We start from the raw sequence: 57,671 nt of genomic DNA, 5'->3' as shown, positions 1-57,671 counted from the left end.
AAATAAGCGAAAAGCGAGAGAAGCAAATTAAGTGGAAATACTTTCAATATCTCTCTCTGCTTTTTACAGAAGTATATTTAGATAAGTATTTCAACCAGCAAGAACAACTTCTTGAAGATTTAAATGACACATTAAACATGGTAAATAAAGATTTACCTAAAAAGGATCAAATATCCTTTTACAAAATAGAGGATTTAAAAAAGCTTGCATTTTGGAATGCGACAGGTTCAGGGAAAACCTTGATAATGCATGTTAATATAAAACAATATCTACATTATTTTCACAAAAACTATAGGCAAAGTGAGTTAGAGCATATTATTCTACTCACTCCTAGTGAAGACTTGTCAAAACAACATGTTCGAGAGTTTGAACTCTCAGGTCTTCAATCCTCATTATTTAACAAAAATCAAAATGGTTTATTTAGAGGGAAAGAGATTTCTGTTATTGACATTCATAAATTAAAGGATGATATGGGAGAAAAAACTGTTGCTATTAGCTCATTTGAAGGAAAGAATCTAGTATTAGTTGACGAAGGTCATCGTGGTTCTAGCGGTGATGAGTGGAAGAGAAAGCGACAAGAGTTAAGCGAAAATGGATTTGCTTTTGAGTATTCAGCTACTTTTGGTCAAGCCGTTGCAAAGAAGAAACAACTTATTGATGAATATTCTAAGTGTATTTTGTTTGATTATTCATATCGTTATTTTCATGCGGATGGTTATGGAAAGGAATATCAAATTTTAAACTTAGAAGACGAGAGCAATGAAAACGTTCGACAATTATATTTAACAGCTTGCTTAATGTCTTTTTATCAACAGCTAAAAATATACTATGACAATGAATTATCTTATAAGCCTTTCTTAATAGAAAAGCCGTTGTGGGTCTTTGTTGGAGGCAGTGTAAACGCAGTTCGTACACAAAAAGGCAAAAAAGTATCGGACGTTACAGATGTTCTTTTATTTATTGCACGTTTTATTAAAGAAGATAATGAAAGTACAAGGTATATTCAATTTTTACTTAGTGGTAAACCAGGTTTGCTTGATGGTAAAGGCCAGGAAATATTCAGAAATTCTTTTCCTTACTTATCTTCCCTAGAGATGTCTTCAAAAGAAATATACGAAGACGTATTGAAAGTGTTATTTAACTCCAAAGTTGCTAAAGCCACTTTAAAAGTAGAAAAATTAAAAGGACAAGATAGTGAATTAGCACTTAGACTTGGAGATAGTACGCCGTTTGGTGTAATTAATGTAGGTGATGCTTCTCAATTATGGAAGTTATGTGAGGATTATCCTGAGCTAATAGCTACTGAAAGGGATTTTGCTGAATCATATTTTCACACCATTAATAATAAATTATCAACAATAAATTTACTTATTGGTTCTAAGAAGTTTACTGAAGGATGGAGTAGCTGGCGAGTTAGTACAATGGGACTAATGAATATGGGGAGAAGTGAAGGTTCTCAAATTATTCAATTGTTTGGAAGAGGTGTTCGATTAAAGGGTTTTGATTTTACTCTGAAGAGAAGCACTGCTATAAAAGAACAGGCTCCGAATGTAACAAATATTAGTTACTTAAAATACATTGAAACTTTAAATATCTTCGGTATTCGAGCAGATTATATGCAGCAATTTAAAGAATATTTAGAAGAAGAAGGTATAAAAACTGATGTGGAATTTGAAGAGATAACATTACCGGTTATAAAGAACTATAAAAAAAGAAATTTGAAATTAAAGTCTATAAGACTTAAGGAAGGAATGAATTTTAAAAAACAAGGGCCAAAGCTTGATCTAATAAAACCAAATAAACCAACTCCTTCAAACAAAAAAATAATAGTGAATTGGTACCCAAAAATTCAATTGAAAGAAAGCGGTGAAGTATCAGGTAAGGTAAGAGAAACTCAATTAGCAACATTGAACAATGCAACCTTTAAACCGTTTCACTTAGCTTTTATTGATATGGACCACATTTACTTTGAGTTGCAAAAGTTTATTAAGGAACGTTCTTGGTACAACATGTTAATAACGAAAGAACAAATAATCGAACTGTTAACAGATGATACCTGGTACATTCTTCAAATCCCTGATAGAGAACTTGAGTTTTATAGTTTTACTGATGTTAGAAAATGGGAAGAGATAGCTGTAGTTCTATTGAAAAAATATTGTGAAAAGTACTATATAGAGGAAAAAAAATCTTGGGAAGCTCCTCATATGGAGTATTATGATCTAAAAGAAGATGACAAAAATTTCTTAAGTGAATACCAATTATTCCTTGATAAAGAAGAACAAAGCAGTCTGATAGAAGAACTGAAAAAATTTAAAGCTGCCTTAGAGAGAAAGAAAGTTAAAAACCTTTATTTTGGAGATTTAAAAGCTTTCTTATTAGATCAACATCTTTACGAGCCTCTTATCACATATGAAGGTAAAACATCAACACTTGAAATAAAACCAGTAGCTTTAAATAAAGACGAGTATGTTTTTCTTAAAGATTTGAAGAGTTACTACGAATACAACAAGAATTATTTTGATGATAAACAAATATATGTTTTACGAAATCAATCAAGAGGTCGTGGGATTGGTTTTTTTGAGGCAGGAGGATTTTACCCGGATTTTATTATCTGGATAATATACAAAGGTAAACAGTACATCACCTTTGCGGATCCAAAAGGGATTAGAAATCTTTCCATTACAGACCCGAAGCTTGAGTTTTACTTTGCAATTAAGGATTTGGAACATAAGCTCAATGATTCTTCTGTTGTACTAAATTCTTTTATAATCTCAAACACCAATTATCATGACTTAATCAACACAGGATACACATTTTCCAAAACGGAAATGGAGAATCGTCATATATTATTCCAATATGACGATAGAGACACGTATATTGATAAAATGATGCAAAGAATATTAGGGTAACAAATGATGACTGGATTTTGACTGGATTCTATATAATTAATCTGATTACTCATTTATCATAAAACTTTGAAGTCATAAGGTAAATTGCCTGAATTTAAGCTTTTCGACTTTCATATTCATCTATTTAGACTAAACAGAGAATGGGCGGCATGGTGTAATAATGATCAATAAACCTTGTCATGAAAGGTTTGTATGTAATATCTCAATGTGATGTCCGAATAAGTGAGCGATATTGCATTTAGAAGTCAGCACATGTTACGTTTGTGCTGACTTCTTTGAATCTCCTGATTTAACAATTAGTAAAAGTGTAAAAGATGTTAAGTTGATTTAAGTATGTCTTTTAGTTTATTTACATTACTTATAAAGGAATTATTTTCGTTAGAATATTTTTCAAATAAGCAATAATAATCTACTAGAGCTTCATTTAGATATTGCTCAAAACCACGTTTGTCATAAATTATTCTAGATATCTTAAGGTAAGAAGGGATATTAGTATCATCAAAATCTTTTAACAATAGTGATGCAATATTTATTTTACTTCCTTTGCTGTATCCAATTTCATATGGGACCCACCAAGAACTTCTAGTTTTTTCGGAAATAATTGATAGTAAATGAGTTGATTTTGAAATTCCATCTTCAAGGTGTTTTGTGATTAGTTCATGATTTTCATCCTTAGCAGCATTTTTTAGATCATGATCAAAAATATCTAGGTATATATCTATATCATTTTCCATAATAAAATCTCCTATTTTAACTGCTTCATTTACATCCTCCTTCTTATAAGATATAAATATACACTTGTCTTTTTCCTTGTATTTATTTCCGAAAGCAAAATGCGATTTGTTTGCGAAATTTATACCTGTCATCATAATTCTCCTTTGCCGTAAAAAAGCTATACTCTATTAATTTACCATATTTTATCTTTTTTGAAGGTATAATGTCATTATGTATCGAAACCAAAGAGAGTAAGAATGATTCTTAAACTTAAATTGGAGGTGATATACATGAAACCTTTATTATTTGTGGCGATGCCATTTGGTAAGAAAAGTGATGGAGGCCGCGCAGTTGAAATTGATTTTGATCAAATATATGAAGATGTAATTAAGCCGGCAGCAGATGCTGAAAACGTAGAGTTAATAAGAGCTGATGAAGAACGAATGGGGGGGATTATACATCTTCCTATGTTTGAAAGACTTTTACTTGCTGAGATTGTTATAGCGGATCTAACTATACCTAATCCAAATGTTTTCTATGAGTTAGGTGTAAGACATTGTGCTAAACCACGCTCAACCATACTTATATTTTCTAATGATACCCAACTGCCATTTGATCTAAAGCCAATAAGAGGGTTACCCTATCAGCTAAAAGAAGGAAAATTAGATGAAGAAACAAAAGAGGACTTTAAGACTAACTTAAAAAAGTTATTAGGCGAAGCTAAAGAAGACTTGGAAGCAAAGGACAGCCCTTTATTTCAATTAATTTCTGAATTTCCAGGAATTGATTTACCACATGATGTCACTGAGAGCTTTAGAGATAGAGTTCAAAATATAAGCGACCTACAAGAAGATATGAGAACGATTAGATCTTATACAGATAATGAGAAGGCCAAGAATGAACTTTTAGCTATTGAAAATTCGCTTGGAGATATTAAGAGCACCCCTTTGGAACTGGTGTTAGACTTGCTTCTTTCTTACCGTGATGTTAAATGTTATCAAGAAATGGTTATGTTATATGAAAAAATTCCTAGAGAAATAAAAGACTCTTCTTCTACTATAAGAGAACAATATGCCTTTGCTTTAAATAGAAGAAATAATCCAGGAGATCGGACAAAAGCTATAGGAATTATTGAAGAGGTAATCAATCAATATGGTGCCTCTCCTGAGTCTAGTGGTATATTAGGAAGAATTTATAAGGATAAGTATGAAGAAAATAAAGAATCAAATTCAACAAAAGCTAAAGCATATTTGAAAAAAGCGATTAAAGTTTATTATGAGGGATTTCAAGCAGACCCACGAGATTTTTATCCAGGCATTAATGCAGTTACTCTTGCTTATTTAAATGATGATATCCAGATAGTAGAGGAATTGATTTCTCCAGTCACATTTGCTGTTACTAGGAGAGGTGGGCTTAATTCAAGGAATTACTGGGAAGTAGCAACTGTGTTAGAGCTTGCATCTATAAATGAAGATTGGGCATTTGCTCAAAGGGCTTTGGAGAATATGTTGATTATGGAATCGCCTAGTTGGACTTATGAAACTACTTTAAAAAACTTAGAAAAAATTAAGTTCAAGAGACAAGAGTCTAACAAGTGTACTTCCGAGATTGATCAGATATTAGAGGAATTGAAACAACAAAAAAATATGCTTTAGTCCAGTTTTAGGTGAATGTAAGAAATGACCGAAGAAGAATATTTAATCCAACGGCTGGAAGATCAAATTAAATGGTACGACAGGAAAAGTAATAAATATCAAAAAAGGTATAAATTTCTTAAGTTATTAGAAATTTGCTTTGCCGCATCTATACCAGTCATTGCTGGAATTCCCAATACTTTAATTATATCAATTTTAGGTGGAGGAATAGCCTTTATAGAAGGCTGGCTTTCATTAGCTAAGTATCAAGAAAATTGGATAGAATATCGAAGCATTTGCGAATTTCTTAAACAGGAAAAATTTATGTATTTAACTAATTCCGGGGTTTACTCCTCTGAAAGTACTCTTTCCTTCTTAGTTGAAAGAGTGGAAAGTATTATTTCAAAAGAGAATATTAATTGGGCTAACTTGAATTCAGATAAAGGAGATTGATCCAATGAAAGTATTTATCAGTTATGATTATGATAATGATAAAACCTATAAAAACATGTTAAAGGCTTGGTCTACTAATGATGCCGAACATTTTAATACCATAAATTTTGAGGACGGATCCACGGATGTTTCAGTAAATTCCACTGATCGTGGAGCTATTAGAAGAGCTATATCTAGAAGAATGAATACTTGCGATAAAATTATTGTTTTAGTAGGAGAAGAAACTCATGAAAGTGAATGGTGTAATTGGGAAATTGATAAAGCAGAAGAGCTCGGTCTCGAATTTGCAGCGGTAAAAATATCAAATTCGAATAAGCCACCTGAAGGCTTATATAATAAAGGAGCTAAATGGGCTAGGAGTTTTACAAAAATTGCAATCGAAAATGTTTTAACTTAATAGTAGTATATGCTTTTATAAAACCCTTTCGAATTGAGAAGTAAAATAGAACTCTCTCAAAACTTTGTTATTTAATTAATGGATTATCTAATGTCATCAGAGAGGTCTTTACTAAGTTTGAGAACTTATTATTGGCCTCTTTTTTGATCTCTTTAATCACATAGGAATTTGGAAAAATGGATCTAGGACGATTTCAAACCAAAATAATAACGAAAAGAATCTTTTAATTCACCTACTCGAACATAGGCGGTTTATATATGAATTTGCAAGTGATTTTACTAAACAATATAAGGAAAACAATTTCATTAATTTACATTAGCACTCGATTTATCTTGGCATTGAAATATCAGCAATTCTTTAATGGAAGATGACATACTTTTTGGCATACTACTACTCATATGTTAATAAATTTATATATATATCCAAGTAGATAAAGCCTTTAAAAATTTGCCAAGTTCCAATTATTTAGTCATTATTCTTAGCTATTTATTTGGATGAATCCATGGGCGGCATGATGTGATAGCGACCAAGACCCTTTCAACATAGGGTTTGAAACAATGTGACTTGTTTAAAAATCGTATACTATATTTATTACACGCCTTTCAAGTGTATATATACTCTTGAGAGGCTTTTCTTTTAATGGTAGCAGTTATTCAACTTGTTAATCACTCCTAACAACTTTTTGGACGATCATATCGAAACTGAGTCTTCAAGTATAGGTTAGTTGAAGACTCGATTTCGAGATAATGATTGTAATTATAAGGGAAGCGATGAATTAATTTTTTTAATAAGGTGAAATAAAAATCAAAAATTATCAACCCTATTACATAAGTAATAAAAGTATAGGACATATTCCATCCATGATTGTACGTCACTTTATCAAAAAACAGAGCTGTCATTTCTGCCCCGTTTAAAAATAATATAAATCCCAGGTACACGATCCATCGTCTCCATTTCCGAAAGTAAATCATGTAAGTAAATATCAGACCAGATGCTGGATTAAAACCTAGATCGATATTGATAGAGTTGAGAATTAATAAATATGTCTGAGGATAAAGGGTCCAAAATCCCATTTCCATTCCGATTTGATTACAGGTTATTGATATAAAGGATATAAAAGGAGCAACCGTTAAAAATAACACCGGAACGCGACGACACATTAGAATAGCAATTGACCAAGGAATAATAAACCCCAAAATAAAATTGAAAAAAATTTTATTCACCCCATTTTTATAGTAGAGTTATTTATGTGCATTATATGTAATTTTATACCAATTTTTGGGGTTATCTTGATTTCAAGTCTTAACCTATTGGGGGCGTTTGTTCAATAAGAGCAATCGCTTTTTTACTATCAGACAGCATTCCGGTTATGAAAAAATATCGTATTTCACCAAAAAAATACCTCCTGGTATATGAATATGTCCTGTAGCTGGCCGGCACTAAGGACATATTCATATACCAGCAGGCCCCGAAATGAATTATAATTAAAATACGAAGCTTGCTTTAATAACTTCGCAAACTCTAATTGTAGACGTAGGTATTACGAAACACAATCACTTGAAATTTGTTTGTAAAAAAAAGCAGAGGGTGAACAAAGTGACGAATGAATATGCTATAGAAGCTAAAGGACTTGTCAAAGTATTCGGGGATCAACGTGCGGTGGACGGTGTCGATCTTTCGATTCCAAAAGGGATGGTCTACGGGTTTCTGGGGCCTAATGGAGCGGGTAAGACGACAACGATTCGTATGCTTGCCACATTGCTGCAGCCAGATGGAGGAGAAGCTCACATTTTCGATCATGATATTGTTTCAGAGGCAGGGAAGGTCCGGGAGCGCATTAGTTTAACAGGGCAGTATGCTTCCATAGATGAGGATTTAACCGGTGTGGAAAACCTCGTTATTCTTTCAAAGTTGGCCGGCTATTCCCGGAAGGAAGCAAAAGAGCGGGCCAAAGAACTGCTTGTTGCTTTTGGTCTCGGGGAAGCAGCTAAAAAACAAGTGAAAAATTATTCTGGAGGAATGCGACGCCGGATTGATATTGCGGCAAGCCTTATTTCTACCCCGGATCTTCTTTTTCTGGATGAACCTACAACAGGACTTGATCCCCGCAGTCGAAACCAGGTTTGGGAAATTGTCAGAACTCTTGTTAAGGCAGGAACAACCGTTTTATTAACAACGCAATACTTGGAAGAAGCTGACCAGCTGGCGGATAGAATTGCGGTAATCAACCACGGGAAAATTATTGCAGAGGGTACGAGCAGAGAACTGAAAGCTTCGGTCGGGGCTGGAACGCTGCACGTGCAGCTGGAGAATTCAGATCATCAAGAGAAAGCGATGGCCATTCTTCAGGAGAAGCTTCAGACCCCTATACATTCATTGCCTGAGGGAGGCTCCTTATCTGCTCAAGTAGGGAATGCTTCTCTTGTTGCTAAAGCTTTAGGGGACCTAACAAATGAAAATATACCAGTAAGTGATTTTTCCTTAGGAAAACCGAGCCTTGATGAAGTTTTCCTAACTTTAACAGGAGAGAAAACGGAAGAGAAGGAGGAGAAGAAATGAGCCAGCCAAATGTCATTAAGGAAGAGCAATTGCGCCAAGCTATTACCTCCCGGAAGCGACCTGAACGTCCGTCCGCACTGACTACTTCTTTAACCTTTTCATCAAGAGCGTTACTTAGGATAAAACATGTGCCAGAGCAGCTGTTTGATGTGACGGTGTTTCCTATCATTTTTCTGCTTATGTTTACCTACCTTTTTGGCGGAGCCATCGCTGGTTCTACGAGTGAATACTTACAATTTCTCCTGCCGGGTATTCTCGTGATGACGGTCTCCCAAATTACAATGTATACGGGAATAGATTTGAATAATGATATACGTAAAGGGATTTTCGACCGTTTTCGAACGCTTCCGATATGGCTTCCTTCTGCCCTTGTTGGGGCCTTATTAGTAGATATGATCCGTTACTCCGGAGCCTCAATTATTATGCTTACGCTCGGTTTTATCCTGGGTTTTCGTCCTGAAGGAGGCTTTCTTGGTGTCATCGGGGCCATCGGCATGATTTTGATTTTTTGTTTCTGCTTATCGTGGGTTTGGACGACGCTTGGGATCATTATGAGGTCTGAGAAGTCTTTGATGATGGTCAGCTTTATGGTGCTCTTTCCACTCACTTTTGTCAGTAATGTATTTGTCGATCCGCAGACGTTACCATCCTGGCTGGAGGGATTTGTCGATGTGAACCCTATTTCCCTGCTGGTTGATGCTGTAAGAGGCTTTATGCACGGAAATGTAACAGTTGAAGCCATCGGCTGGGTATTCCTCTCTTCGGCTGTATTTCTGATTATTTTTGCTCCGCTTACGATGTATCTATATAGAAATAAGAAGTAGTTTCCCAGTTTATTGCATTAGTCTAACCCATTTTAAAATGCTGAAAATTAAAGCAAAAGTAAAAGCAGCGTTTCCTCTAAAAGGAAACGCTGCTTTTTTTAAAGAACCATTTCTTAAATTCTGAATCTAGGGGATGTTTTTTGTGACTAAAGTAATAAAACTTATTTTGGTTAATAAATTTATTTGTTAACGGAAACCTTGTAATAATAGGTTCCGCGGATCTTATTATTGTCCTATTAATTAGCCGAGTGAATGGGCGGCATAATGGGATAAATCGAAACAGATCCTTTCTAACATTACACCACCCAAGCCCCTTAAAATGCCACGAAAAAGTAACAATTTAATTTAGTTTAAGGGCGTTTCCGTGTAATTTCCTAACTTTCTCGGAATCGTCCTCTTTAGTTTTGTTGGTGATATAGGTGTAGGTTTTCATTGTAAGATTTATTTATTTTCTGGTACAAGTTCATTGTCCTTGGCCCCGCACACAGGGCATTTAGTCCAAAGAACATACGTTACTTTTTCGTTAAAATTCTTTTCTATAACTTTAATAATTTTCATTTCTTTGTGGAAGCAATTTGTACATCTATTCAGTATATATTGCCCTACTTGGTAGTTACTCATGTTAGCCCTCCTATAAGTTTGGTCAAAATATATTCTATGAAACTTATGAAATACTCAAAGTTATTTTAGCCTAATTATAAACTGAAGTCTAAGGAAATAAGTGAAAAATGCTGGTTATCCATGGAGAAAAGCTAGGAAGATATTCTATTTTCTAAAAATAGAGTACTGATCATACAAGAAAGTATAGTCTTAATAGGAAATGAGCGTGAGAAGGGAGGCCTACTCGACGGCATGAGTAGGTGGCAATTAGTAGACATATGATGTTGTCTGAGTGGCCTATCTATCTTTTATGGGGCTCTATTTTAAACAATATGTCAGGATGGCAGGACGGGCAGGAAGAGTTACGTGGCAGTAAATTAACTAAAATGTTTCCGGACCCCTTCCGGGTGTCTTTCTATGAAAAAAGAAAAAAGTCTCCGAAATAGAAAACAAAGGAGGATTTAACATGGAGCTGAAGCTTGATAAACAGGTAAATGAAGCGCTACTGTCTAACATGTTCTAATGGAAGCTCACTTCAAGAAAAGCGCTTAAACTACTTTAGAAGTTCATTAAAAAGCTCGGAAAACCTGGTGAATTATAGTCGGTATGTAACGCCTTAACTCTTTTCATAGTAAGGTTAAAAAATAATATGGCAGGATTTCTTTCAAATTTGGTTAACCTTCCCCCCCACACAAAAGTTCCTTGATCTATTCGGGGGGGGGGTATCTATCTTTATTAATACATAACTTTTTTAAATTTTTATTTGAACAAAAGAGTTAAGTAACTTTTTTTTTTATAATTCATTTGTCGATAGGTGATTTCGATTTACTGCAAGAGGCGGTTGCTCCATCCAACCTTTTTCAATCAAAATATTTGCACCGGTTTTTACATACAAGGAAACATCCATTAAACATCGAGCATATATTGCCCCGATGTCTTTTCTGCCATTTAAAGAAGCTCCATTTGCATATTCTCTGATTTCCATTGAAAACATATCTACTTTATGAAACACCATTAGCTTGTCAGAAAATGGTGGGATGGTAGACGATGTTACCAAATGATCTAAAAGGGTAGGAGAAGGCAAATAATCTTCATTTAATTTTTGGGATAGCTTATCAATATGCCTTTCATTAATATTTCTTCCACGTTCTAAAAATTTTCTTACTCTACTATGTTTTGCACCTTGGCTAAATCCAATAATAAGGGCTTTACTTGTGATATCATTGTTAATATTATCGAATAAATGTGCGATTTCTAGTCCATGCAGCGGTCTTACATTACCTAAAAATCCATTCAAAAAACTTTGTTTATTAACAAAATCAATACCGTTTGGATTCGGCATTGCTGGTGAATTCATCAACATTCCTTTTGATTTTAATACATCATTTGTATGGTTCATCAATAAGACAACATCATTAAGCGCTTTAGCAAAGAATTCCCTGATGTCTTTTCTAGTAACTATGCTTATGGCTTTACTATATAAACTCATACCTGCTTTTCCTGTGTATTGTAAATAATAAAGGTAAAACTCATCCTTAAATAGTCTAGGTGCATCTAAGTTTACGTCATCATCTGTTAATCCTACTGGAATAGGAAAGTCTCCCCGTTTAAAAATCGTTTCTATGTCACTTATATATGTTTTAGTTAAACTTAAAGCATATTTTAAAACTTTTTTAATATCCTTATCTTCTACATTTTTCAGATAATAACTAAGTACACATTTGGCCATTGTATTTCCAGTATACGTAGCCCAAAGCTTTCCCATTTCTCCCGATGTTAGGCTTGATATATCAGTATTCATAGCAATTTCACCCCATTTAATACATTTATTTAACCATAGAGTGCCTCATTACGAATAAAAGTATGTACATTGGAAGCCCTGGTTAGAGAAAATGGTTTCATAAATTTTATAATGGCTACGCAAAAAGAATATTATAAGATAAACTTCGAATGGCATTAACTCAGTTCAATATTTACTTATGGGCACATGAATATATGATAACGCATAGATAGACTGAAAAGACGAAATCTCTCAGCTTTTACATCATGATATGTGCATAAATCCCATCCTTGTTTGGTATTTTTATTACCACCTCGTCATGAAGTAAAAACACAACGAAAAATAAATAATATAAATAATCATAAATAGTGACATATTTTAGACAGTAAATATACTGCCATTTCCTACATGGACTAAATGCCAGAAACAAGGGCGGAAACTTTAAGTTACCCATCACTACATCCTCCTGTAAATGGAACGCACAGTTGCGTATCAGGACAAAATCCCGGGTTCTGACTACATAAGACTTGGGTGAACTCAGAGTTCTGAAGGCTGAGGTTTTTAAAATAGCAGACAATCTCATGGTTGCGAATTGGTAGACTGTTTAACTGAAAAGAAATCGGATAGGGATTGCGCACATGCTGATAGAATAAACCTTGCTGGGTAAATGGGGGCGGATATACCTGATCCGGCTGTGTAGGAATAATATCGTGGATATTGAAAATGCGGATGCTATTCGCTATGGTCCGGTCAAATTGAAATGCAAATTCAGGATCTGCGACGCGGGGGCTACCATACGTATAAATGAATGGATTTTTAAACGAAGTCTTCGTTGCGATATCAAAAGCAGCCAGCACGGCTAAAGCTCCTCCTAGACTATGCCCTGTTACAAATAATCTTTTTCTCTTGGAAAGTTTGGTTAATGTTTTAATTAATTCGTTTCTTGTTGATTGATAAATACAGGTGAAACCGCGATGGGCTTTTCCTGTATTTTTGACAAAAGGATAGGGGACCTGATATAAATCTTGGTTCGATTCATTGTCATATATAAATTAATTTAATGTGGAATTGCACTTTATGTTATGTGTAGAAATTTAAGTTAACTTAAATTTTCCGAATATTACTTTTATTACCAATAATGTTTACATTTGGTGGGTTAAAAGATAAACTATTTCTTGTTAAAGAAAGGGGAGCTGTAACGTGAAAAAAGTTATTCTCAGTATTAGTTTGTTGTTTGTTTTAGTTTTAGTCGGTTGTACTGATTCCTCAAACGGCAAGAGTACCAATTCAGATGCACAAAGTAAGGAGTCCACTAGTGACAACAAAGAAGAAGTAAAAGGCGCACTTCTAGATATACAACTTGATTTGACCAACACCCTTCGTCCTTATCACTCCAAGATTACTACCTACCAAACATTAGCGAGCAATGAAGAAGAACCACCATCAGAAAAGGATTTACAGACAGCTGCAACAGAAGCGAAAAATGCTGCAAAGGAAGCAGCCCAAGCTGTGGAAAATTTTAAGATTAATAGTGAAATTCCAGATGATATTAAAAAAGACTATAGTACTGCACTGAAATCACTGCAACAATATTATGTGGAGGTTCAACGTGTATTAGAAGAGTCCCCTTTAAAGGCTGACCTTTCTACAGCACAAGAACATATGAATCAGTTCCAAGAAATATTTAACAAAATTTATGAAGAAGTTGGTTTGGCACCAACTGACCTAAGTGCTGAATTAGGTTAGACTTTCAGAAAAGAGGCTTATAAAGAGCCTCTTTTTTTTGATGAAAATATTACAATACGATTCCTCTGTGACTTATAAAATCCACAAAAATTTGCTCCTGATAATATCCTTCTCCATTAATGAGTTGAACGATTGAATAGGGAAATGTTGGTATAGCCATTAAAAGAGAGAGCCCCTGACGTTAACAATTACTTCTAGTTTCTGAACCAAATATTCTTAAAATGCATTAGCCCCTACGGTTAAAGATTTATTTCTTTTAGTCTTGTATATCTTTTGGTGACTGGATAATGACTGGAGACTATTTATAAAATAATAAAACTTATTGTGTTTAATCAACTTACTTGCAAACGGAAACCTTATGATAATAAGGTTTTATAGAACTTAATATTATCCTATTAACTAGGCGAGTGAATGGGTGGCATTATGTAATATATCCAAGCTCTCTGGTATGGGTAGGAACCAGAGAACCAAAGAAAGTGAAAGGTTAGTTAAGCTCTTTTTAACAAGATCAAAATGGGATTTAGTTTTTGGGAATTTCGCTTATAGTAAGTCATAAAACCTCTTTTCTCCTCGTTTACTTCTAGAATGCTTGTTTCGTTTAACATTGCACTAAAAAATTGCAGTCTGATAGAGCCATCAGAGCATAATTTTAGACTCAATGTGTATGATGAGACCCTAGAAAACAGAAATGCAGAGCCAGTTGAGAGACAATTTTGTTTAGAAGGACAATGTCTTAATGTAAAGTACTTCAGCACATGAAAGGCTGACTGCGTTAATGTATAGTGGCTCTCACGTCCTGTCCAAAGTCGTTCAATAAGAGACATTCAGTGATTCAAAAGTTCGCACTAGTGGTTCCTTCCAGTGAATTGCTCAAATCGTATGTAACAAGAAATGAGACAAGTGCATTTTTGGCAAATCAAAAGCTGTACAGTGTGTTAAAGATGAATCAGCAATTGCATAATTCTCTATCAAGTCTTTTCGTAATCTGGGCGATGAAGTTCCAGATTTTGACCAATATATGCACGGTACGAGTTTCTTTTTAGTAATTTCAGATGGCAAAGTAATTAAAAAATATAAAGGTACAAGCAATGAAGAGATGTACAAGATTGTCGAAGATCTCGAAATTGTACAATAGAAAGGATGCACAGCAATGAAGCAAAAGCTTTTATTAATGTTCGTTACCGTACTGTTGGTATTTGTGGGCGCTGCTTGCGGAAAAACGAATGAAGGAGAAAGTACAGGAGATAATTCAGAAAGCGAAGAAGTTTTACCATTAGAAGTGTCAATTTCCACTTCTCCTGAAACTGGTGAGCTTGAACCAGGAGAAGAGATGACGATTCAAGCAAAAGTTACTCAGGGGGTGAGATGGTGGATGATGCAGCAGAAGCATTGTTAATGCTGAATCCAGCATACCAGGAAGAAGTTGCCTATGAAACGTTTTTCGGGATACTTCAATACTTCGGTATAGCTGTTTGAGGCTATGTAGAAGAGGCACCAGAACGACAAACGGCCAGTTATGAGTTTGCCTACAAACCGGAGAGTAACTGGAAACAGTATCGTTGATTATCTAAATGCGAAAGGAAAAGAATCCAGTATTAGATATAATGAAGACAACCCAGACAACCTTATATTGAGCCAGAAGAAACCACACTTTTATCCAGTGTGGTTTCTTTATACTTTCGAAATTTGTTATAAATTATAATGGAGGTCTCCAATTTAAGTGGGGTTTTTTGTAAAAAAAACAAATATCTGCGAATCCTTACTTGTGTTCCCCTTCTTTATCCTTAACCTGGATAGTCACTTGTTTCGCTCCGAGAACCTTGGCCGCTTGAATCATTTTGGCGGCTGCTTTTTCTGACTCATCCAAGGAGACATTCTCCCTAGTTATATGAAACAAGGGATTCTCTTGCTCATTTACTCGAGCTGGTTCCTCACTAATATCCGGAAGGGTCGGTTTTTTGATTTCCAATTGCTGTTCTTCCGCCACAGATCGATTATAGCGCTTTCCACGAATTCGACGTCCATGGTAAACAACCGTGGAATATGGGCACTTCGTTTCTTTTTCAATTTTACGATAGCTTTTGTTTGTATCTCGAAGCAACTGCTTTACTCGATGTAGATCATATTTATACTGCCTTGCCATGGTGAAAACACCTCTCCTAAAAAAATTCTCCAATATATACATAACATACAAAAAAGACCATTCCTAAATACAAAAAAACCCACATGTAAATTTTCCTAATTCTACTATATTACAAATTACGCTTACCTTATATGTTAAAATAACCAATATTTACTAACAACTGCTTTACGGATGAACTTTGTTATCGAAAGGGAGTGTGGAGGATGGCTGTTGTGGTAAAGAAAAAGAACAACTAGGATAATTGTGATTCTGGGTGTTCCTGTAATATTGAGCCTGTACAAAAAACAGCAAAACTAAATAGTGATTGCTTTCTAGTTAACTCAGTAATAGGGTCTAAAACGGTGCAAAAAGTAGCAGAAATTACCCTTAAAATTACAGCATTCACATGGTTAACTGTACTTGATGATATACTATCGATAAGAGTAGAACCCAATTTGGATGCTATCACCTATAGTGCAAGGATTATTCAAGATAAAGTTGTAAATATAGGAGTTATCCCAGCTACCATAACTATAAGTATTTTAGGCGTTGATCTTCCTGCTATTTTATCGACCTCAATACCTTTCCAAGAGCATACAGATTTCCCAGGTGCCTGTCCACAGGATATCTTACAAGAGTCTCCCCTTGAGGTGGAAGGAATATTTACACAACCAGGTGTACCGATTGTAACTGGACCAGTAGTTGGGGATCTCGTGGAAGGTATATTATTCATTTTACGCACTACTATTACGGTTACAAGACCGGTTTTATCCGATGGTAACGGTAATTTATGTGATGTAAACACGAATCGTTGCCAAACATCAAATACCCCACCATCATTTACTCTTCCTACTCCAACGACTGGAAATGGTATACTACCTTTAAATACAAATACAACAACATAAAGTATATTTAAAAGGCCTTGGTACTATGGTACAGGGCCTATTATTGTGGATTCCATTTGTTAATTAGAATAACCGAAGTACATATTTAAAAAAGAATAGTCCTCCTGCTCTTTTTGCAGTAGGGTTATTTTTCTTCCTATCTTGGTGACTGGATAATGCAGGAGACTATTTATAAAAAAATAAAGCTTATTGTGTTTAATCTACTTCTTACAAACGGAAACCTTATGATAATAAGGTTTTATAGAACTTAATTTTATCCTATTAACTAGGCGAGTGAATGGGCTGCATTCCATCAAAAATTAGTGTTAGATCGAACAAAGATCCAAGCTTAATTTATTTCTAATAGGGAAATATACATCCTTTATTTTAAGATGACGAAAATTTGTGAGTGTAGGTTTAAAGGGTGAGAATCTTTTGTTGCCAAACTGTTGCCCACATTGATTAAAAAACCTACAAATCAATCCTATTTAAACCTATTTCAATTGGAAAAAGAATTGATAAAATAGGGTTTTATCTATTATCATCCCAACCATTCCTATTCAGTTGTCCACTTTGACAGGGGGGGAGGTTGGTTTGATCCCATAAAAAGCACCTACCAAAGTGACGCGGTTTCTCACTCATGCAGAAGCCGTGTATTTTTTAAAAAGATCTATATATTGGATAGCACTAGGTAGTACTAGAAGGAAAATGACATACTTTCTGACATACTTTTTCTCATTTGAGTTTATTTCACTATATTTTTGGATTGGACCTTGAACCATATAGAAGTTGCCATTATCTATAAAATTAGAACCTATTTTACCTTATTAAATGAAGCGAATACATGATACGCATACTGCCCATGAAGCATTTTTAATTACCCTCATGAGATACCCCGTAGATGAGGAGGGAAGCAAATGGAATTGTTAAAAGATAAGATTCTCAACGAAGGAAAAGCATTGAATGAAAAAGTACTTAAAGTGGACGCTTTTTTGAATCACCAGATTGATCCATCGTTGATGAAGGATATAGGTAAAGAGTTTGCTCGTATTTTCAAAGAAAAAGGTATTACAAAAATCTTGACAATCGAATCTTCAGGGATTGCTCCGGCGGTCATGACTGGACTAGAAATGAATGTCCCTGTTTTGTTCGCAAGGAAAAGAAAATCATTGACGCTGACTGACAGCCTGCATACTGCAGAAATCCATTCTTTTACAAAAGGAAAAGTGAATAATATCAGTATTTCAGGCGATTACCTGACGGCTGCAGATAAAGTATTAATCCTCGATGACTTTTTAGCGAATGGACAGGCGGCAGAGGGGCTGAATAAGCTGGCTCAATCTTCAGGTGCGGAGGTAATTGGTATGGGAATAGTTATCGAAAAGGCATTTCAGCCAGGGGGAGATCTACTTCGCGAAAAAGGGCTATGGGTTGAATCCTTGGTAAAAATCTCCCAGCTTGCGGAAGGAAAAATCGTATTTGAAGATAAGGAGGCGGTAAAATGAGAAAGGCAGGGAAATTAGGAGCAATTGGTTTCCAGCATGTGCTTGCCATGTATGCTGGAGCCGTGATCGTTCCTTTAATTGTTGGAGGTGCCCTTGGTCTTGATGGAAAACAACTTACCTATTTAGTTTCCATCGATTTATTAATGTGCGGTATTGCTACTTTGTTACAGGCTATGAGTAACCGATTTTTCGGAATAGGACTGCCAGTTGTACTCGGATGTACTTTCACAGCAGTAGCACCAATGATTTCTATCGGCTCCAGCATGGGCATATCAGCAGTGTACGGGGCAATTATCTTATCGGGATTATTTGTGTTTCTGTCTGCCCCATTGCTTGGAAAGCTTATTCGTTTTTTTCCGCCAGTTGTCACGGGGTCAGTAGTAACAATTATTGGAATTACCCTTATTCCTGTTGCGATGGATAATCTCGCAGGTGGAGCAGGTAGTGAAAATTATGGTGAACCCGTCAACCTGCTGCTTGGTTTCGGTGTGTTGGCTTCCATTATCTTAATGCAGCGGATATTTACTGGTTTCATTCGTGCGATTTCTATCCTGGTGGGTATTGTAGCGGGGACGTGTATTGCTGCTTTCCTTGGTATGGTGGATTTTTCACCATTACAGGAATCAGGCTGGTTTCATATCCCTCAGCCATTTTATTTTGGAATTCCCACATTCCATGTTTCTGCTGTACTGACAATGACTTTAGTAGCAATTGTGAGTATTATTGAATCGACCGGTGTTTATTTTGCTCTGGGAGATATATGTGATCGAAAGTTATCAAAAAATGAACTGGCAAAAGGTTATCGGGCAGAAGGGCTTGCCATTGTATTTGGTGGAATTATGAATGCATTTCCATATACGACCTATTCCCAAAACGTTGGGCTCGTACAACTTTCGGGAATTAAAAAACGGGGCGTCATTTTCATAGCAGGTGGTATGCTTATTGCAATCGGCCTTGTGCCTAAGATTGGCGCCATTACAACTTTGATTCCTTCTCCTGTACTTGGAGGAGCAATGGTGGCCATGTTTGGAATGGTAGTAGCATATGGAATAAAAATGTTAAGTAATGTCGACCTCAAAAGCCAGGAAAACCTGCTTGTTATAGCATGTTCTGTCGGAATGGGATTAGGAGTGACTGTCGCTCCTGACTTGTTTGCGCAGATGCCTGAACAAGTACAAATTTTAACGGACAATGGTATCGTTGCAGGAAGTTTCACAGCCATCGTACTGAATTACTTTTTGAACCTTCTTCCAAAAGAGATACAGAAAACAGAGAACCATAATAACAATGCTTCAGAAACAGTTGCATCCTGACTACGTACAAACAGTTCTTCTTGTAAAACTGGACCCACAATATTTTGAAGAAGGGAATAATAAACCAGGGCGTGTTCCTAAAGGAACTCAGCCCTGGTTTTATAGTTGGTAAAATTTCCGGATTTTATCGGATACATTCTCGAATTTTTTTTCGCCATCAATATTAGTAAGCATTCCTCTGATAACTGCACGACGCGGGTCAGTACTTTGTATTTCTTCAAGAAGAACAGTGATAGTTACCTGGATATCTTCGTCGGCATGGTGCTGGAGATTCTTCAATGTTTGGATAATATCATCCAGCTCGTAGTCGAGAAATTCTTCGGGGATAATCTGGCTGATGAATTCTTCGGTGATGACCGGTTGGTCACCGCTTCTTGTGAAACCCTCAACGATGAAGTCAGTTCTGCGTAACAACGCTTCACACAAAGCTTCTAAATTCAATCGTGCATCTTCAAGGATAATCAGATCAAGGAAAGCTTTGAACATCCCCTCCATGAGCAGGCTCACTTCCCACAAGATTCCATCGATTTCTTTACCATAGATCGCCAGAAAATGACGTTTATAAAACATATAGGAATTAAATCTCATCTGTTTTATGAAGCTTTCAATATTATCGTTAAAAGGGATTGCCTGTTCGCGAATCTGCATAATGATGAATTCGCGATGCTGAGCAATTTCTTCAAAAGTGACACGAAGCTGTTTCTTGAAATTGGTTCTTGGGTCCAGCCCCTCCGATTGTATTTCCTCTATTTTAGATTGAATGCGTGAATAATAGTAATTAAAGATTTCCAGAAGCAAGGCATCCTTTGACTTGAAATGTAAATAAAAAGCACCCTTGGAAATGCCGCATTCATTAGCAATTTCCTGCACGGACGTGGAACTGAATCCTTTTTTGGCAAATAATTTGATTGATTGCTCGATGATGTTTATGGATTTCTCATCCAATTCATTCCAACTCCTTCAAAGAATTGTGCTAGTATTTTCTCTTGACTTATGACCGATTGGTCATTAACATTGTAAATGATTATGACTGTATGGTCAACGGAGGGAGAACCTACATGAGTAAGATTATCAATTTTTCCATGAATAACAAATTTGCACTTTGGCTGATGACTATTATTATTACTGTAGCAGGTTTATATTCAGGACTTAACATGAAGTTGGAAACATTACCAGACATAGAGCCACCGATCATTACGGTGACTACCCCATATCCTGGGGCGACTCCAGAGGAAGTGGCAGAACAGGTTTCGAAACCGATTGAACAGCAGGTTACAAATCTTAATGGCGTACAATCGGTAAGTTCAACGTCATATCAAAATGCATCATCGATTCAATTACAATACAGTTTTGATAAAAGCCTGGACGAAGCAGAGGATGAGCTGAAAGACGCTGTGAGCAAGGTGGAATTGCCTGATGGTGCTCAAGAACCAGCAGTTTCACGTTTGAACTTCAATGCCTTTCCTGTGGTCAGTTTAAGTGTCATCAATGGGGATCAGTCCCTTGAGCAATTGACAACAAAAGTTGAAGAGACTATGGTTCCAGCCCTGGAAGGCTTGGAAGGTGTGGCTGAAGTACAAGTATCCGGGCAGCAAATCCAGGAAGTGCGTATTGACTATAAAGAAGATAAACTTTCCGAACTCGGAATGACCCAAGAAACAGTAACTCAGATGATAAAAGGGCAGGATGCCACATTCCCGCTTGGATTATTTACTTTTGATGACACTCAGAAGTCTGTAGTAGTCAATGGTAACCTGGGAAGTGTAGAAGAGCTAGAGGAGCTTGAAATACCTGCTATCCCTTCAGCTGCTCCAGGGCAAAGCCAGAGCCAGACACCTCCAGCTGACATGGGCCAGCAAGGCGCAACACAGCCGGAGCAGGAACAAACACAGTCAGCTGGCAAGGCAGTAAATGGTATTCCTACTGTACAGTTGAAAGAGATTGCTGACATTCAAATCGTTGGAGAAGCCGAGTCTATTTCCAGGACAAATGGAGAAGACTCAATCTCCTTACAGATCATCAAATCACAGCAAGCAAACACAGTGGACGTAGTTAATCGAGTTAAGGAAAAAACTGCCGAGTTAGAATCTGATTTTACAGGGATAGATTTCATCAATACCTTTGATCAGGGAGAGCCAATTGAAGAATCTGTCAGCACCATGCTGAATAAAGCGCTGTTCGGCGGGATTTTTGCTGTCCTTATCATTTTGCTGTTTTTGAGAAACTTCAAAACGACCGTGATTTCAATAATTTCTATCCCCTTATCCTTATTGATAGCCATCCTTCTTCTAAACCAGATGGGTATTACATTGAACATTATGACATTAGGTGCAATGACTGTTGCCATTGGCCGTGTAGTTGATGATTCTATTGTTGTCGTTGAAAATATATATCGACGAATGTCCCTAACAAGGGAAAAGCTTACCGGGAAAGAGTTGGTCCGGTCTGCTACGAAAGAAATGTTCATGCCAATTCTATCCTCCACAATTGTGACAATTGCTGTTTTCCTTCCACTTGGATTAGTTGAAGGCACTGTAGGACAAATCTTTTTACCTTTTGCGTTGACTATTGTCTTCGCTTTGCTGGCATCATTGCTCGTTGCAATTACAATTGTACCAATGATGTCCCATTCTTTGTTGAAAGAGGCAAAGATAAAAGGAAAAGGACACGAAGAAGGTGGAAAACTGGCCAGGATGTACCGTGGTTTTCTGAACAGTGCCTTGAACCATAAGGTCATCACTTCAATAGTATCAATAGCTATACTCATTGGAAGCATCGCGCTTATCCCATTTGTCGGAACGAGCTTTTTGCCAAGTCAGGAACAGAAAATGGTAATGGCCACCTATAACCCTGAGCCTGGCCAGACTTTAGAAGATGTAGAAAATATTGCAATTGAGGCAGCTGAATATTTTGAAAACCGGGATGGGGCTGAAACCATACAGTATTCTGTAGGTGGTGAGAACCCGATGAATCCTGGTGCTTCTAATCAGGCATTATTTTTCGTCGAGTATGATAGTGAAACAGAGAATTTTGAAAATGAAACACAAACGGTCATCGATTCCTTGAATGAACAGACAGAGAAAGGGACATGGTCCAGTCAGGATGTACATGGCGCAGGTTCGAGCAGCGGATTGGAAATATTGGTCTATGGGGAAGATACAAATGAAATCGAACCAGTAGTGGCCAATGTGGAGGAGCTGCTTTCTGATAAAAAGAACCTAAGAAACATTGATTCCAGTATCGCAGAATCTTATGAGGAATATACTTTGGTTGCTGACCATGAAAAACTTAGTGAATTAGGATTGACTGCCGGGCAGTTAGGCATGGTACTGAATCAGCACCAACAGCAGCCAGTCGTTACAACCATTGAAAAAGATGGAGAAGTGATGAATGTCTATCTTGAAGTAGAGGAAAAAAGCTATAGCGGTATCGAAGATCTTACTTCCCGGAAAGTCAAGACTCCGACCGGACAAAGTATCCCTATCAGTGAAGTGACTGAAGTAGAGGAAGGAACGACTGCGGATACGATCAGCAGGAAAGATGGCAGAGTTTACGCCAGTGTTAAAGCAGAAATAACTACCGATGATGTAGGTAGTGTGTCTGCAGACGTCAAGGAACAGCTGGATTCTATAGAAACGCCTGCTGGAGTAGATATAACCATGGGTGGTGTTACAGAAGATATTCAGGAATCATTTACACAGCTTGGTCTGGCAATGCTCGCTGCTATCGCCATTGTTTATTTGGTTCTAGTCATATTCTTTGGTGGCGGATTAGCACCACTCGCGATATTGTTTTCTCTTCCATTTACGATCATAGGAGCCGTACTTGGGTTGTTAATCAGTGGAGAAACGTTGAGTATTTCAGCGATGATTGGGGCGCTGATGCTGATCGGAATAGTCGTAACCAATGCAATTGTCCTGATCGACCGAGTCATCCATAGAGAGAAAGAAGGATTCACGACCAGAGAAGCATTGCTCGATGCAGGAATGACACGTCTTCGTCCAATCCTTATGACAGCACTTGCAACCATTGGAGCACTCCTGCCGCTGGCATTAGGATTAGAAGGCGGTTCTATCATCAGTAAAGGGTTAGGAGTCACTGTTATCGGCGGTTTAGCAAGCTCTACACTGCTGACATTATTAATAGTTCCACTAGTATATGAACTATTGAGTAAATTTCGCAGAAACAAAGTGACCGATTGACTTAAGGGACTGTCCCTTTCTGGGGCAGTTCTATATGTTAGGCTTCTCTTAAATTGTTCTGTATAAATACATTCGTTTTAATACAGGCAACCCAAACTGAATTTTTTATTCTGCAGTGCGATGCTAACGATTTGTTAGTATCTAGTGTAGTCAAATAAAAAACTCCTCTCTATGCTTTTTTCAGCTTAGAAAGGAGTTTTTTCGTTGTTAATAAAATTTGATGTGACCTCTACAGCAAGCTTTATCCTATCCACTCGAAGTCATATGCTTATCCGGCGAGGCTTGGCTTAAGCTTGTCGGGGGTGAGCAAGGCGCTTACGCTTTTGTCTCATCCAGCTCCAGCGCCTACCCCCTCGAGGTCTTAAGCCGATCCTCTCTGTGACAAAGAACGTCACGGTGAGGCTTGGCTTAAGCTTGTCGGGGGTGAACAAGGCGCTTACGCTTTTGTTCTTAAATAATTGCTTTTTTAAGGGATTGATAGGAATCATTCCAAAATTCTTGGTTGTCGCGGTAGGCCTTCGTAATAAATTGAAACATTTCTTTTTCTTTCTTTTCATAGTCATTTTTATCTTTTGATGGAAGTGCTTTTCTGGATCTGTCGATAAATTTCTGTACTTCTTTAGCTCTTGGTCCCCATCTGGCCACTTCTTTTCCTTCCGGGTTAATAAAAATGAAGATCGGAATGGCGCGTGATTTTCCCGTCAGATATTGATCCATTAATTCCGGGTTTTCATCTCTGTAAAGCATGTGCACGTTCATATGTCCGGCTTCTGCTATTTTAAGTAGAATGGGTATATTTAACATGGCATCGCTACACCAGTCTTCCGTTAATACGATGACACGCAGGTTCTGTTTTTGTAGCTGTTCATATAAATGTTCGTCCTCCGATGGAACTTTGAAATGTTCATATATATAAATAAGTTCCTCACTCAAGGTAGTCATCGATTCAACATATTCTTGGGCGGTAATTCCTTTGTTAAACCAATCTTCCAGTGTCATATAGCTCCTCCTCTTGATAATAACATCAAAGTCCATTTCCCTATTGAGGAGATATTCATGCATTAATTTTTAATTGTATAAAATTGGTAAAATCCTGCAGGGAGATGAAAAGGTCTCTGAAAGAGTCCCTTATAATTTAAAGATGCTATTAAAGTCTTGCTGTTGAGTCTCACAGCCCCCCTTACGGCGGATACGGCGGTCTCCATCCTTCTTGATCAAGAAAGTCACATGACTAAGTGGAGCTTCAGATCGCGCTGTCACACAGATTTCACCGCCTCCCACTCATCTTGGATCATTAATATTTTAGAAAAAGACAAACCGGTATGTATGGATATAAAACCCATACATACCGGTTATTTAAATTCATACCTTTCTAAAACTTTTTACTAAACCTTCAGTTTTCAGTGGTCTCCAAAACAGTCTATTGGGCTCGCTTATGCTGATATCTTTTCCACTGATATCGTATAAAGCAGCCAATGCAAAATCCACAAATGGCTACAATGGCAGCGACAAATACTACAGCAGAAAAAATATAGCCTATGATTGCCCATTCCCCTGTATAAGCAAGGTAAGCCATCGTCAAACAGAAGGTGGCAATAATTTGATTGAACTGCTGGTCTTCCAAATCTTCAGGTATATAGCTTCTCGGTGGTTTCCGTAAAAATCGTCGGCCAATAGCCATTATGGGGTGGAAACCGAATAAAAGTCCGGAAATACCTGATATTAAAGGAATCAAAAGAAAATAATGCCAGGCAGTCAGCCACGTCAAAAGAACAGTTATGATTATAGTCCATTGGTTTAGTCGGACAAGTGGACGTGGAATAGATGATGTAATTTCCACGATGATAAACCTACCTTTCTTATCGGTATTGAGTAAGTAATAGTATATCTAAATTCCTGACATCCGTGAAGTGGAAGGCTCTGACAAAGGGAAGTTTATTTTGGTATCATAGAAGAAAAGATAGGGAGGTTACATTAATGGAACCACAGCGCTTAGAATTATTGCTTGACTTATTAAAAACGCCATCACCATCCAGTATGGAAATGAATATCCAAAAAAAGTGGATGAAAGAAATGAAAAAGTACGCAGATAAAATGACGACGGATAATGCAGGGAATGTTATTGCCGTATTGAATCCGGAAGCCGAATTCAAAGTTCTCCTCGCCGGTCATTGTGATGAAATAGCCCTGGTCATTAACAGAATTGATGAACAAGGGTACCTGCACTTTGATAAAATGGGAGGTATTAATCCAAAAGCGGCTATCGGAATGAAGGTGACTGTACTTGGTCATAGGCAAGAGGTCACTGGTGTAATCGGAGTGAACGCACAGCATCATGGCGGTATTAAGGGGGATTTTGAACTTGAAGATCTGTTTATCGATTGTGGTGCGAAATCACAGGAAGAAATGGAACAGCTTGTTCAGATCGGTGACCTTGCCGTGTATAAACGAGAACCTGAAGTGATGATGGACAGGTACATAGCAGGACGCGGGCTTGATAATCGAACTGGTACATTCATTGTAGGGGAAGTATTGCGCCGTCTCTCGAAGAAAACACTTAATGTCGGTGTATATGCCGTTTCGACTGTTAATGAGGAAACGAATATGGGAGGAGCATACTTTGCTGCAGCTGGAATCGAACCGACAATGGCTATTGCTTGCGATGTTACTTTTGCCACCGATTACCCGGGAGTCAATCGTAATAAGTATGGGGATGTTCGGTTAGATTCCGGTCCTGTTCTGGCTAAGGGTGCACCTATCAATCGTAAAATCAATCAGATGCTTGAAAAGACTGCAGCTTCTCTCGATATAGCTGTACAATATGAGCTGACACCAAGATCGACAGGAACGGACGCTGATCGTATGCGCCTCACAGGAAAAGGTGTGCCAATCAGCTTAGTTTCCTTACCACTTAGGTATATGCATTCCCCGGTGGAAACTAGCAGTATGAAAGATGTTGATGAAGAAATCGATTTACTGGTTGAGATGATTGCCAATATGACAGGAAAAGAAAGTCTAAATCCTTTGGAAGATTGAATCAATGTATAAATACTTTTAAAATACCAGCACAAAACGACCTCTTATGGTAAATGAACCTAGATAGGACAAACATAGAATGCTCTCAAGGCTGTCGAGAAACTCTCGACAGCCTGATTTCTTTCACCTTTCACCGCGCTCATTATTCTATTGATAAGAATCCTTTTAGACGATTTATGTGACGGCGGCCTGTCAGATTATGAAAAAGGCTCTCCTTCCTCTAGCTATGGTGAGCTATATGAAGGAAAGCCTTTTTTGGTTATAAGCTAAAGTGAAGGAGACCAGACCGTGCCACTCCCTGCGGAAAAACGGGCGAACCGAGACCCGCAGGGTGGTTATTCACGAGGACTCTAGCAATAGTCCGCGGAAAGAGAATGATCAGGGCTCCTGGGACACGAATAAAGCTTATAGAAAAACTCTGGGTCTCACCGAAGAGTATAGAACGCTCTCCTTTCTTGTTTTAAGGTAAAACAAATAATTTTCAGGAAGAAAATTGTTTAAAAAATGAAGGAAAAAATAGATAGATAATAGAAAAAAATGGGGGAGACAATGAAAAAGGATGATGTACTATGCTAACGTATGAAATCATGAGATCTGATCTTCTGCGGATAAAACCGATGGATGAAGATTTAGTCACGGAGGAAATTGAAAAAGTGATATCGGAGTACAACCTAACTATTTCTCAAAAAACAACCTTGAGTACAAAAAAAGGATCTGTGCATTGGCATCTGAAAAAATCGTTGGAAAAGGGTGTACTGGAGGTTACATATTGGCCTAAAGAAGCCAGGCTATGGATAAATATTGCATCGAATAGAAGAGCTTCGTGGAATTTAGAAATGATAGAACCGCTGGCTAAATCTTTTACAAAGAAAATTGGCGGAGAGGTAGAGCAAGTAAGGTAAATGATAAAAAGGAGTAGTCTGAAGTGCCGAATTGTTGGATTAATGCTCCAGCCGATGTGAAGAACTTCGTACATAACTTATCAAAGATTTTCCAAGAAACCCTGCACGCCAGGCTAATTGGAATCTATCTACATGGCTCGTTAGCCATGGGAGGGTTTCATCCAGCAAGAAGTGATATTGATTTAATCATTATCGTGTCAAATAGCTTAAATATGGAAGTCAGGAAAGACCTTGCCTATATAATGTTGGAGGTGTCCAATAGCCCTTACCCTATAGAAGTCAGTATATTAAGTCACAATCAGCTGGAAGCTTGGGAGCATCCTAGCCTGTTTGAATTCCACTATAGTGAAGCTTGGAGAAACAGGTTTATGTTGAGTTTAAGAGAAAGGGAGGAAAACAAAATATATCAGGCAGGATTAAGGGATGCCGATTTAGCTGCACACCTTACCATCATAAAAAATAGAGGAATTACCCTTTTAGGAGAACCGATATCAAAAGTGTTTCCAAGTATTTCTCCAGCCCATTATCTGGATTCCATAATGAGAGATTATAATGAATGTGTAGATAATATAACTAAAGACCCGGTTTATTGCACATTAAACATCATAAGGGTTTATTGTTACTTAAAAGAGGGAGCGATTTTCTCCAAAACGGAAGGAGGAAAGTGGGGGCTGGCTAACTTGCCTGAAAAGTTTCACAGTGCTATCAGGAATGTGCTTAGGAAGTACCAATATAATGATACGAAAAGTAGATTAAATCTTTCCGGATTGCGTGAGCTGAGGGATTATATACAGTGTCAGGTAGAAAAGCTGACAGAGAACCAATAAAGTATATGGAAAAAATATTATTTGAAAGAAAAGCGTAACAATTTGGCACTCATTGTTCCGCTTTTTTAAAAATTAGTGTAATCTGCTTGCTCTTGATGACAGAAAATAACTAATGGAAGCATGGGCTGCTTCCATTAGCTGTCGACGAATCTATCTCACCGTTCGTTGATTTCTTTGCTTTCTTCGACGGTAAACCGGGCGGTTGGCTCTACTTCCAGACGTTCTAATGGGATAGGCTCCCCTGATTTTTCGCTAAAACCATATTTTCCTTCTTCTATCCTTTGCAGTGCATCCTCAATTTCCATCATACGTTCCCGGGCTTTTTCGTAAAAAGTATAATCTTTTTCACGCTCGAATTGTTCTGTTCCAAGATTTGCTGGATGGTCTGCAACATCCGATAATTCTTGTGTGTTTTCGTTAGAATAGTCTTCGTTGGCCGGGCCGCCCCGATACTCCTCTAAGTCTTTCTCTGTTTCCTTCTTCATTTCCAGTAATCTCTCTTTGAATTCGTTTATCTGTTTATTTGTAAACATAGCAATCTCCTTTCCCTGCCTTAAGTTTTAAGAGGTACAACCCCAATCGTACACCTGGCAATGGAAATCAATGCATCATCTTCATCTGTAATTTTTATTTCCCAGACCATCGTATTTCTTCCAATATGAAAAGGAACGGCTGTTGCAGTTACAGTTCCATCCCGCTTGCTTTTGATATGGTTGGCATTGATCTCCACCCCAAAAACAGTATGGGTTTCAGTATTTACATTATGGAAGGCACCGATGCTGGCAGCTGATTCAGCTAAAGCGACGCTTGCCCCTCCATGCAAAAACCCGAGTGGCTGGTGGGTGGAAGCAGTGACAGGCATGGTCATAATCACTTCATTTTTATCCAGCGACTTAACTTCCATTCCTAAGGCTTCCATCATTGTATTGGTAAAAGATAATTTCATAAGGGTCATTCCTTTGTAATTATTTCCCGTAACAGAGGTGATGAAACATGCCGGGAGAATTAAAAAAGCGGCAAAAGTGTTTGCCGCGTCTTCAGATAGGAAAATACAATTGTAGTAATAAAGATATTCCTAATAGCAATCCATAGATTGTGTTTGTTTGAGCTGTTGCTTTCATAGCTGGCATCATTTCCACTGGCTGGATTTTACCGATAAAACCTTTTACAGCCTTTATTGCCTTTTTGAAGCTTAAGAATGAAAGGAGGCTCCAAATAGGCAATAAGCCGGCGACAATGAAAATAGCTGTAAACAAATAAGCTGTGATGAATAAGCCGGCAAGGAAGCGAATGGCACCCTTTTTACCTAATAGGATGGCGATAGTTCTTCGCCCATTCTCCTTGTCGCCTTCCAGATCTCGGATGTTATTAGCCAAGAGGATTGCTCCAACAAAGATAGCAACTGGTATGGATACAATTAGCACACTGGGATTGATGGCCATTGTCTGAATAAAATAGCTGATCCCGATAATCACAGTACCCATAAAGAATCCTGCTGCAAGTTCACCGAATGGAGTATAGGCAATCGGCAAGGGTCCACCAGTATATAAATAGCCGAACAACATCGAGGTAGCACCGATGATTGCGATCCACCAGCTTGAAGCTGCAGAAATATAAACACCTAGGAGTATTGCGATCCCAAAAAAGGCAATAGCCAGCCCAAGTACAGTTTTGGGAGAAATACCATCCCTGACAATGGTCCCGCCGATGCCGACAGACTTCTCCGTATCGAGGCCGCGAACGTAATCGTAATATTCATTGAACATGTTCGTGGCCGCCTGGATCAGGATCGAGGCAAGCAGCATTGCGAGAAACAATAAGAAGTTGATAGAGCTGTCCAAAGCTGCCAGCATTGTTCCTATAAACACAGGAACGAAGGCTGCCGTTAAGGTGTGGGGACGCAATAGACGCCACCATATTTGAAAACCTCCCCGTTCGTTCAGGGAAGTTTTTATATCTTCATTTTGGACCGGATTCATGATCGTTCTCTCCTTATACTAATTAGCTATGATATAAGATAATCAATATTAAGTTTATGGAATACCCGGGATAGTGTCAATGATTGTAAGAAAGTATTGGATACAAGTAACGATTTCTTGAGTATGAATAGAAAAGGGAATAAAATAGAGAAGGAAGTCATTAACAGGATGTTAGTATCATGTGATACAGTGAATCAATATATATTTTCAATAGAATTGGATTCTTATGTATATAGAGCGATTATTCCTGTCATTCAGGGGGGAAAGGTATGATTCATACAGAAACAGCTACAGTGGATGAAATCATCGGACAAGCAATAAGCGTAGCAAAACAGACAGACGAGCCACAATTGGTGAGTGCCGTCGATCATATAGAACCTATCGACCCGTTTTTATTTTACGCAGGAGCGGAAGTATTGAAAGATACCCGTCTATTCTGGAAAAGTGCTGACGGGGATTTTGTGATGGCAGGAGTCGGGACTGCTGCAACGCTTACTCCATCCATAGATGAGAGGTTTAAGGATATACAGCATCAATGGAAGGAATTAATGGATAGGACTCATTGGTTTGACAGCTTTGAGCAAAAGGGTACAGGTCCGGTTGCCATGGGAGGATTCAGTTTTGATCCTGCCAAGGAAACGACTGGCCTATGGTCTTCTTTTGAAACAAGCCAGCTGGTAATTCCTAATTACTTGCTCACGAAGGTAAAAGGGGAATGTTATTTTACAATTAATTGCCTTGTATACCCGGATGATCATATGGAGCAATTGAAGTTCCAATGGGAAGACACAAAAAATAAGTTATTAAAGCAGCGCAATTACGGCTTCATTGCCCCGGAAATATTACAGCAGGAAGAGATTAAGACAGAGAAATGGAAACAGCTTGTCAAGCAGGCGACGGAGGATATTGAAGCAGGGCTTATGGAAAAAGTGGTACTGGCCAGGGAGATGCGGCTGAAATTCGACGAAAATGTGAATGTCAGCCAGGTTCTACAGCACCTTGATGATACGCAGACAAACAGCTATATTTTTTCATTTGAAAGTGGAGATGCCCATTTTGTCGGTGCGACTCCAGAAAGGCTGGTTAAGGTTGAGAACCAGCAGCTGCTCTCGACCTGTCTGGCAGGCACTATTCCTCGCGGCAAGACAAAGGAAGAAGACGTCAGATTGGGACAGGAGCTGCTTCAGGATGAAAAAAACCTTGAGGAACATGATTTTGTGGTGCAAATGATTCGGGGAGCTATCGAATCCTGCGGGGAAAATGTAGAGATACCCGAAGCACCTGTATTATACCCATTAAAGAATCTTCAGCATCTTTTCACACCAGTAACTGCCAGATTAAAGGATGGCCATACATTGCTTGACATCGTGGAACGGCTTCACCCTACCCCGGCGATAGGTGGACTTCCAAGACAAGTAGCTATGGAATATATCAAGAAGCACGAGCCTTTGGACCGCGGGTGGTACGCCGGTCCTGTCGGGTGGTTAGATTCTAACCAAAATGGGGAATTTGCTGTTGCCATTCGATCAGCGCTTATCAAGAATGATCAAGCATCCCTGTTTTCCGGTTGTGGTGTAGTGAAAGATTCTGATCCGGATATGGAATATCAGGAAACTGCCATTAAATTTACACCGATGCTGGGCGTTTTAGGAGGAGCATGATGGATCACACCGAAGAACTTACAAGGTATATAGCACGGTTTGTACAGGGGCTTCATTATTCAGGGGTGGAGGAGGTCGTGATTTCCCCAGGATCGCGTTCCACCCCTCTTGCTATGACCTGTGCTGAATTTGAAGGTATCAGGCACTGGGTCAACCTGGATGAACGATCTGCCGCTTTTTTTGCGTTGGGAATTGCAAAAGAGCAACGTAAACCAGTAGCTTTGGTCTGTACTTCCGGTACTGCTGCAGCCAATTACTTTCCAGCAATTGTAGAAGCTTACTATAGCCGTATTCCGCTAATTGTTTTAACTGCGGATCGGCCTCACGAACTGCGGGATATCGGTGCGCCCCAAGCCATTGAGCAAGTGAAGCTGTATGGAGATTATATCAAATGGTTTCATGATATGGCTCTCCCGGAAGCTACTCCACCAATGCTCAGATACTCGAGGAATACAGCACAACGGGCTGTCCAGGAAGCTAATCATGGTAACCCCGGGCCGGTTCACGTCAATATTCCATTAAGAGAACCACTTATTCCAGACTTTTCCCTAAAAGGACTCTGGGTTTCAGAGCCTAAGGATACTCAGACACTATTTGGGAAAAGGAATCCTGATGAAACGGATATGTCCATGCTGGCAAAAGAACTGAAAGAATTAGGTAAAGGTGTGCTTGTATGCGGGCCACAATCAGACCGAGATTTAAGGGATGCAGTTGGAGAACTTGCAAAGCGTTTGGGAGCACCTGTATTGGCTGACCCTCTTTCCCAGCTTCGGACAGGACAATCAGAAAAAGATCATATCATTGAATCCTATGATGCCATATTGAAAAGCGACAATATCAAAGCGAAGTTGCGTCCGGATTACATTATCCGGTTCGGGGCCATGCCTGTCTCGAAGGCTTACCTGCAATGGTTACAGCAAATGGACGATTTTTATCATATTGTGGTTGAACCGGAAGCCGGGTTTCGGGAACCATCAGGAGTTTTTACCCGCTTCCTTTATTCCGATTCAGCGGTTTTCGCGCAAAAGTTAGCGAATCAGTACGAAGATATGGAAACGGATGGAAGCTGGCTGGGAAAATGGCAGAAAATGAACCAGACTGCTAAGGATTTATTGCTGACTGAATCTCCGGAAGAGAGTGTGAATGAAGGACAGGCTGTGGTAAAGATTTCTGAGGCTATTCCGGACCATTCGATTCTCTTTGTTGGCAACAGCATGCCGATAAGGGATGTCGATACCTTTTTTATGTCGACACCAAAAGAAGTGGAAATCATGGCTAATAGGGGAGCAAATGGAATTGATGGGGTTGTTTCAGCTGCACTTGGAACAGGAGCGAATGGAAAAAGAGTGACCCTGTTGATTGGAGACCTTTCGTTATTTCATGATTTCAATGGTTTATGGATCGCTAAAGAAAAGCAGTTGAATATAACTATTGTTTTGATAAACAATGATGGCGGTGGCATATTCTCCTATTTGCCGCAGGCTTCTCATCCAGCTCATTACGAGGAATTGTTCGGAACGCCGCTTCGTCTTCCCTTCAAACCTATTATTGAAGCATATGGAGGAGATTATCATCTGGCGGAATCGTGGGAGGCGTTTTCAGAACAGCTGACACAAAGCTATACGAAGCCAGGGTTATCAGTCATTGAATTGAGAACCTGCCGTGAAGATAACGTTCCCTACCATAAAGCTAAATGGGATAGTATCAAAGAAGCGATAGAAAAACAGCTAGAGGAATGATGGGATGTTCCATAAAATAAATAACTCGGAATATTGGGTTGAAATCACTGGAGAAGAAGGCCCCCCTTTAGTATTGCTCCACGGCTTCACAGGATCGACGAGAACCTGGGACAGAGTTTTGAGAGAACTATCACCCATGCCATTTCAGGTGGTAACTGTCGATCTCCCCGGCCATGGCCGGACCCGATATGGGGAAAAGCTGCTTACAATGGAAAAATGCTGTGCTGATTTAAATATGCTTTTCGATATATTAGGATTGGAAAATGTGACGCTTGCGGGTTATTCCATGGGAGGAAGGACAGCACTTTCGCATGCTTGTTTATATCCAAAAGATGTGGATAAATTGCTTTTGGAAAGCTCCTCTCCGGGGTTAGGGACGGAACATGAACGGCAGCAACGTATGGAAAGTGATGAACGGCTGGCAAGGAAAATAGAGAAAGAAGGCATCCGTTCTTTTGTCAATTTTTGGGAAAATGTGCCGTTATTCGAATCACAACGAAATCTTCCTGGGGTCATCCAACAGGAAGTTCGTACCGAACGGATGAATCAGACGCCTCATGGTCTCGCTTTATCGTTAAGGGGGATGGGAACTGGCAGGCAGCCTTCCTGGCGGGACCATTTACAGAACCTAAACTGCCCGGTAAAGCTTGTAGCCGGTGAGAAAGATAACAAATTCATCTGTATTAATGAAGAGATGAAAAACAGTCTTTCTAACGCAAGCCTTACAGTCATTCCAAATACCGGACATGCCGTCCATGTCGAACGACCGAGGGTTTTAGCTGAAATTATCATGGACTTCATGCTAGAATAAAAACTGAAAGAGTTTTAGGAGGAGGATTTCATATGACAGTAGAATGGGTCAATCAACGAAAATATGAAGATATTCGATATGAAACCTATGATGGTATAGCAAAAATCACCATCAATCGCCCGGAAGTGCGTAATGCGTTTCGTCCTGAAACAGTGACAGAATTAATAGACGCATTTATGCGTGCCCGCGATGATTCCAGCATCGGGGTTATCGTACTTGCTGGCGAAGGTGATGCAGCATTCTGTTCCGGCGGTGATCAATCTGTCCGAGGACATGGTGGATATGTCGGAGGAGATGAAATTCCACGCTTAAACGTACTTGATCTTCAACGGCTGATCCGTGTCATCCCTAAACCAGTAGTGGCTATGGTTTCCGGTTATGCAATCGGTGGTGGGCATGTGCTACATATTATGTGCGATCTGACGATTGCGGCTGAGAATGCTGTATTCGGCCAAACCGGTCCTAAAGTAGGAAGCTTTGATGCAGGCTATGGAGCAGGTTTGCTTGCACGCATTGTCGGACATAAGAAAGCTCGTGAAATCTGGTATCTGTGCCGCCAATATAATGCCCAGGAAGCACTTGACATGGGCTTGGTCAATACAGTGGTACCAGTCGAGGAACTGGAAGCAGAAACAATCCAATGGTGTCAGGAAATGCTTGAAAAATCACCTACTGCCCTACGTTTCCTAAAGGCTTCCTTCAATGCCGATACAGATGGATTGGCAGGGTTACAGCAAATGGGCGGCGACGCGACACTTCTTTATTACACAACCGATGAAGCTAAGGAAGGCCGTGACGCTTTCAAGGAAAAAAGAAAGCCTGACTTCAAACAGTTCCCGCGTTTCCCTTAAACAAATTTTCGTAAGAAGTATGAAGCATCAGTCCGTGCCTTTGGCAAGGGCTGGTGCTTTATTTAGTACATTAAGAATGTATAAAATTTTAGCAAAGAAGCTATCCGGCGTAGTGAAAATTTTTAAGTACTAGTATAAGAAAAACGAACACATTCACAGAAACCCACTGTGAATGGGAGTTTTTCTAATACATTAAGAATGTATAAAATTTTAGCAAAGAAGCTATCCGGCGTAGTGAAAATTTTTAAGTACTAAGTATAAGAAAAACGAACACATTCACAGAAAGGCATGTGAATGGGAGTTTTTCTAATACATTAAGAATGTATAAAATTTTAGCAAAGAAGCTATCCGGCGTAGTGGAAATTTTTAAGTACTAAGTATAAGAAAAACTAACACATTCACAGAAAGGCATGTGAATGGGAGTTTTTCTAATAAAAGGAGTGTATTCCCATGGAGGAAACGATACCACATTGGCTGGACAAGCAGGCGGAAATAAACCCGCATCAAACAGCCGTGGAAACCGATACCGGCGCTAGCCTTACATTCTTGGAAATTCAGCAAATGAGTGAAGCATATGCCAAAGCTCTAAGGGCTGAGGGCATCGGGGAGGGGGATCATGTTGCAGTACTGGCATCGAACCGTTTGGAGATGATTCTGGCCATTCACGGACTAAGCTATCTTGGGGCAGTTCTCGTCTTATTGAATACAAGATTAACACCAGAAGAACTGGCCTTTCAGGTCAAGGATGCTGAAGTCAGTCATTTCATTGTTGAGGAACGTTTTCGAAAAACGGCTGAAACAACTATACAAAAAGCTCGACTGACACAATGCGGTTTATTTTCACTTGAAAAAGTAAACTTAGATATGAAAAGCAGACAGCCATTGAAAAGAGAGATTAATCTGAAGGACTTGTTTACGATTATTTATACATCGGGCACAACCGGAAATCCTAAGGGAGTCGAGCTCACCTACGGCAATCATTGGTCAAGCGCAGTGGGATCCATGCTTAATCTCGGCCTCAATGAAAATGATAAGTGGCTGCTCTGTCTTCCGATGTTCCACGTTGGAGGTTTTTCTGCATTAATGAAGAATGTTATTTATGGAATGCCGATACATCTGGTCAGTCAATTTAATGCTTCCTACATAAATCAGGCGATTATGAATAACGGGGTTACTATAATTTCAGTCGTCACAGTAATGGTAAGGCGTTTACTGGATGATTTAGGAAATGATAGCTATCCGGACAGCTTCCGTTGCATGCTGCTTGGAGGAGGACCTGCACCTGAAAGTTTATTACAGTCTGCCAAGGAAAAAGCAGTTCCCATTTTTCAGACCTATGGAATGACAGAAACCTCTTCACAAATAGCCACACTGTCTCCTAAGGATGCGTTTAGGAAACTTGGCTCTGCTGGGAAGGCGCTAAGCACTGCCCAGTTGAAAGTGGATGCTGAAATAGGGGAAATTGGAGAAATTAAAGTAAAAGGACCAATGGTGACAAATGGGTATTTTAATCGTGCAGGTGCAAATAAAGAAGCTTTTTCTGATGGCTGGCTTGCTACAGGGGATATGGGCTACAAGGATGAAGAAGGGTTTCTTTATGTTATTGACCGACGAAAAGATCTGATCATCTCGGGAGGTGAGAACATTTATCCTGCTGAAATTGAAGAGGTGCTGGCCGGTGTATCTGAAGTATTAGAAGCGGGAGTCATCGGGAAAAAGGATGATAAATGGGGGCAAGTGCCTGTTGCGTTTATTGTAAGTCGGACTGGCAGTGAGGTGACGAAAGAGGAATTACTCGATCATTGCCGCAGTAAGCTGGCTAGCTATAAAGTACCAAGAGAAGTTATTTTTATTGATGAACTGCCAAGGAATGCCTCTAATAAGATTTTAAGAAGGAAGTTAGCTGGGATTGCAGAGAGAGGGGGAAGAGAATGAATATTTCTTCAATCCATCTTAAAAGGATTAAAATGCCTTTGAAGAAACCATTCACGACCCATGCAGGTTCTGTTTCTAAAAGAGAACTGATTATTGTTACAGTACACGATAACGATGGAAGGAAAGGTTTTGGCGAAGTCACTGCATTTTCGACTCCTTTTTATACACATGAAACGATTGATTCTGCCTGGGAGCTTTTACATAAATTATTTATACCTATTGTTAGATGGTCTACTATCAGTCATCCATCGGAACTTGCGGATCAGCTCGCTGTTTTTCAGGGAAATCAGATGGCAAAAGCCGGTCTCGAAAGTGCGCTTTGGGATTTATTTGCCAAACAAAAAAAGCAAAGCCTGAGTAAACTTATAGGAGGTACTCGCGAAGAACTGGATGTCGGAGTTGTCCTAAGTTTATCCGATTCCCTCAAAGATGAAATAGAGTATTGTCAGCGTATCGGATACAAACGGTATAAGCTCAAGGTGGAAAAGTATAAGGAAAAATCCGCAATCGAACAGGTGAAATCCTATGCCCCTGAACTTCCATTGATGATTGATGGAAATGGCACCTATGACGCGGAGGATATACTCCATCTTCAAAACCTGGATGAACTTGGGTTGATGATGATTGAGCAGCCATTCCGTCCAGGTGATTTTTATCTGCATCAGCAGCTTCAACAAAAAGTGAGCACACCTGTTTGCTTGGATGAAAGTATTTCATGTCAGGAAGACATTATTCAGGCGCATAAGCTTGGCAGCTGTCAGGTAGCCAATATAAAAATCAGCAGGGTAGGCGGATGGACAGAAGCTTTGAAGCTGCATGATTATTGCCTGCACCAAAACGTACCATCCTGGTGCGGAGGCATGGTCGAATCAGGGATATCACGGGCTCATAATATTGCTTTGGCTTCGCTTGATGGATTTACCATAGCTGGTGACATATCCGCCTCGAGCCGTTTTTGGGAAAGAGATTTGATTGCCCCGGAGATAACTGTCACTGAAGGAAAAGTGGTTGTTCCAGAAAAGCCAGGAATCGGATTCGATGTTGACGAAGACTATATTGATTTTCTTACCATTACCCGTAACTCTTATTCCGTGTAGTCGCCTTAAGTGAAAATGATTATCATAATCATTGACACAACCGAATTTGGTCCATAAACTTAATAATGCAAGGAATGCAGACATACTATGAACGGAGCAGATCATTTATTGAGGTGGCAAATATGAATTATTTGACAGATTTAGAAGAGGCTTTTTTAGATGATAATTTCAGATATTTATCTCGTGCCTATTCCGAGCGAGTTCCCCTGGAAGTAATACAAGGGGAAGAACTGCAATCAGAAGATGAGTTGCTGGATGTCCTCGAGAATATGCACACACATATCGAATCTGACTTTTTTCTGACGACAGCATCCATATTTTCAAAGCGGTATGGATATTATGTGGTAACAGGCTTTCTAGTCCTGATTTCTGCTTTTAATAAATGCCCTGATGTAAATCTAAGCAATATCCGACTTGTCCGTATGGATGAAGATAAGAAATGGTTCCCTAAACTTGAATTCCTGTCAAAAGAAGTAATACAACCAGAGCCGGGAGAAAGGGAAAAATGGCTTCGTGAAAGCTTACGCAAGCTCTTCCGGGAGAATTTGCGCCCTATTTTGCTAAATGTCCATGAATTGACTAGACTATCGATGAATGTACTTTGGGAAAATTTCACGATCTATCTCTACTGGTTCTATGAAACGTTTGCAGAAAAACATTTCAACGGAGAACAGCTTGCACAGATATATGATGACTTCCATATTATTGTGAACGAACTGGAAGGAGAGGCATTTGGTGAGACAGACAATCCACTCGGATATTTCCAATACCAGCCGAAACTCCCAAGCGGTGCAAGGGAAAGAAAATACTGCTGTTTAAGTTACCGGTGGAATGAAGAAAGCGGGTATTGCAAAACATGCCCTCATCGTTGCTGACTTATTTTGACACCCCGGGACATCCATAAAATGGATGTCCCGGGGTGTGTGGTTTATTCTTTCCATTATTGCAAATGCTAATGGCAGAATAGGAGGGTAAATATGGACCGAAATAAATACTATGTAAATTTAGGAACACAGGAAATATCGATCAATCATGACGCAAATAATGATGATTTCATCATTAATGCAACCGAGGAAGAACTGATTGAGCTGCGAGAGTTTTTTGATGAAGTATATAATGCTGATGAACGTGCTTTTTTCCGTGCCCATGTACCTTTTACCCCATACCATAAAGACCGCTCTAACGATGAGTACGATGAGGGAATGAAAACAGTACTGCGGAGGATTTATGAACTAGGTGATGAGATGACTAAAAAACATATTTCCAGTATGGGACTACTAGAAGACCTGGATAATCCTTCTGAATCTGAGGAACCGTGAAACATAACAAGTTTCCGGTTCTTTTTTTTTTGCAACGGGCGCGAATTCATGGAATTTCCTGGTTCTCCCGGGGTGCCAACTCAAACTCCCCGCGAGAAACAGATATTTCCATCGGTATTTATCATCTCCCCGGGAGAAACAGTTATTTCCACACGTATATAGTTTCATAATATGAATATTAATTATCTATATAATTAAATATATGGAGATCATAAGCTAACGGGAACATAGAAAGCTTGCGACTGGGTGTAAAGTCGCATTTGATTCATGGACTGTTTTTTGATGTTTATGCAGTTTTTAGAATAGGAATAATAACAGTAGATTATTTTGACTGAGGAGGACTGACATGAAATTAAATACATTGACCGTCCGTTATGTCAAAACATTGTTTATTTGTATGCCATTGTTGTTATTCGCCCAGCCCGTTCAAGATGTTTCAGCTGCCGAAAATAAAGCACATAACCATTCCAAATCAGAGATAGCGCATGTCAGCACTAAAGAAAAACCGAAATCTGAAATAAAGGACTTGGATAAAGCGACTATACAAAAAAGAACAGACGAGTTCATGGAGCAGCTCGTACAGAAAACGGATGAAAACTTTCGAGTTCTGAAATATGATTCCAAAGAAGCTTTAGTTGAATCCTTTACACCATTTGCAACAAAACAGGTGGCAAAAAAATATATAGATTTTTACTATAAGGAAAAAGAGTCCGGCCTGTATATACTTCCGACTGAAACCCCTCCATGGTTTGTAAATGATGTTCCATATGATACCATCAGTATAGACGATAAACATAAACGTATTGTACAGACGAACGATTCAGAGCTGTACGGAAAATACACCGTTACGATTGATCTCGAATATGATGGTAAATGGCGGATAACGGAAGTGAAACATTCTTAATGACGTAGTCAAAGGCAGTTGAAGTGGTAATGGAGATTTTTTACGATTTTTATAATAATGAAGTGAAGCTTTCATTTGAAGATCATCCTTTTTCGAAGCATCCGAAGCATGTGTGGGTTATCTGCAAGTATAAAAATCAATGGCTTTTGACCGAACACAAGGAAAGAGGGCTGGAATTTCCTGGCGGGAAAGTGGAAGAGGATGAAACTGCTGAACAAGCGGCTATAAGAGAGGTTCAAGAAGAGACCGGTGGAACTGTGAATAAACTGACTTATATCGGCCAGTATTTTGTGGCAGGAAAAGGCGGCACAATCATTAAAAATGTTTATTTTGCTGTAATAGACCGCCTGCAGCAACAGGAGACGTATTACGAAACATATGGGCCGGTATTATTCGATGAACTGCCAACAAATGTGGCAAGAGACAAAAGATTCAGCTTTATGATGAAGGATGGCGTGCTTCCAAACAGTATGGAACAAATCGATAAAATGAAGCTTTAAAGGAAACACCTCTTGCCAGCGTAGAGAAAGCAGCAAGAGGTGTTTGCTATTTAGGAGTACGAATCAGCCTTTTTTCAAGCTGCTCGACTAATTGGTACATGATCGCAGCAAATATCGCAATAACCAGTAAGCTGAACAAAACAAGTGTAAAGTCGAACACCTGGAACCCGTATATGATCAGATAACCGAGTCCTTGTTTGGATACAAGAAATTCCCCGACAATGATCCCTACCCACGATAGGCCAACATTAACTTTCAATGAGGATATCATAGTGGGAAATGAAGCGGGGAAAATCGCTTCCTTAAAACAAACAGCTTTAGATGCACCAAGGCTTTTCAATACCTTGATATAGTTCTGGTCGATTTCCTGGAATGCAGAGTAGACAACAAGTGTCGTAATAATGACTGAAATGATCGCTCCCATGGCGATGATCGCCACATAGCCGGGACCTAATGCAACAATGATGATGGGCCCTAAAGCTACCTTAGGCATGGCGTTTAATATGACAAGATAGGGATCGATGACTTTTGAAAAACTGGTGGACCACCAAAGCAAAGCAGCCAGGAGAATACCTGCTAATGTCCCAATCAAAAATCCTGCTATTGTTTCCAGCACGGTAACATTAATATGAACCCATAAAGACCCGTCGCTCGCTTTGTCGATAAACAGGTTCCACACTTTGGAAGGGGAACTGAATAACAATGGATCAATCCATTTCAGCTTGCTGGCCAGCTCCCATAAAGAAAAGAAAGCAATAAATATAACAAGCTGCCAGATTCTGATCCAGCGTTTTTCTATTTTCAACTTTTTTACATAGGCTTCGTGAAGTTTTTGGTCAGTTTGGTTCTTCTTGTTCAAGTGCGCTCATCTCCTTCCAGATGGCATCGAAAATGGACGGAAAAGAAGGATGCTGGCGTGTCTGAAAAGGAGGAAGATGACGCAGTTCTTCGTTAACGGTGAAAACCTGCTTGATTTTACCAGGTCGTGCTTTTAAAAGAATTATCCGGTCACTCATAGCAATCGCTTCGCTGATATCGTGAGTTACCAGAAGTGCTGCTTTCTCATATTGCTTCAGCATTTGCGAAACGAAATCTTCCAGACGAAGTTTGGTTTGAAAATCCAATGCAGAAAAAGGTTCATCCAAAAGCAAGAGCTTCGGGTCATTGATCAATGTTCTTGCCAATGCTGCCCGCTGTCGCATACCACCTGATAATTCATCTGGATAAGCATCAGCAATATTATCTAACCCAACTTCTTTCAAGATTTCCAATGCCCTTTTTGTACTTTCCTCGTTCAACCTTTTACTTATCTTCGGTCCAAGGAGAACGTTATCCTTAATGCTCTTCCAGGGGAAAAGATAATCCTGTTGAAGCATGTAGCCCATTTGTGGAATTTTATAAGAAGGATCTTCTTCTACTAATGAAATTGTTCCTTTGGTAGGTTTTATCAAGCCCGCAACAATGGATAACAGTGTCGTCTTGCCACAGCCGCTCGGGCCAAGGATGGAGACGAATTCCCCATGCTCTAATGTGAAGTTTATATTATCAAGCGCAATCGTATAGTCTGCTTTTGAGTGATAATGGTGGGATAAGTGGTTTACAGTCAGCAGTGACACTGCCATCCCTCCTAATCGTTAATGATTGTTTCTGCGATTTCGGTATTTACCAGCGTGTCATAGCCGACATCTTCTGGAAGTTCTCCTGCTTCATCCATAATTGCTTTGAGATTTTTCCATTCCTCTTTATCGAGAATCGGATTCTCTGCGAATGACCCTTGGCTTTTATACCGATCGACCACAGTAGTGATTAAATCCAGCTCAGTATCTTCAAAATACGGCTGTATGACTTTTGCTGTTTCAGAGGCAGGCTGATCTTGAACCCATTGCTGTGCTTTATAGACGGCTCTTGTAAACTTCTTGATCGCTTCTTCATTCTCTTCAAGAAAACTTTCCTTCGTCATAAATACCGTATAAGGAACATGGCCGGATTCTTCACCGAATGAAGCAATGATGTGGCCGATTCCTTCTTTCTCAAATATGCTTGCTGTCGGCTCAAAAAGCTGTACATAGTCACCTGTTCCAGAAGCAAAAGCATTTGGGATGTTTGCAAAATCCACATTTTGAATCAATTCCAGGTCGTTGTGGGGGTCGATTCCGTGCTGTTTCAAGACAAACTCTCCTACCATCTGTGGCATTCCGCCTTTACGCTGTCCTAAAAAGGTACTGCCCTTCAGGTGTTCCCACTCGAAATTCTCCACATTCTCCCGTGCAACAAGAAATGTACCATCGGTCTGGGTCAGCTGGGCAAAATTTATTGCAGGATCCGTTGCACCTCGGGCGTGGACGTAAATGGAAGTTTCCGATCCTACCAGTGCTATGTCAGCTCCATCCGATAACAGGGTAGTCATAGTTTTGTCTCCGCCCCATGTTGTCGTCAATTCTATATCGAGTCCTTCTTCCTCAAAGAAGCCTTTTTCCAAAGCGACATATTGTGGGGCATAGAATATCGACCTCGTTACTTCCGCCACCTTTAACGTGGTTTTAGTCGTTTGTTGATTGCAAGCCGCGGAAACACCAGCAAGAAGTAAAGCCAGAATGATGATTGCCGCAAATCTAATTCTTTTCATAAGTAATCTTCCTCCTGATTACACAATGGTTGAATAACTACCTTAGCTTATGAAATCAGAAAAAATGTGTGAATGCCCATTTTCCATATAAAAAGACTGCCGGGTTATACCCGACAGTCTGGGAAGCTGAGACCTTTTGAGGTACCAGCTTCATTTATATGAGGAGATGAGGAAACAATAATCAATGTCAGCCCTTATATAATGGACCTGCTTTTGCAATATCATCACTGGCATGGTTGAATTTCCTGAAGTTTTCATGAAACTTCGTGGCCAGTTCCTTTGCTTTTTCTTCGTAAGCTTTTTTATCTTTCCAGGTTTTCTTAGGAATCAATACATCATCAGGAACACCTGGCACGTGCATCGGGATATCCAGGCCGAATATTCCATCCATTTGAGTCTCTGCGGAATTTAACTCTCCTTCCAGAGCTGCGTGGATCATTGCTCTCGTGAAGGAAAGTTTCATTCGGCTTCCTTCACCATATGCCCCGCCGGTCCATCCTGTATTGACGAGGAAAACATTGGTATCATATCGTTCGATTTTTTCACCGAGCATTTTGGCGTAAGTGGCAGGGGCCAATGGTAAGAATGGTGATCCGAAGCAGGCGGAGAATGTAGCTTCCGGAGAAGTCACCCCTCTTTCGGTACCTGCCAGCTTACTCGTATAACCACTAAGGAAGTGGTACATTGCCTGTTCTTTTGTAAGCTTGCTGATTGGCGGCAAGACGCCAAAGGCATCAGCTGTCAGGAAAATGATTGTATTGGGATGTCCTGCAACACTCGGCAGGACAATATTATCAATATTATCAATTGGGTAAGCTGCCCGGGTGTTTTCAGTCAAAGAAGTATCTTCATAATCTGGGTTACGGGTGTTTTCATCCATCATGACGTTTTCCAAGACAGAACCAAATCGAATGGCATTATAAATCTGTGGCTCTTTCTCTTTAGAGAGACTGATACATTTTGCGTAGCAGCCGCCTTCGATATTGAAAACGCCATTTGCAGACCATCCATGTTCGTCGTCCCCGATCAAACGACGGTAGGGGTCAGCTGACAGAGTCGTTTTTCCTGTACCGGATAAGCCGAAGAAAAGCGCTACATCTCCTTCTTTTCCAACATTGGCGGAACAGTGCATGGATAGTACGTTTCTTTGTGGCAGCATGTAATTCATGACAGAAAAAATTGACTTTTTAATTTCTCCTGCATATTCAGTACCGCCTATAAGCACAATCCGATGTTTAAATGAAACCAGGATGAATGCTTCGGAATTGGTTCCATCAACAGCAGGATCCGCTTTGAAGTTAGGAGCAGAAATTACCGTGAATTCGGAATCATGCTGATCCAGTTCCCTTTCTTCAGGACGGATGAACATTTGTTGTGCAAATAGATTGTGCCAGGCGAATTCATTGATTACCTGGATAGGGAGCCGATAGTTTTCATCCGCTCCAGCGAAGCCATTAAAAACAAATAATTCATCTCGGGCACTTAGGTATTTGAGGACTTTATGGTAAAGATTCGTAAACACATCTTCCTCAATAGATTGATTGACCGGACCCCAATCCACTGTTTCCTCAGAAACTTCATCCCTGACAATGAATTTATCCTTAGGCGAGCGTCCAGTATAGGTCCCTGTGGTGGCACGGACTGCACCGGTTGCTGTGAGAGCGCCTTCACTTCGGAATAAAATTTTCTCGACCAATTGGGGAACAGAAAGGTTTTTCAGTGCGTTCTCCTGTGAGAGCAACTCATTGAGTTGAGACATTTGATTGATTGTACTCATTGGGATAACCCGCCTTTACATATGAAATTCACCCTGATAGAGGGTATGTATAAAATATGCTATTAGTATAACACATTAATTTTATTAATCCATACTATTATTCAGAATGACATATTTTTTTCATAAATGTAATCTTTGTTATACTATTGAAGAGAGGGTGTGAGTGTGTGAAACCGCTTGTTTTATATGATGGTCAGTGCTACTTGTGCCGACAGACAAAGTCCATATTTCAATGGTTGGACTGGCTGGGTTCGTTTGAATGGAAATCGTTACAGCAATATGAAAAAGAAACCCTTGTTACACAAGAGGAAAGGGCTGCAATCAAAAGCGAACTACATATTATTGAGCCGGATCAGACAAGTCGTGCAGGATACCATGCTGTAACCTACATGCTCGTCAGGTGCCCATTGACCTTCCCTTTAGGATTAATTGCTTCTATACCCGGTATGGGATTAATTGGCAAGCCAATCTACAGATGGATCGCCCGTAACCGTTACCGCATATTTAAAGATAAATGTTCAGATGGCGCCTGCAGTATCCACGACCGCCGGCATTGATTGACAAGTTTCGCTAATTTGGGTACTATATAGTGCGAACGGAAACTCTCTTATCCAGAGTAGGTGGAGGGAGCAGGCCCAATGAACCCCAGCAACCATCACTAAGTGAAAAGGTGCTAACCTGCAGCAAGGAAAATTCCTTGAACGATAAGAGCGAAAGGATAATGCCCCTTTCCTCTGAAGTAGGAAAGGCTTTTTCTTTTTATAGGGTAAATAAACGTGTATTTTCCCTCTGTAAAAGGAAAAGGGAAATTGTACCGGTGTTTCCTATAGTATTCAACGAATCTGTAATTTAATGAAAAATACTTTCCGGTGCTAATAAGCACGTTTTGAAAATCTATGGCATAAAGTAAAATCTCAATCCTTATTAAATTGATAAGGATAGTTAGAATGTTAAGGCACTGGAATATTACAACAAAGACGATCTTGGATGATGAGTTCCGTCCATTATAATACAGTTTTTAAGGAGGAGTTTGTAAGAATGCCTGATAACCGCCGCTTGTTTACGTCAGAATCTGTGACAGAAGGACACCCTGATAAGATCTGTGACCAGATTTCTGATGCCATATTAGATGAAATCCTGCAACATGATCCCAATGCGAGGGTAGCATGTGAAACTACGGTGACTACCGGTTTAGTATTAGTTTCCGGGGAAATCAGCACAAATACTTACGTAGACATTCCAAGCATTGTAAGGCAGACGATCAAGGACATTGGGTATACGAGGGCTAAGTTTGGATTTGACGCGGATACCTGTGCTGTATTGACTGCAATAGATGAACAATCCCCAGATATCGCTGGAGGTGTCAACGTTGCCCTGGAAGCCCGCGAAGGCCAAATGAGCGATGATGAAATCGAATCTATCGGTGCCGGAGACCAAGGTTTGATGTTCGGGTATGCCAATAACGAAACTCCTGAATTGATGCCACTTCCTATTTCTCTTGCTCATAAAATTTCCAAACGCCTGGCTGATGTGCGAAAAGATGAAACGCTTGGTTATCTTCGACCAGATGGCAAGACACAAGTCACGGTTGAATACGATGAAAATGACCAGCCAATAAGAGTAGATACGATTGTTATTTCCACGCAGCATGCTGAGGAAATTACATTGGAACAAATCAAGGAAGACATGAAACATCATGTTATTGAAAAAGTAGTTCCGGAGCATCTGATTGATGATAAAACAAAATATTTCATCAACCCGACTGGCCGCTTTGTAATCGGAGGTCCTCAAGGGGATGCAGGGTTAACGGGACGTAAAATCATCGTAGATACCTATGGTGGTTACGCAAGACACGGTGGAGGAGCGTTCAGTGGTAAAGATGCTACTAAAGTAGACCGATCTGCAGCTTATGCCGCCCGTTATGTAGCCAAGAATATCGTAGCAGCAGGGCTTGCAGAGTCATGCGAAGTCCAGCTGGCGTATGCAATCGGTGTCGCCCAGCCGGTTTCGATTTCCATCAACACTTTCGGGACAGGGAAAGTGAGCGAAGAGAAGCTTGTGGCTCGAATCAGGGAGCTGTTCGACCTCAGGCCGGCGGGGATTATTAAGATGCTTGATCTGCGCCGCCCGATTTACCGTGATACAGCTGCATATGGTCATTTCGGGAGAACGGACAAATTATTTCCATGGGAAAAAACCGATAAAGCAGATGATCTGAAAAAATTAATTAATTAAACAAAAGGACGGCCTGATTAAAAAAGCTACTGAAAAACTGAAGGCTTAGAAAAGGCATGATTTTAAAAGTAACGGTCGGTATAGAGTTTAGTATCTATACCGACCGTTTTTTCCTTTGTATAGGATCTTTATAAAAAAGAATGGTTGTAGATAAACCTCTAAAGCGGTCTTCATCCAGTCAAGCGCCTAACCCCTCGAGGTCTCATAAAGCATCGACGGAGATGCTTGGTTAAACTTCACTCTTTTTAATACGCCAATGTTGAAGGTTATAATATGGTTGTTTCTACGATGAGCGAGAGGCGGTGATGCCTGCGGGAACAGCACGAGCCGAAGATCCACTTGGTCAAGTGATCTTCTTGACCAAGAAGGCTTGAGGCCGTGCCCGCGGCAAGCATCCGCCGGCAAGCGATTCGCTAGAATCAATAACAAACTTTACCCGCTCCATTAGCATTATAAAAGATTTTTTTCAGTTGCCTCGATTATAGTGGACATTCTTTTCCTGCTATGTGCAAAAGGTAAAACCGTCTGTCAGGAGGGGAAAATATGTGAGAAGAAATGATTTTTTATTCCTCTCGAAGCTTTTTATAATACTGTCCTTTCTCAACATATTCTCTTCTGATCCTGTCCATTTCAGAGAAGTCCTCTTCCGTAAGATCACGTACTACTTTTGCCGGGCGGCCAAGTGCAAGCGTTCGGGGTGGGATCTTCTTTCCCGGCGGAACCAGGCTTCCGGCACCAACAAATGCTTCCTCGCCTACTTCTGCACCATCCAGGATAATGGAACCCATACCGATTAATGCGTTTTTTCTGACAATAGAGGAATGTAGAGTCACCTGATGTCCAACTGTTACCCCGTCCTCGACTATTAATTTTTTATCAGGACTTTGATGCAGCATGCTTAGATCCTGGATGTTTACCCTGTCGCCAATCTCAGTTGGTGACACGTCTCCACGGATCACTGTTTTGAACCATACACTTGAATCTTCCCCAATTTTCACGTCACCTGTAACGACAGCATCTTCTGCTATAAACGCAGATTTTGCAATTTTCGGGTGTTTTCCTTTATATTCGCAAATCATTGATATCCCCCTTATAATAATGATATTGATAGTATAGCAAAAATGAGAGCAGGCGAAGGGGAGATACCGATGAAAAGATTGTTGGCTGATTCACCAAGAGGAATCCTTGTGATTGTTCATGGTGCATTTGAACATTCTGGAAGGTATGATGAAACAGCTGCTTTTTATCAGCAGCAGGGCTTTCATGTCATTTATGGAGATCTTCCGGGACAGGGGAAGTCCTCGAGGCGACGAGGCCACATTCAACGGTTTGATGAATATATCGATGCGATATGCGAGTGGGTGGAAAAAGCACAGAGTTTTGAACTTCCGGTTTTTCTGCTGGGTCACAGTATGGGAGGATTGGCAGTTATCCGGACAATGGAATTAAGGAAGCTGAATGTACAGGCAGTGTTATTATCTTCGCCAGCATTGGGTATTTATGAAAAACCGACTAAGCCTGTGGAAATAGTTTCCCGCGTTCTAGATATGGTCTATCCTAAAATGAAAGTGGAAACACCGGCTTTTTCAGAGAAAATCACTCGTAACATTGATGTAATGGAAAGAGACAGGGATGATACTTTAATTTTAGATAAAATATCTGTAAGGTGGTATTGGGAATTCGTCCGTGGCATGAAGCGAGCATTCAAACAAATCGATGACTACCCTGATGTGCCGACTTTGATAATGCAGGCAGGAGAAGACCTGATGGTTAATATTGATAAGACGAAAGACTGGTTTCACAAATTAGACATAAGTGAGAAAAGTTATAAAGAATGGCCATCGATGTACCATGAAATATTAAATGAACCGGAACGATTAACGGTTTATCAGTATATGAATTCGTATCTGCAGTTTCAATTGGATAAGGCTATGTTTGTTAGGAGGTAAGCACATTGTCCGTTCAGACCCCATCCAACGCGTGGACGTTGATGGTAAACGTATATAGAAAGATATTTCCCCAAGTTCATAAAGAATTGGCTTATTGGATTAATAAGGCAGAAGCTATTCCTGATCCCGAACTAAGAAAGCAAGCTATGGCAAGCATCGATGCAAAAACTTTTCATTGTGAAGGTGGTTCCATCTATGCTTTGCTGGCTGGGGCGGAATGGAAAGAGGCTATCCGTTTTATAGTCGCTTACCAGACAATCAGTGACTATTTGGATAATCTTTGTGACCGTAGTACATCTATGGATCCTGAAGATTTCCGGATGCTCCATCACTCAATGACCGATGCATTGACACCAGGGAACCCGTTGCGGGAGTATTACCGTTTACGGAAAGAACAAGACGACGGTGGATATCTGCATGCTTTAGTATCAACATGCCAGCAGGTATTAATGAATGCCCAAGGTTATGAAAAAGCCAGCTCAGATGTGCAAAAGCTTGGTCTTTTATATAATGACCTTCAGGTACATAAACATGTCGTCGAAGAAGAAAGAGTGCCCAGACTCCAGACATGGTTCAATGAGCATCGGGAAGAATTGCCCGAATTGAAGTGGTATGAATTTTCCGCTTGTACGGGGTCTACTCTCGGAATATTCTGCCTTGTGTCTTATACGCTGGGCGGAAGGATGACAAAAGGGTTGGCCAACCAGGTTTCAGAAAGTTATTTTCCGTTTATGCAGGGGCTCCACATCCTTCTGGACTATTATATTGACCAGGAGGAGGATAAAGAAGAAGGAGACTTGAACTTCTGTTCCTACTATACGCATTATAATGAAATGAAACGGCGGTTTGTATATTTTGTTGAAGAGACCAACAGGAGAATCAAGAAGTTGCCGGACGCGCATTTTCACGAAATGATTCATGAAGGTTTAGTGGGTATGTACCTTGCCGATCGTAAAGTGGACAACATTCACCAGGCAAAAAGCTTTGTCCGCGATTTGTTGAAGGTAAGTGGTAAGAAAGCAAAATTCTTCTATTATAATACGAAGGTTTACCACATGGTTAAACCCGGTCGTTCTACATGAGGGCCGGGTTTTTCTAGTTCTGGGCTATTAATAATTTCTGTTGATTACTGCACAGCGAACTACATCCAGCACCAGCGCCTACCCCCTCGAGGTCTTAAGCTGGTCGGGGGTGAACGAGGCGCGTTTAGTTTTTGTTCCACTTTAAGAAAGTTTAACTTTTTTAAAGGATTAAAGTATAAGTAAAACTAAGGCTTGTCGCCATAAGAGCTTGGCTACAAGCTCAAGTTTTTCTAACTTTTTTCAATGGCGATTACAAAAGGCGGATCGTTTTTTTGGTTTATAAAATTATATTGCAGTACATGCCAGCCCTGCTGGTCCAAACCTGTGACGTACTCAATAAGTGCGTCTTTTTCCGTTTTACCGCCATGGTGGCCATGATATACAACAAGGACAACGATGCCTCCAGGTTGGATAAACGTAAGCAGCTGGTCTAAAGCCTCGATAGTTGTATTCGGTTTTGTGATAATGTTTTTGTCACTGCCTGGAAGATAGCCGAGGTTGAAGATTGCTCCCTTTAGTCCGGAAAAATGTTCTTTGGGAAGATAATTTGAGATTTGATCATGGCTGTCATGGATGAGAGTGGTGTTAGTGACACCTGAATCATCCAGTCTTTTTCTGGTTGTATCAATCGCTTTTTCTTGTATATCAAAGCTGTAAATGTGCCCATCACCGCCGACTAATTTACTCAAAAGCAGTGTATCGTGCCCATTTCCGCAGGTGGCATCGATCGCTACGTCTCCTTGTTTTAAAGTTGTCTTCAGCAGGTTGTGGGCAAAATCCAATACTCGTTCCAAGGTCATCCAAAGTCATCCTTTCTGCTTGGTCGTAATCTTTATTTTAGCATTGCTAATGGTTGGGTCCAAAGTAAGCAAGGTGTATGAAAAAAAAGATATGTACCAAGCTAAGGTAGAGGTGATTGATATGGCGACAAGAGCGTCTATTGATGCAATGATCCAGGAAGCGCATGATCGATTGGAGCAGGCAAAATTTGAATTGTCCCTGGCCAATCAAAATGGTTATCCGATGACAGCAAGCTACGTAGAAGCTCAGCAAGGTCTTGAGCAGGCAGAATTGGAAATCGATAAACTTATGAACAGTGCCAACCATCAGCAGAAAGACCAGCTGCACAGACTTCACTTGCAGGTATCCCAATGTTTAAATGACATGATACTTGATGAAAACGACCTCGAGAACAGCTGAAAAGAAAAGCTCACCCCGGGACATCCAGAAAATGGATGTCCCGGGGTGTAAACTTGACAAAGCCTGCACGTTTCATTAAGATACGGATATAATCATATGAAGACGTTAGAAAAGGAATAGTATTCAGTGAGCAAGTACAAAGAGAGGCAGCGGCTGGTGGAAGCTGTCCTTGCAGCTGAGGAACTCACCTTGGATGTCGCAAAAGTGAATGCCAGTAGCTTTTGCCGGTCCATCACCGATATCGATGCTGAAGAGAACGCTGTAAATGCGTTAATTTGGGTGGTACCGCGGGAACAAAGTTTCTCGTCCCATACGTTGGGATGAGAGGCTTTTTTTATTTTTTATAAATAGCTGCTCGTCTGTATCGATTATTATAGATTACCTGCTTAATGAAATGGAGGAAAATGTAATGGCTTTTGCTCACAGGAAAATTGAAAAGAAATGGCAAGATTATTGGTATAAAAACAAAGTATTTGCAACGGACAGCGAATCAGAAAAAAAGAAGTTCTATGCACTGGATATGTTTCCATACCCATCAGGTGCTGGTCTGCACGTCGGTCACCCTGAAGGATATACAGCCACAGACATAATGTCCCGAATGAAGCGCATGCAAGGCTATGAAGTCCTTCATCCGATCGGATGGGATGCTTTTGGCCTGCCGGCAGAACAATATGCCCTTGACACTGGGAATGACCCGGCTGAATTCACAAAGCAGAATATTGATAACTTCCGCCGTCAGATTAAAGCACTTGGCTTTTCTTATGACTGGGAAAGGGAAGTGAACACAACTGATCCTGAATACTACAAATGGACACAATGGATTTTTCTTAAGCTTTATGAAAAAGGTCTTGCTTACGTAGATGAAGTCCCTGTGAATTGGTGTCCGGCACTTGGTACGGTGCTTGCTAACGAAGAAGTAATTGATGGAAAGAGTGAACGCGGCGGTCATCCTGTTGAAAGACGTCCGATGAAGCAATGGATTTTGAAGATAACCGAGTATGCTGACCGTCTGCTGGAGGATCTCGAGGATCTTGACTGGCCGGAAAGCATTAAGGATATGCAGCGTAACTGGATTGGAAAATCAGACGGTGCAGAAGTGATTTTTGGTATTGAAGGACATGAGGACAGTTTTGATGTTTTCACTACACGTCCAGATACACTTTACGGAGCGACTTATGCAGTACTGGCTCCAGAACATCCGCTTGTTGAAAAAATCGTTACGAAAGAACAAAGCGAAGCAGTAAACTCCTATATCGATAATGCTAAAGCGAAAAGCGATCTGGAACGTACAGACCTGGCGAAAGATAAAACTGGTGTATTCACTGGCGCTTATGCCATCAATCCAATCAATGGTAACAGGGTTCCGATTTGGGTTGCCGACTATGTGCTGATGAGCTATGGAAGCGGAGCAATTATGGCCGTTCCTGCGCACGATGAGCGGGACTATGAATTTGCTAAGAAGTACGACCTTCCCATTATTGCTGTCGTAGAAGGTGGAAATATTGAAGAGGAAGCTTACACCGGCGATGGCAAGCATATTAATTCAGGTATCCTGAATGGCCTCGAAAAAGAGGAAGCTATTCAAAAATCAATTGAATGGCTGGTTGAAAACGGTAAAGGGGAAAAGAAAACAACTTACCGTCTTCGTGACTGGCTGTTCAGCAGGCAGAGATATTGGGGAGAACCAATCCCGATGATTCATTGGGAAGATGGATCAATGTCACCGGTAAAGGAAGAGGACCTTCCACTAGTATTGCCGAAAACAACGGAAATAAAGCCTTCCGGTACGGGAGAATCTCCTTTGGCTAACATTTCTGACTGGGTAGAAGTGACCGATCCGGAAACAGGTATGAAAGGGCGCCGGGAAACGAACACCATGCCACAATGGGCTGGAAGCTGCTGGTATTACCTCCGTTATATCGATCCGCACAATGATGAAAAACTTGCTGATAGCGACAAATTAAAAAAGTGGCTGCCAGTCGATATTTATATCGGAGGGGCAGAACACGCCGTCCTTCATCTTCTTTACGCAAGGTTTTGGCACAAGGTTCTTTATGACATTGGTGTTGTCCCAACGAAAGAACCATTCCAGAAGCTATTCAACCAAGGAATGATTCTAGGAGAAAATAACGAGAAAATGAGTAAGTCCAAAGGTAATGTAGTTAACCCTGATGATATTGTAGAAACTCACGGTGCTGACACATTAAGGCTATACGAAATGTTTATGGGGCCACTTGATGCCTCTGTCGCGTGGTCTACCAATGGACTGGATGGCGCACGCCGATTCCTTGACCGTGTTCACCGACTGATCATTGATGAGAAAGGCAGACTTTCTGATAAAATCATCGATGATAAAGGGGAAGGCCAACTGGAAAAGGTATACCACGAAACGGTTAAGAAAGTGACGGAAAACTTTGAAGAACTCCGTTTTAATACAGGTATTTCCCAAATGATGGTGTTTATCAACGAAGGTTACAAGGCAGACAGCCTGCCACAAGAATATTTAGAGGGCTTTGTTAAGTTGCTTTCTCCTGTTGCACCACATCTTGCAGAAGAGCTTTGGGAACGACTTGGCAATGAAGAAACAATCACCTATCAGGCTTGGCCGTCGTATGATGAATCCAAATTGATAGAAGACGAAGTGGAGATTGTTATACAGGTGATGGGTAAAGTCCGCGCGAAAATGACGGTTGCCAAAGACGCTTCTAAGGAAGATCTGGAGAAACAGGCAATCGAACATGAAAAAGTGCAGGAGTGGCTGGAAGGGAAAACTGTACGAAAAGTGATAGCCATTCCAGGAAAGCTCGTCAACATCGTCGCTAATTGATCAAAAAAGCTGACCACCTATATAGGTGATCAGCTTTTTTTTAGCAGGCCCCATTCCTTGACAATTCACGCGTAATTTTTAAAAATAGGGAGTGCAATGTACTAAAGGAGGAGTATAAAATGAGTATCCGTGAATATAAACCAGAAGAAGTACAGCAAATGCTGAATGAAAATAAAGATATTAAATTAATTGATGTTCGGGAAGACGAAGAAGTTGCCCAGGGTATGATTCCATCCGCAACTCATATCCCCCTGGGCAATATTCCTGAATCAGCCGATAATTTGGACAAAGATCTGGAGTATATTATGGTCTGCCGCTCAGGACAGCGAAGTATGAATGCAGCAAGATACTTGAATGAAAATGGTTTCACCGTTCATAACCTGGAGGGCGGTATGCTCAACTGGGACGGAGAAACAAAGCCGAAAGCATAAAAGGAGCCAAAAAAAGTGGACTGGCTTACTGTTTTAGTTATCTGTTTGGTGCTGATCGGAGTAATTAGGTTTTTTCTTCCCATTATGCACTTAAGAAAAGTCGACCAAGAAGGATTACAGGATAAACATTACTGCGTCATTGACATTCGTGATTATATTTCTGCTCACCGGCATCCCTTCCCTGGCGCTGAAAATATACCGCTAAGTTATTTGTCACGAGCACTTCGAGGGCAGTTTGACTGCCAGAAGGATGTTTTGGTAGTCAGTGATGATGTACGTAGTGCAAGAATTGCTGCGAACATTTTCCGAAAGAAGCACAAGAAGAAAATCTATTATGTAACATCAACTTAAGATAGAAAGCTGTCCTTTTAACAGGACGGCTTTTTTTTACGTTGAGTGAATAAAACGATTAACGGTGTGGGGGAACAAGTAGCTGTATAATCGTCTTGCTCGGTTTTGGAATATTTAATGGAAGTTCAACTTCAGTGAATTGAAAGCAACAAATGAGTAGTAAAGGGAATTTTAATTCTAGACGTGGATAGATATGATACACTTTGGTTGTCTGAATTTAAGGCATAAACCAACATATCAGGTGTGTTGAACAAGCCTATTAATTGGATGAGCAAAAGTAAAATTAGTTTTACACAATTCCATAAATAAAAGTCCAAATTAACCGGGGGGAAACATGATGTTATCTGATGGGATACTTAAAGCATTTAATTTAAATGGTGATATCATTCCATTGGGTAGCTAAGACTCAATTGATGAGGAATACTAACAAATGGAGAGGTTAAGGGGAATGCACATGAACCTAGAATTGATGGATATTTTTCGCATGGAATATGACTTCAGTTGGGATACTGAGACCTGGTTTTTACCTTTAGAACCTGCTCTTGAGGGTTTAAATTCCACAGATGCGAGTTGGCAACCCCCTGGAGGAGGGAATACAATTTGGCAAACTGTGAACCATCTAAACTACTACAACGCCTTACTTGTTAGACAAATCAATGACCCGACCACTAAGAAAAAGTCATCTAATAACAAAGCTTCGTTTGGAGATATCGGGAAACCAGCGGATTCTAAATGGAAAGCAGTTTTAGCAGAAGATACCTTTGGAGATAAAGGGAACCCTGAAGATGTTGAAAAATGGAAGGCTACCATGGCAGAGACACGTCTAATTTGTAAGAACCTACGTAAATCACTGGCGCATCTTAATGACAGTCAACAGGAAGAGGAACGTGTTGGGGTTCTAGCTCGGCAAATTATGCACAACGTATACCACATTGGGCAAATTGTATTAATTCGCAAACAACAAGGCTCTTGGCCGAAGGAGCGAGATTGATATGTATAGAGCGTAATTCTAAATTATTGGATTGTGCTTGTTATGCCAAAAGAGAACTGGAGTGATTAACCAGTGAAAGGAAAATCCGCTATCTTCTTATTGTTTACTTTCACTTTCAGCTTATTAGTTGGGTGTATGCCTAATGAAGTAGATAAAAAAACATATTCCGTTTTGGTAGTACAAAATGGAGATGATAAGACAGACGAGAAGATTACAGAAGAAATAGACGTATCATCAGAAAAATTCCACGAAATAAAATTCATATCGAGTTTAAAAGATGTAAAAGGACAACATCCACAAATTGAAATAGAACAAGTTCCAGCAGTGTTAATATTTGAAACCGGTGGAGGAGAGTTCAAAAAGTTAAAGTTTAAAACCTATGACATGGAAGAAGCAGTAGTAAAATTAAAAGAACTTTCAAATTAAAAAACTTAACTAATAGGTACTTTATTCCGTAGTCAGTAAAACTCCTTAATAGGTTTTCTATTTCTTTAAAAAGCCGTAGTAACTCTACAGCGTTTAATAGAATGAAGTTGATAAATATATATACCTCTCATCCTGTTTATTGATACTATTCATATGACATCTCTGTGGTGAGGTTTGAAATGAATTACATACAAAACATTAAACAAGAGTGTTCTCTTCAGACTTATAAATTATATAGAAAAGAATTGAAAAGTAGTTGTTGACACTTTCCTCAAATCTGTGTATTATAGTCAATGTCGCTTCTTTGAGCGATTCCAAATTATCTAGCGAATTTCCAAATATTTTGTCTATCATCCTATTGACATAAACTGTGAAATAATGCTAGAATGTTATTACTGTCGATAAGGGCAGTTATCACAAATTTGATCTTTGAAAACTGAACGAACCAACCAGTACGTCAATTCGATTTCTTCATTTAATATGAGGAAATCAAACAACGCACGAATGAGTGCACAATGAGCAAGTCAAACTTTACTTTTATGGAGAGTTTGATCCTGGCTCAGGACGAACGCT

General features: G+C 39.7%; 53 protein-coding genes, 1 riboswitch and 1 other annotated feature (1 of these 55 running past the window's edge). Of the genes, 35 read left to right on the top strand and 18 right to left on the bottom strand.

Annotated features, from left to right (window positions below):
- Positions 1–2,909, top strand: the 3' portion of a protein-coding gene (locus JOC33_RS18285; protein WP_338054557.1) for a DEAD/DEAH box helicase family protein. Its footprint begins 262 nt before the window's first position; the window shows 2,909 of its 3,171 coding nt (coding positions 263–3,171); the start codon falls outside the window, past its left edge; its stop codon occupies positions 2,907–2,909.
- Positions 2,910–3,226: 317 nt separating this feature from the next.
- Here the strand turns inward: JOC33_RS18285 and JOC33_RS18280 are convergent, their stop codons facing one another.
- Positions 3,227–3,778 (bottom strand): toll/interleukin-1 receptor domain-containing protein, encoded by a 552-nt coding sequence (locus JOC33_RS18280; RefSeq protein ID WP_205093996.1) that lies wholly within the window; start codon positions 3,776–3,778, stop codon positions 3,227–3,229.
- Positions 3,779–3,913: 135 nt separating this feature from the next.
- On the opposite strand from JOC33_RS18280, the gene JOC33_RS18275 reads away from it, so the two are divergent.
- Genes JOC33_RS18275 through JOC33_RS18265 form a run of 3 tightly spaced genes read left to right on the top strand, consistent with a single transcriptional unit; the run spans position 3,914 to position 6,107 of the window.
- The gene (locus JOC33_RS18275; RefSeq protein ID WP_205093995.1) at positions 3,914–5,278 is read left to right on the top strand and encodes a TRAFs-binding domain-containing protein; all 1,365 of its coding nucleotides are present in this window, start codon (positions 3,914–3,916) and stop codon (positions 5,276–5,278) included.
- Between the two features lie 24 nt (positions 5,279–5,302).
- Positions 5,303–5,710 (top strand): DUF4231 domain-containing protein, encoded by a 408-nt coding sequence (locus JOC33_RS18270; RefSeq protein ID WP_205093994.1) that lies wholly within the window; start codon positions 5,303–5,305, stop codon positions 5,708–5,710.
- Positions 5,711–5,714: 4 nt separating this feature from the next.
- Positions 5,715–6,107 (top strand): TIR domain-containing protein, encoded by a 393-nt coding sequence (locus tag JOC33_RS18265; protein ID WP_205093993.1) that lies wholly within the window; start codon positions 5,715–5,717, stop codon positions 6,105–6,107.
- A gap of 671 nt (positions 6,108–6,778) precedes the next feature.
- Here the strand turns inward: JOC33_RS18265 and JOC33_RS20745 are convergent.
- Positions 6,779–7,267: a CBO0543 family protein gene (locus JOC33_RS20745; protein WP_420825726.1), complete on the bottom strand. Its 489-nt coding sequence runs from the start codon at positions 7,265–7,267 to the stop codon at positions 6,779–6,781.
- A gap of 427 nt (positions 7,268–7,694) precedes the next feature.
- On the opposite strand from JOC33_RS20745, the gene JOC33_RS18260 reads away from it, so the two are divergent.
- Entirely contained in the window at positions 7,695–8,666 is a 972-nt protein-coding gene (locus JOC33_RS18260; protein ID WP_338054556.1) for an ATP-binding cassette domain-containing protein, read from the top strand.
- Entirely contained in the window at positions 8,663–9,490 is an 828-nt protein-coding gene (locus tag JOC33_RS18255) for an ABC transporter permease (RefSeq protein ID WP_205093991.1), read from the top strand. The genes JOC33_RS18260 and JOC33_RS18255 overlap by 4 nt, the downstream gene beginning before the upstream one ends.
- Before the next feature lie 441 nt (positions 9,491–9,931).
- On the opposite strand, the gene JOC33_RS18250 is transcribed toward JOC33_RS18255, so the two are convergent.
- From JOC33_RS18250 to JOC33_RS18240, 3 genes are all read right to left on the bottom strand, one after another.
- Positions 9,932–10,111, bottom strand: a complete 180-nt coding sequence (locus JOC33_RS18250) for a hypothetical protein (RefSeq protein ID WP_205093990.1) — start codon at positions 10,109–10,111, stop codon at positions 9,932–9,934.
- Positions 10,112–10,883: 772 nt separating this feature from the next.
- A complete protein-coding gene (locus tag JOC33_RS18245) occupies positions 10,884–11,891 on the bottom strand; it encodes a DUF3231 family protein (protein ID WP_205093989.1) in 1,008 nt (335 codons plus the stop codon).
- A 425-nt stretch (positions 11,892–12,316) separates the two neighbouring features.
- Entirely contained in the window at positions 12,317–12,919 is a 603-nt protein-coding gene (locus JOC33_RS18240; protein ID WP_205094112.1) for a lipase family protein, read from the bottom strand.
- Positions 12,920–13,070: 151 nt separating this feature from the next.
- Between JOC33_RS18240 and JOC33_RS18235 the strand changes: the two genes are divergently transcribed.
- Together JOC33_RS18235 and JOC33_RS18230 are read left to right on the top strand one after the other, a co-directional pair.
- The gene (locus tag JOC33_RS18235; RefSeq protein ID WP_205093988.1) at positions 13,071–13,616 is read left to right on the top strand and encodes a hypothetical protein; all 546 of its coding nucleotides are present in this window, start codon (positions 13,071–13,073) and stop codon (positions 13,614–13,616) included.
- Positions 13,617–14,766: 1,150 nt separating this feature from the next.
- Complete coding sequence (locus JOC33_RS18230) at positions 14,767–15,012, top strand: hypothetical protein (RefSeq protein ID WP_205093987.1); 246 nt, start codon at positions 14,767–14,769, stop codon at positions 15,010–15,012.
- A gap of 363 nt (positions 15,013–15,375) precedes the next feature.
- Here JOC33_RS18230 and JOC33_RS18225 read toward each other — a convergent pair whose 3' ends face one another.
- Positions 15,376–15,759, bottom strand: coding sequence for a hypothetical protein (locus JOC33_RS18225; protein WP_205093986.1), 384 nt, complete (start codon positions 15,757–15,759; stop codon positions 15,376–15,378).
- Positions 15,760–16,100: 341 nt separating this feature from the next.
- Between JOC33_RS18225 and JOC33_RS18220 the strand changes: the two genes are divergently transcribed.
- From JOC33_RS18220 to JOC33_RS18210, 3 genes are all read left to right on the top strand, one after another.
- Positions 16,101–16,643, top strand: a complete 543-nt coding sequence (locus tag JOC33_RS18220) for a hypothetical protein (protein ID WP_205093985.1) — start codon at positions 16,101–16,103, stop codon at positions 16,641–16,643.
- An 896-nt stretch (positions 16,644–17,539) separates the two neighbouring features.
- Positions 17,540–18,127: a xanthine phosphoribosyltransferase gene (locus JOC33_RS18215; protein ID WP_205093984.1), complete on the top strand. Its 588-nt coding sequence runs from the start codon at positions 17,540–17,542 to the stop codon at positions 18,125–18,127.
- Positions 18,124–19,440: a nucleobase:cation symporter-2 family protein gene (locus JOC33_RS18210; protein WP_205093983.1), complete on the top strand. Its 1,317-nt coding sequence runs from the start codon at positions 18,124–18,126 to the stop codon at positions 19,438–19,440. Before JOC33_RS18215 ends, JOC33_RS18210 begins: the two co-directional genes overlap by 4 nt.
- 99 nt (positions 19,441–19,539) lie before the next feature.
- On the opposite strand, the gene JOC33_RS18205 is transcribed toward JOC33_RS18210, so the two are convergent.
- Positions 19,540–20,385: a TetR/AcrR family transcriptional regulator gene (locus JOC33_RS18205; RefSeq protein ID WP_205093982.1), complete on the bottom strand. Its 846-nt coding sequence runs from the start codon at positions 20,383–20,385 to the stop codon at positions 19,540–19,542.
- A 113-nt stretch (positions 20,386–20,498) separates the two neighbouring features.
- Between JOC33_RS18205 and JOC33_RS18200 the strand changes: the two genes are divergently transcribed.
- Entirely contained in the window at positions 20,499–23,642 is a 3,144-nt protein-coding gene (locus JOC33_RS18200) for an efflux RND transporter permease subunit (protein ID WP_205093981.1), read from the top strand.
- A 450-nt stretch (positions 23,643–24,092) separates the two neighbouring features.
- On the opposite strand, the gene JOC33_RS18195 is transcribed toward JOC33_RS18200, so the two are convergent.
- Both JOC33_RS18195 and JOC33_RS18190 read right to left on the bottom strand, forming a co-directional pair.
- Positions 24,093–24,641: a thioredoxin family protein gene (locus tag JOC33_RS18195; protein ID WP_205093980.1), complete on the bottom strand. Its 549-nt coding sequence runs from the start codon at positions 24,639–24,641 to the stop codon at positions 24,093–24,095.
- A gap of 421 nt (positions 24,642–25,062) precedes the next feature.
- Positions 25,063–25,482, bottom strand: a complete 420-nt coding sequence (locus tag JOC33_RS18190; protein WP_338054555.1) for a DUF4395 domain-containing protein — start codon at positions 25,480–25,482, stop codon at positions 25,063–25,065.
- A gap of 137 nt (positions 25,483–25,619) precedes the next feature.
- Here JOC33_RS18190 and JOC33_RS18185 point away from each other — a divergent pair, with 137 nt between their 5' ends.
- The 3 genes from JOC33_RS18185 (at position 25,620) to JOC33_RS20705 (ending at position 28,407) form a co-directional block, all read left to right on the top strand.
- The gene (locus tag JOC33_RS18185) at positions 25,620–26,678 is read left to right on the top strand and encodes a zinc-binding metallopeptidase family protein (protein WP_205093979.1); all 1,059 of its coding nucleotides are present in this window, start codon (positions 25,620–25,622) and stop codon (positions 26,676–26,678) included.
- 569 nt (positions 26,679–27,247) lie between these two features.
- The gene (locus JOC33_RS18180; protein WP_205093978.1) at positions 27,248–27,580 is read left to right on the top strand and encodes a hypothetical protein; all 333 of its coding nucleotides are present in this window, start codon (positions 27,248–27,250) and stop codon (positions 27,578–27,580) included.
- Between the two features lie 23 nt (positions 27,581–27,603).
- A complete protein-coding gene (locus JOC33_RS20705; protein WP_205093977.1) occupies positions 27,604–28,407 on the top strand; it encodes an aminoglycoside adenylyltransferase domain-containing protein in 804 nt (267 codons plus the stop codon).
- A gap of 155 nt (positions 28,408–28,562) precedes the next feature.
- Here the strand turns inward: JOC33_RS20705 and JOC33_RS18170 are convergent, their stop codons facing one another.
- The 3 genes from JOC33_RS18170 to JOC33_RS18160 all read right to left on the bottom strand — a co-directional run bounded on the left by JOC33_RS18170 (position 28,563) and on the right by JOC33_RS18160 (position 30,386).
- The gene (locus tag JOC33_RS18170; RefSeq protein ID WP_205093976.1) at positions 28,563–28,940 is read right to left on the bottom strand and encodes a TraR/DksA C4-type zinc finger protein; all 378 of its coding nucleotides are present in this window, start codon (positions 28,938–28,940) and stop codon (positions 28,563–28,565) included.
- A gap of 20 nt (positions 28,941–28,960) precedes the next feature.
- Complete coding sequence (locus tag JOC33_RS18165) at positions 28,961–29,353, bottom strand: hotdog fold thioesterase (RefSeq protein ID WP_205093975.1); 393 nt, start codon at positions 29,351–29,353, stop codon at positions 28,961–28,963.
- Positions 29,354–29,444: 91 nt separating this feature from the next.
- A complete protein-coding gene (locus tag JOC33_RS18160) occupies positions 29,445–30,386 on the bottom strand; it encodes a 1,4-dihydroxy-2-naphthoate polyprenyltransferase (protein WP_205093974.1) in 942 nt (313 codons plus the stop codon).
- Positions 30,387–30,655: 269 nt separating this feature from the next.
- Between JOC33_RS18160 and JOC33_RS18155 the strand changes: the two genes are divergently transcribed.
- The 10 genes from JOC33_RS18155 to ytkD all read left to right on the top strand — a co-directional run bounded on the left by JOC33_RS18155 (position 30,656) and on the right by ytkD (position 41,203).
- Positions 30,656–32,047 (top strand): isochorismate synthase, encoded by a 1,392-nt coding sequence (locus JOC33_RS18155; protein ID WP_205093973.1) that lies wholly within the window; start codon positions 30,656–30,658, stop codon positions 32,045–32,047.
- Positions 32,044–33,786 (top strand): 2-succinyl-5-enolpyruvyl-6-hydroxy-3-cyclohexene-1-carboxylic-acid synthase, encoded by a 1,743-nt coding sequence (menD, locus tag JOC33_RS18150; protein WP_338054554.1) that lies wholly within the window; start codon positions 32,044–32,046, stop codon positions 33,784–33,786. The genes JOC33_RS18155 and menD overlap by 4 nt, the downstream gene beginning before the upstream one ends.
- Positions 33,787–33,790: 4 nt before the next feature.
- On the top strand, positions 33,791–34,597 hold the full coding sequence (menH, locus tag JOC33_RS18145; protein WP_205093972.1) for a 2-succinyl-6-hydroxy-2,4-cyclohexadiene-1-carboxylate synthase: 807 nt from the start codon (positions 33,791–33,793) through the stop codon (positions 34,595–34,597).
- 32 nt (positions 34,598–34,629) lie between these two features.
- On the top strand, positions 34,630–35,448 hold the full coding sequence (gene menB, locus JOC33_RS18140) for a 1,4-dihydroxy-2-naphthoyl-CoA synthase (RefSeq protein ID WP_205093971.1): 819 nt from the start codon (positions 34,630–34,632) through the stop codon (positions 35,446–35,448).
- A 450-nt stretch (positions 35,449–35,898) separates the two neighbouring features.
- A complete protein-coding gene (locus tag JOC33_RS18135; protein ID WP_205093970.1) occupies positions 35,899–37,383 on the top strand; it encodes an o-succinylbenzoate--CoA ligase in 1,485 nt (494 codons plus the stop codon).
- Positions 37,380–38,480 (top strand): o-succinylbenzoate synthase, encoded by a 1,101-nt coding sequence (gene menC, locus JOC33_RS18130; RefSeq protein WP_205093969.1) that lies wholly within the window; start codon positions 37,380–37,382, stop codon positions 38,478–38,480. The genes JOC33_RS18135 and menC overlap by 4 nt, the downstream gene beginning before the upstream one ends.
- A gap of 122 nt (positions 38,481–38,602) precedes the next feature.
- Positions 38,603–39,355, top strand: coding sequence for a (2Fe-2S)-binding protein (locus JOC33_RS18125; protein WP_205093968.1), 753 nt, complete (start codon positions 38,603–38,605; stop codon positions 39,353–39,355).
- Between the two features lie 102 nt (positions 39,356–39,457).
- Positions 39,458–39,799 (top strand): hydrolase, encoded by a 342-nt coding sequence (locus JOC33_RS18120; RefSeq protein WP_205093967.1) that lies wholly within the window; start codon positions 39,458–39,460, stop codon positions 39,797–39,799.
- A gap of 346 nt (positions 39,800–40,145) precedes the next feature.
- Positions 40,146–40,703: a hypothetical protein gene (locus tag JOC33_RS18115; RefSeq protein WP_205093966.1), complete on the top strand. Its 558-nt coding sequence runs from the start codon at positions 40,146–40,148 to the stop codon at positions 40,701–40,703.
- Positions 40,704–40,732: 29 nt separating this feature from the next.
- Positions 40,733–41,203, top strand: coding sequence for an RNA deprotection pyrophosphohydrolase (gene ytkD, locus JOC33_RS18110; protein WP_205093965.1), 471 nt, complete (start codon positions 40,733–40,735; stop codon positions 41,201–41,203).
- Between the two features lie 46 nt (positions 41,204–41,249).
- On the opposite strand, the gene JOC33_RS18105 is transcribed toward ytkD, so the two are convergent.
- The 4 genes from JOC33_RS18105 to pckA form a co-directional block, all read right to left on the bottom strand.
- Positions 41,250–42,062, bottom strand: a complete 813-nt coding sequence (locus JOC33_RS18105) for an ABC transporter permease (RefSeq protein WP_205093964.1) — start codon at positions 42,060–42,062, stop codon at positions 41,250–41,252.
- A complete protein-coding gene (locus tag JOC33_RS18100; protein ID WP_205093963.1) occupies positions 42,040–42,819 on the bottom strand; it encodes an ATP-binding cassette domain-containing protein in 780 nt (259 codons plus the stop codon). The genes JOC33_RS18105 and JOC33_RS18100 overlap by 23 nt, the downstream gene beginning before the upstream one ends.
- An 11-nt stretch (positions 42,820–42,830) precedes the next feature.
- Positions 42,831–43,829: an ABC transporter substrate-binding protein gene (locus tag JOC33_RS18095; protein WP_205093962.1), complete on the bottom strand. Its 999-nt coding sequence runs from the start codon at positions 43,827–43,829 to the stop codon at positions 42,831–42,833.
- Between the two features lie 187 nt (positions 43,830–44,016).
- Positions 44,017–45,606 carry a phosphoenolpyruvate carboxykinase (ATP) gene (pckA, locus tag JOC33_RS18090; protein WP_205093961.1) on the bottom strand — a complete coding sequence of 530 codons (1,590 nt, stop codon included), beginning with the start codon at positions 45,604–45,606 and terminating at the stop codon, positions 44,017–44,019.
- Between the two features lie 167 nt (positions 45,607–45,773).
- On the opposite strand from pckA, the gene JOC33_RS18085 reads away from it, so the two are divergent.
- Positions 45,774–46,163: a DCC1-like thiol-disulfide oxidoreductase family protein gene (locus JOC33_RS18085; protein WP_205093960.1), complete on the top strand. Its 390-nt coding sequence runs from the start codon at positions 45,774–45,776 to the stop codon at positions 46,161–46,163.
- A gap of 47 nt (positions 46,164–46,210) precedes the next feature.
- Positions 46,211–46,317, top strand: a riboswitch (SAM riboswitch).
- Positions 46,318–46,644: 327 nt separating this feature from the next.
- Entirely contained in the window at positions 46,645–47,841 is a 1,197-nt protein-coding gene (gene metK, locus JOC33_RS18080) for a methionine adenosyltransferase (RefSeq protein ID WP_205093959.1), read from the top strand.
- Positions 47,842–48,404: 563 nt separating this feature from the next.
- Here metK and JOC33_RS18075 read toward each other — a convergent pair.
- A complete protein-coding gene (locus JOC33_RS18075; RefSeq protein ID WP_205093958.1) occupies positions 48,405–48,920 on the bottom strand; it encodes a gamma carbonic anhydrase in 516 nt (171 codons plus the stop codon).
- Between the two features lie 69 nt (positions 48,921–48,989).
- On the opposite strand from JOC33_RS18075, the gene JOC33_RS18070 reads away from it, so the two are divergent.
- Both JOC33_RS18070 and JOC33_RS18065 read left to right on the top strand, forming a co-directional pair.
- Positions 48,990–49,790 (top strand): alpha/beta hydrolase, encoded by an 801-nt coding sequence (locus tag JOC33_RS18070; RefSeq protein ID WP_205093957.1) that lies wholly within the window; start codon positions 48,990–48,992, stop codon positions 49,788–49,790.
- Positions 49,791–49,795: 5 nt separating this feature from the next.
- Entirely contained in the window at positions 49,796–50,872 is a 1,077-nt protein-coding gene (locus JOC33_RS18065) for a tetraprenyl-beta-curcumene synthase family protein (protein WP_239534298.1), read from the top strand.
- Between the two features lie 230 nt (positions 50,873–51,102).
- Here JOC33_RS18065 and mnmM read toward each other — a convergent pair whose 3' ends face one another.
- Positions 51,103–51,672 carry a tRNA 5-(aminomethyl)-2-thiouridylate-methyltransferase MnmM gene (gene mnmM / locus JOC33_RS18060; RefSeq protein ID WP_205093956.1) on the bottom strand — a complete coding sequence of 190 codons (570 nt, stop codon included), beginning with the start codon at positions 51,670–51,672 and terminating at the stop codon, positions 51,103–51,105.
- Positions 51,673–51,763: 91 nt separating this feature from the next.
- On the opposite strand from mnmM, the gene JOC33_RS18055 reads away from it, so the two are divergent.
- From JOC33_RS18055 to JOC33_RS18030, 6 genes are all read left to right on the top strand, one after another.
- Positions 51,764–52,072, top strand: coding sequence for a DUF2524 family protein (locus JOC33_RS18055; RefSeq protein ID WP_205093955.1), 309 nt, complete (start codon positions 51,764–51,766; stop codon positions 52,070–52,072).
- Positions 52,073–52,168: 96 nt separating this feature from the next.
- Positions 52,169–52,386: a binding site (T-box leader), on the top strand.
- A 95-nt stretch (positions 52,387–52,481) separates the two neighbouring features.
- Positions 52,482–54,899 (top strand): leucine--tRNA ligase, encoded by a 2,418-nt coding sequence (gene leuS / locus JOC33_RS18050; RefSeq protein WP_205093954.1) that lies wholly within the window; start codon positions 52,482–52,484, stop codon positions 54,897–54,899.
- A 119-nt stretch (positions 54,900–55,018) separates the two neighbouring features.
- Positions 55,019–55,330 (top strand): rhodanese-like domain-containing protein, encoded by a 312-nt coding sequence (locus JOC33_RS18045; protein ID WP_205093953.1) that lies wholly within the window; start codon positions 55,019–55,021, stop codon positions 55,328–55,330.
- A gap of 15 nt (positions 55,331–55,345) precedes the next feature.
- Positions 55,346–55,681 (top strand): rhodanese-like domain-containing protein, encoded by a 336-nt coding sequence (locus tag JOC33_RS18040; protein WP_205093952.1) that lies wholly within the window; start codon positions 55,346–55,348, stop codon positions 55,679–55,681.
- 454 nt (positions 55,682–56,135) lie between these two features.
- The gene (locus JOC33_RS18035; protein WP_205093951.1) at positions 56,136–56,672 is read left to right on the top strand and encodes a DinB family protein; all 537 of its coding nucleotides are present in this window, start codon (positions 56,136–56,138) and stop codon (positions 56,670–56,672) included.
- Between the two features lie 72 nt (positions 56,673–56,744).
- A complete protein-coding gene (locus JOC33_RS18030; RefSeq protein ID WP_205093950.1) occupies positions 56,745–57,098 on the top strand; it encodes a hypothetical protein in 354 nt (117 codons plus the stop codon).
- The last annotated feature ends 573 nt before the right edge of the window (positions 57,099–57,671 follow it).

Source organism: Thalassobacillus pellis (assembly GCF_016908295.1).
Classification (GTDB): Bacteria; Bacillota; Bacilli; order Bacillales; family Halobacillaceae; genus Thalassobacillus; species Thalassobacillus pellis.
Note: the sequence above shows the minus strand (reverse complement) of the source record. Positions and strands in the feature narration are given on the sequence as shown.

Excerpts from the sequence above, each read along its gene's own strand:
- JOC33_RS18280 (WP_205093996.1), bottom strand. The coding sequence starts at position 3,778 with ATGATGACAGGTATAAATTTCGCAAACAAATCGCATTTTGCTTTCGGA.
- JOC33_RS18275 (WP_205093995.1), top strand. The coding sequence starts at position 3,914 with ATGAAACCTTTATTATTTGTGGCGATGCCATTTGGTAAGAAAAGTGAT.
- JOC33_RS18270 (WP_205093994.1), top strand. The coding sequence starts at position 5,303 with ATGACCGAAGAAGAATATTTAATCCAACGGCTGGAAGATCAAATTAAA.
- JOC33_RS18265 (WP_205093993.1), top strand. The coding sequence starts at position 5,715 with ATGAAAGTATTTATCAGTTATGATTATGATAATGATAAAACCTATAAA.
- JOC33_RS20745 (WP_420825726.1), bottom strand. The coding sequence starts at position 7,267 with ATGTGTCGTCGCGTTCCGGTGTTATTTTTAACGGTTGCTCCTTTTATA.
- JOC33_RS18255 (WP_205093991.1), top strand. The coding sequence starts at position 8,663 with ATGAGCCAGCCAAATGTCATTAAGGAAGAGCAATTGCGCCAAGCTATT.
- JOC33_RS18250 (WP_205093990.1), bottom strand. The coding sequence starts at position 10,111 with ATGAGTAACTACCAAGTAGGGCAATATATACTGAATAGATGTACAAAT.
- JOC33_RS18245 (WP_205093989.1), bottom strand. The coding sequence starts at position 11,891 with ATGAATACTGATATATCAAGCCTAACATCGGGAGAAATGGGAAAGCTT.
- JOC33_RS18230 (WP_205093987.1), top strand. The coding sequence starts at position 14,767 with ATGAAGCAAAAGCTTTTATTAATGTTCGTTACCGTACTGTTGGTATTT.
- JOC33_RS18225 (WP_205093986.1), bottom strand. The coding sequence starts at position 15,759 with ATGGCAAGGCAGTATAAATATGATCTACATCGAGTAAAGCAGTTGCTT.
- JOC33_RS18215 (WP_205093984.1), top strand. The coding sequence starts at position 17,540 with ATGGAATTGTTAAAAGATAAGATTCTCAACGAAGGAAAAGCATTGAAT.
- JOC33_RS18210 (WP_205093983.1), top strand. The coding sequence starts at position 18,124 with ATGAGAAAGGCAGGGAAATTAGGAGCAATTGGTTTCCAGCATGTGCTT.
- JOC33_RS18200 (WP_205093981.1), top strand. The coding sequence starts at position 20,499 with ATGAGTAAGATTATCAATTTTTCCATGAATAACAAATTTGCACTTTGG.
- JOC33_RS18195 (WP_205093980.1), bottom strand. The coding sequence starts at position 24,641 with ATGACACTGGAAGATTGGTTTAACAAAGGAATTACCGCCCAAGAATAT.
- JOC33_RS18185 (WP_205093979.1), top strand. The coding sequence starts at position 25,620 with ATGGAACCACAGCGCTTAGAATTATTGCTTGACTTATTAAAAACGCCA.
- JOC33_RS18180 (WP_205093978.1), top strand. The coding sequence starts at position 27,248 with ATGCTAACGTATGAAATCATGAGATCTGATCTTCTGCGGATAAAACCG.
- JOC33_RS18170 (WP_205093976.1), bottom strand. The coding sequence starts at position 28,940 with ATGTTTACAAATAAACAGATAAACGAATTCAAAGAGAGATTACTGGAA.
- JOC33_RS18165 (WP_205093975.1), bottom strand. The coding sequence starts at position 29,353 with ATGAAATTATCTTTTACCAATACAATGATGGAAGCCTTAGGAATGGAA.
- JOC33_RS18160 (WP_205093974.1), bottom strand. The coding sequence starts at position 30,386 with ATGAATCCGGTCCAAAATGAAGATATAAAAACTTCCCTGAACGAACGG.
- JOC33_RS18155 (WP_205093973.1), top strand. The coding sequence starts at position 30,656 with ATGATTCATACAGAAACAGCTACAGTGGATGAAATCATCGGACAAGCA.
- menD (WP_338054554.1), top strand. The coding sequence starts at position 32,044 with ATGATGGATCACACCGAAGAACTTACAAGGTATATAGCACGGTTTGTA.
- menH (WP_205093972.1), top strand. The coding sequence starts at position 33,791 with ATGTTCCATAAAATAAATAACTCGGAATATTGGGTTGAAATCACTGGA.
- menB (WP_205093971.1), top strand. The coding sequence starts at position 34,630 with ATGACAGTAGAATGGGTCAATCAACGAAAATATGAAGATATTCGATAT.
- JOC33_RS18135 (WP_205093970.1), top strand. The coding sequence starts at position 35,899 with ATGGAGGAAACGATACCACATTGGCTGGACAAGCAGGCGGAAATAAAC.
- menC (WP_205093969.1), top strand. The coding sequence starts at position 37,380 with ATGAATATTTCTTCAATCCATCTTAAAAGGATTAAAATGCCTTTGAAG.
- JOC33_RS18125 (WP_205093968.1), top strand. The coding sequence starts at position 38,603 with ATGAATTATTTGACAGATTTAGAAGAGGCTTTTTTAGATGATAATTTC.
- JOC33_RS18120 (WP_205093967.1), top strand. The coding sequence starts at position 39,458 with ATGGACCGAAATAAATACTATGTAAATTTAGGAACACAGGAAATATCG.
- JOC33_RS18115 (WP_205093966.1), top strand. The coding sequence starts at position 40,146 with ATGAAATTAAATACATTGACCGTCCGTTATGTCAAAACATTGTTTATT.
- ytkD (WP_205093965.1), top strand. The coding sequence starts at position 40,733 with ATGGAGATTTTTTACGATTTTTATAATAATGAAGTGAAGCTTTCATTT.
- JOC33_RS18095 (WP_205093962.1), bottom strand. The coding sequence starts at position 43,829 with ATGAAAAGAATTAGATTTGCGGCAATCATCATTCTGGCTTTACTTCTT.
- pckA (WP_205093961.1), bottom strand. The coding sequence starts at position 45,606 with ATGAGTACAATCAATCAAATGTCTCAACTCAATGAGTTGCTCTCACAG.
- metK (WP_205093959.1), top strand. The coding sequence starts at position 46,645 with ATGCCTGATAACCGCCGCTTGTTTACGTCAGAATCTGTGACAGAAGGA.
- JOC33_RS18075 (WP_205093958.1), bottom strand. The coding sequence starts at position 48,920 with ATGATTTGCGAATATAAAGGAAAACACCCGAAAATTGCAAAATCTGCG.
- JOC33_RS18070 (WP_205093957.1), top strand. The coding sequence starts at position 48,990 with ATGAAAAGATTGTTGGCTGATTCACCAAGAGGAATCCTTGTGATTGTT.
- mnmM (WP_205093956.1), bottom strand. The coding sequence starts at position 51,672 with ATGACCTTGGAACGAGTATTGGATTTTGCCCACAACCTGCTGAAGACA.
- JOC33_RS18055 (WP_205093955.1), top strand. The coding sequence starts at position 51,764 with ATGTACCAAGCTAAGGTAGAGGTGATTGATATGGCGACAAGAGCGTCT.
- leuS (WP_205093954.1), top strand. The coding sequence starts at position 52,482 with ATGGCTTTTGCTCACAGGAAAATTGAAAAGAAATGGCAAGATTATTGG.
- JOC33_RS18045 (WP_205093953.1), top strand. The coding sequence starts at position 55,019 with ATGAGTATCCGTGAATATAAACCAGAAGAAGTACAGCAAATGCTGAAT.
- JOC33_RS18035 (WP_205093951.1), top strand. The coding sequence starts at position 56,136 with ATGAACCTAGAATTGATGGATATTTTTCGCATGGAATATGACTTCAGT.